The following is a 57,671-nucleotide window of genomic DNA, read 5'->3' on the forward strand; positions in this document are numbered from 1 at the left end:
TGTCCTTGCCCATGAAGTAGTACTGCATGGCAGCCGGGTCGCCCCACCACTGCTGCCACTCCTCCCCGGTGCCGAACCGCCGGGCCCATTCCACGCTCGCGGACAGGTACCCGATGACCGCGTCGAACCAGACGTACAGACGCTTCGCGGGGTTCTCCTCCCAGCCCGGTAGCGGCACCGGGATCCCCCAGTCGATGTCCCGGGTCATCGCACGCGGACGCACGTCCTCGAGCAGGTTCTGGGAGAACTTCAGCACGTTCGGACGCCACCCGGTGCGGGTCCCGAGCCACTGGCCGAGCGCCGTGGACAACGCGGGCAGGTCGAGGAAGAAGTGCTCGGTCTCGATGAACTTCGGCACCTCCCCGTTGATCCGGCTGTGCGGGTTGATCAGCTCGATGGCGTCGAGCTGGTTGCCGCAGTTGTCGCACTGGTCGCCGCGGGCGCCGTCGTAGCCGCAGATCGGGCAGGTGCCCTCGATGTAGCGGTCCGGCAGCGTGCGCCCGGTCGACGGCGAGATCGCACCCTTGGTGGTCTGCTCGATCATGTACCCGTTCTTGTGCACCGTGCGGAACATCTCCTGCACCACGGCGTAGTGGTTGCAGGTGGTGGTGCGGGTGAACAGGTCGTAGGTGAGCCCCAGCTGGGTGAGGTCCTCGACGATGACCCGGTTGTACCGGTCCGCGAGTTCCTGGGGACTGACCCCCTCCTGCTCCGCCTGGACCAGGATCGGAGTGCCGTGCTCGTCGGTGCCGGACACCATCAGCACGTCGTGACCCGCCATCCGCATGTGCCGGGAGAACACGTCGGAGGGAACGCCGAAGCCGGCGACATGGCCGATGTGCCGTGGGCCGTTGGCGTAGGGCCAGGCCACGGCGGAGAGGATGCGGGTCATGCGTTCGATCTTAGGGCGCGCCGTGGTCGCGACGAGCCCGCGTGAGGGCGGCGGCGGTGAGGCAGTACCTCGTGCCTGAGGAAGGCCGTTGCACCCTCCTTGCTCAGGGCGCAGGTACTGCCTGAGCGTTCGCGTCAGCTCGCGATCTTCAGGCGGTACCCGATGCCGCGCACGGAGGCGACCTCGAGGCCCTCGGCCGCGAGGAGGCGCCGGCGCAGCCGCTTGACCGTCGAGACGACCACGTCGGAGTCCCCCAGGTAGCCGGTCCGCCACACGTTCGCGGTGAGCTCGGCGAAGGACCAGACCCGGTCCGTCTCGGAGGCGAGCGCGGCAAGGAGGTCGAACTCGCGGATGGACAGGTGCACGCGCCGGCCGCGGATGGTGACCTCCCGGGTGGCCAGGTTCACCTGGAGCGGTCCGCGGGTGAAGATCCGGGCCGCACGGCCGGCCGCATCGGCCCGACCGACAGGATCGGCCCGACCGACAGCATCGGCCCGGTCGGCCGCATCACGCCTGCGGACCGCATCGGCCCGACCGGCCGCATCCGAGCGCTCGGCCACGTCCCGCCGGCCCGGCGGGCCTGCGGCCGCCCAGTCCCCGACCGTGTGGCTGCCGACCCCGTGGTCGGAGGCCGCCCGGCTGGACCTCGCGCGCACCAGATCGCTCACGCCATCGGCAGCGTCGTAGCGGTCGTGGGCGAGCAACTCCCTGGCGGCGTGCGTGTCGGCGGCGGCGACCACCACGGCGTGCGGCCCGACCAGCCGCGCGACCTCGCTGCACACCTCGAGCGGCACCCCGATGCACAGCACGTAGTTGCGTTCGGTCTCAAGATCCCCAATAGACACCTGACTGCTACCTCCCCCGAGTGCGGTCTGCCGTGATCCTTTCCAATTGCGCAGGTCAGGTCAAGGGTTCGGGCCACTCCGGCCCCGCACGGACCCGGCGTGGCGCGCCCGACACACCGCCCGGCGACCGGTTGAACACCGGGCGACGGCCACCTGACCATCACCTGAACGTTGCCTGATCGCCGGCTGACGACCAGGTGACGAGGTCCTGACCGTGACCTGACCGCAACCTGACCGCGTTCTGGCCGGATGCCGTCCTTGTCCGGTTACCCGGTTCACGGAAGCGTGGCGGAATCCCCTGATCCGGGGGATCACATACGCGTACCCGAGCACCGCCCGGGCACGCGTCGTCACATGGAGGCACAGTGCGTACACCCCTGATGTTCGCCAGACGACTGGTGGTCGCCGCCTCTGCGGCAGCGGCGATGGTCGCGACGATGGCCGTCGCAATCATCCCCGCTGCCGCGGAGCCGACGACTCCGGCCGTCCCGGCCACAGCCGACGAGAAATTCACGGACGAGGCGATGTCGACACTGTCGGCAGCCGACTCCGCGGACTTCTGGATCCGCTTCGCCGACCGCGCAGACCTGAGCGCGGCGGCGGCGACCGCCGACTGGGACGCCCGCGGCGTCGCCGTCCACGACGCCCTCGTCCAGACCGCCGAGGCCGCTCAGGCCGGCGTGGTCGCCGAGCTCACCGCGGCCGGCGCCACCTTCGAGAGCCACTGGATCTCGAACGCGATCCTGGTCCAGGGTGGCTCCCTCGACCTGGCCCGCCAGGCTGCGTCGAGCAGCGAGGTCCTCGAGATCCGGCAGACCACGACCTACCCGGCCGAGGAACCTGTCGCCGGCCCCACGGTCGAGACCTCCTCGATGGGTCGCAACGTCCTCGAATGGGGCATCAGCGCCATCAACGCCGATGACGTCTGGGCCGAGTACGGCGTGACCGGCGAGGGCATCACCGTCGCGAACATCGACTCCGGCGTCCAGGGTGACCACCCGGCGCTCGCCGCGCACTACCGCGGCCTCCAGGCCGATGGCACGGTGGACAACAACTACAACTGGTTCGACGTCGCCGGCGCCTGTGACGGCTCCCCGTGTGACACCGACGGTCACGGCACCCACACGATGGGCACGATGATCGGCAGCGACGGTGGCGCCAACCAGATCGGTGTCGCCCCCGGCGCCGACTGGATCGCCGCGAACGGCTGCTCCACCTGCGCCGACGCCGACCTGATCGCCTCCGGCGAGTGGGTCATCGCGCCGACCGACTCCGCAGGTGGGAACGCCGACCCGACGAAGCGCCCGCACATCGTGAACAACTCCTGGGGCTCGCGCACCCCGACGAACGACCCGTTCATGGAGGACGTCATCGCCGCATGGGAGGCCGCCGGGATCTTCGGCACCTGGTCCAACGGCAACAGCGGACCGTCCTGCTCCACGTCCGGATCCCCGGGCAGCCGGACCCTCACCTACTCGGTCGGGGCCTTCGACTCCGGCGGCAACATCGCCTCGTTCTCCGCCCGTGGCCCCGGCCAGGACGGCACCATCAAGCCGAACATCGCGGCCCCCGGTGCGAACGTGCGCTCCTCGGTCCCGGGCGACGCCTACGGTACGGCGTCGGGCACCTCGATGGCGGCCCCGCACCTGGCCGGGGCGATCGCCCTGCTGTGGAGCGCGGCACCGTCGCTGATCGGTGACATCGCCGGCACCCAGGCCCTCCTGGACGCAACCGCCACGGACGTCGACGACACCACCTGTGGTGGCACGGCCGAGGACAACAACGTCTGGGGTGAGGGTCGTCTCGACGCCCTCGCGCTCGTCCAGGCCGCACCCACCGCCGAGGCAGGCACCCTGACCGGCACGGTCACCAGCTCCGACGGCGGCCCGATCGCGGGTGCGACCGTCACCGTCACCGGTGAGAACGAGCGGGTCCTGACCACCGACGAGAACGGCGCCTTCACTGGCACGTTCGTCGCCGGGGCCTACACCGTGACCGCGACCGCGTTCGGATACGCCTCGGCCACGGCCGACGTCACCGTCGTAGCCGAGGAGACCGTCAGCGTGGACCTGGTACTGGAGGCAGCGGCGTCGTTCGCGGTCTCCGGGACCGTCACGAACGAGGCCGACGGCGCACCCGTGGCGGGCGCGACCGTCGCCTTCACAGGTGCCCCGATCGAGCCGGTCACCACGGGTGCGGACGGTACCTACGCCGTCGCCGACGTGCCGGCCGGCACGTACACCGTCACCATCACCGGTGATCGGTGCAGCGCTCCGTTCTCGACCGAGCTCGTGGTCGACGGTGACGAGACGCTCGACGCGGCGCTCGTCGGCCTCCAGGACGACTACGGGTACTTCTGCTCCGTCGGCACCGACGGGTACCGACAGGGCGACACCCTGCTCGCCCTGACCGGTGACGACGCCGCGGTGGCCGTGGAGCTACCGTTCGCGTTCCCGTTCTACGGGGGCTCCTACTCGACGGCGTACGTGTCCACGAACGGGCACGTGAACTTCCTCGCCGCGATCACCGCGTACGCCAACGCGGCACTGCCGACGGCGGCCGCACCGAACGCCGCCGTCTACGGGTTCTGGGACGACTTGACCTTCGGCAACGGCGGCACCGCCTACACGGCGACCACCACGATCGACGGTGAGGACGCGTTCGTCATCGAGTACCGGGACGTGAGCCCGTTCTCGAGCACGGACACCGTGAGCTTCTCGATCACCCTGTTCGCCGGCGGCGACGTGGAGATCGGCTACGGCCCGGCCTCCAACGCGGAGAACCCGCGCCTGCTCGGTAACTCGGCAACGGTCGGCATCGAGAACGAGTCCGGCACGGTCGCGAGCCAGTACTCCTTCAACGAGCCCGTCCTGGCCACGGGGTCGTCGGTGCGGTACGAACTGCCGCCGAACGGCACCGTGTTCGGGAACGTGACGGACTTCAACGACGGCCTGGCCGTCGCTGGGGCGACGGTCACGGCCACCCCGGATGACGGTGGCGAGCCGCGGACGGTCACCACCGACGCGAACGGCGACTACAACCTGTTGCTGTTCTTCGGCGCGTACACCGTCGACATCGAGGCCCCGGGGTACACCACCCGCACGCGGGACGTCGTGATCAACGTCGACGGCGAACGCAACCGGTTCTCCCCGCAGCTGAAGACGGGCATCGCAACGGTCGCTCCGCCGTCGTACTCCTGGACCCTCACCGAGGGCCAGACCCGCACGGCGGACCTGACCATCTCCAACTCCGGCTCGGCCCCGCTCGCCTACACCATCGGTGAGCTCCCCCGGGCGGTCAACGAGGCGGCGGCGGTGCCGGCGCTCTCGACGGCCGCACTGGACGCAGCCGTGGTGCCCGCGGGCAACACCTCGCTGGCGCAGGTCAACTCGGCCTTTGCCGAACTCGAGGAGGCGGCCGCTCAGACCGACCCGAACGCCCGCACGGCGCTGGGCCTGTACACGGACGGCCAGCGCGACCAGCTGGCCGCACCGGTCACGCCGGACGCCGTCGGGGACATCCTGGCCCAGTGGGACTCCAACCTGTCCGGGGTCGCCTGGGGCGTCGGGTACACCGGCGACGTGTGGATCTCCGACGCGGAGCAGGTCGTCAACCAGCAGTACTCGACGGCCGGTACACCGGGCAGCCAGTTCCCGGCGAACTGGGGCGGCACCTGGTCCGGTGACCTCGCCCAGGACTCCACGACCGGGGACCTGTGCCAGGTGAACGTCGGCGGGGACAACGGGATCCACTGCTTCGAGGAGGCGACGGGGGCGGCCACCACCACCCTCACCGGCTCCCCGTGGTCGTCCATCTCCCAGCGCGGGCTGGCCTACAACGCAGCCGAGGACGTCTTCTACATCGGCGGTTGGAACGAGGGCATCATCTACACGGTGGCGGGCACCACGCACGCCACCCCGGGTGAGACCCTCGCCCAGTGCACGCCGGAGGACCCGTCCATCGCGGGCATCGCGTACAACCCCACCTCGAACACGATCTGGTACGTGAACAGCGCGCTGGTCACGTCGTTCTTCCAGATCTCGCCCGAGGACTGCTCGACGATCACCACGGTCGCCTACCCGGTGGCCGGTGAGGGCCCGGGCTCCGGCCTGGACCTGGACGCCACCGGCGCCCTCTGGACGGCGAACCAGCTGACCGGCGAGGTCTACCTCGTGGACGTCGGCGACCCGAACGTCACGGACGTGCCGTGGCTGACGGTCACCCCGGCCGAGGGCACCGTGCGGGCCGGTCGGTCCGTCACGCTGGACGTCACGGTGGACACCACGGGCCTCGCGCCCGGGGTGTACGGCGCGAACATCCTGGTGCAGACGAACGCCGGGCGGGTCCCGACGATCACGGTCCCGGTGACCCTGATCGTCTCCGCCTACCAGGTCGGTGTGAACGCCGGAGGCGGCGCCTACACCGACGCCGCGGAGTTCGCCTGGTCTGCCGATCAGCCGCTCTCCGCGGGTGACTGGGGCTGGACGGGTCAGCGCACCGAGACCGAGGCGACCGACCTCGCGATCGGCGGCACCACGGAGGACACGCTGTTCCAGACCCGGCGCACCGGGATCTTCAGCTACGTGTTCACCGACGCGCCGGCCGGGACGTACGCGATCGACCTCGGGTTCGCCGAGTTCGACGCGGACTACCCGGAGCGTGACCGCCTGTTCGACGTGCTGGTCAACGGCGAGTACGCGTTGGTCGCCGTGGACGTCGCGGAGGAGGCCGGCGGCCTGTGGGCCGACCAGCACACCGTGATCGTCGAGCACGAGGGCGGCGATCTGGAGGTCGAGTTCGCCAACCGGCGCAGCTACGAGTACCCGATCCTGAACACGCTGGCTGTCACCGAGCGGGGTGACCTGTGAGGTAGTTCCGTAGCGAGACTCCCAGCACGACGGCGGCCGGGCACCTTGGGTGTCCGGCCGTCGCCGCGTGCGGGGAGGATGCCTACGCCGACGCCTGGGACGAGTGGGAGGAGTCGGGCGACGCGGCCGCCTGGGGAGTCCACGGGGCGGTCGGGCTGACGAGCTCGAGGACTACGAGACGTCCAGCTCGACGATCCGGTCGTCGCCGTCGCGGACCTCGCCGCGGCCGTCGGTGTTCGACGTCGCCACCCACAGCTCGCCGTCCGGCGTGAGCGTCACGGCCCGCAGCCTGCCCAGGTCCAGGTAGGAGCTCGGCTCGCCCACGCCGTCGGGCGTGATCGGCACGTACCAGAGCCGCTCGCCGCGCAGCGCGGCGAGCCAGACGCCGGCGTCCGTCACCGCGATGCCCGACGGCGAGGCCTCCGACGTCGGCCAGGTCACCACGGGATCGAGGTACTCGCCGGTCCCGGCCCAGCCCTCGACCTGCGGCCAGCCGTAGTTGCCGCCCGGAGTGATGATGTTGAGCTCGTCGAGGTTGTTCTGCCCGAACTCGGAGGCGTACAGCCGCCCGTCGCTGGTCCAGCCGAGGCCCTGGACGTTGCGGTGGCCGTAGCTGTACACCTCGGTGCCGAACGGGTTGCCGGGTGCCGGCTCGCCGGTCGTGGTCAGGCGCAGGATCTTGCCGCCGAGACTGTCCAGATCCTGCGCCCGGGACGTCCGGCCGGCATCGCCGGTGCTCACGTACAGGAAGCCGTCCGGGCCGAACGCGAGCCGGCCACCGTTGTGGTTCCCGGCTGCGGGGATGCCGTCCAGGACCACCCGCGGGTCCACCAGGGCGTCGCCGTCGAGGTCCATCCGGATCACCCGGTTGTCGGCGCTCGTGGTCAGGTACAGATACACGCCGCCGTCCGGCCCGACGGCGATCCCGAGCAGGCCGCCCTCGCCGCCGTGGGCGACGTCCGGCACCGCGCCGCCCGACCCGCCGGCGTCCAGCGCGGTGACGCCGTCGTCGGTGACCCGCAGCACCCGCCCTGAGTCCCGCTCGGTGACGAGTGCGGAGCCGTCCGGCGCGAACGCGACGCCCCAGGGCGTCTGCAGGCCGGTCGCGATCGTGGCGCCGACGCGCACGTCGGTGATCTCGGCAGGAGGGCCCGACGGCGGGGGCGTCGTCTCGGTGGGTCCGTCCGGTTCGGCGGTGGTGGGCTCGGGCTCGGTGGAGCCCGCCGGGGTGGTCGCGCTCGGCTCGGGGACGGGGCCGCCCTCGGGATCCGCGGTGCAGCCGGCCGCGAGCGCGAGGGTGGCGGCGATCAGCAGCGCGCGTGCAGGTCGGACGCTCCGAGGGGGCCGGATGGTCCGTCGCATCGTCGCTCCTAGGCGTCTCGGCGCTGATACCGCAGGAACAGCATGTCACCGGCGGACTCCACGTGCGCGAGGCGCATGCCCAGGGTGCGCTGCGGGCCGCCGCGGGCGATCCGTCCGGCCGGGCCGCCCTCGAGGACGGGGCTCACGGTCAGGCACACCTCGTCCACGGCGTCCGCGCCGATCAGGGTGCCGAACAGGTGCGGGCCGCCCTCGCAGAGCATCTGGGTCAGGCCACGCCCGGCGAGTTCGCGGCGCATGGCGTGGGCGTCGATGCCGCCGGGCACGCCGGCCCCGCTCGTCACCGGCGCGCTGCCGGGCCCCTCGCACACGATGACGTCGGCGACCTGCGCCAGGGCTGCGCGCTGCGACTCGGGCGCGGCCGGGCCGGTGAACACGATCGGCCGCACGGGCGCGTCGGTGAACACCGCTGACGCCGGGTCAAGGGCCAGCCGTGCGGACACGATCGCGAACACCGGGTGCTCGGCCAGCCCGTGCTCCCGGCGCCAGGCGGCATCCGGCTCGGGCAGCCGCATCCCCACGTACCCCTCGGCGCGGACGGTGCCGGCGCCGACGATCACCACGTCGCAGAGCCGGCGCAGGGTGTCGAAGACCTGCTTGTCGGCCGCGTTGTTCAGGGCACCGGACAGGCCGTCGTGGGTGGCGGCGCCGTCGATGCTGGAGATGAAGTTCACCCGCAGGTGGGCCTCGGTGCGGTCGGCGACGGCGTAGGCGGCGAGCAGGTCTCCGGTGTCGAAGGCCGGCTCGTCGGCGGGCTCGGGTGCCGTGGTCATCGAGGTCCCATCACATGTTGTGCCGGGTCCAGGCGGGCTCGCGCAGCCCGAGCACGGCCTCGGCCATCCGGATCGTCTGCACGGTCGGCGCCACGTTGTGGGCACGCACGATCCGGGCGCCCCGCTCGATGCACATCACGGTCGCGGCGAGGGTGCCGATCAGCCGGTCCCCGCGCGGGGCGTCGAGCGTCTCCCCCACGAAGTCCTTGTTGGACAGCGCCACCAGGGTGGGCAGGCCGATCTCGGTGATCTCGGCCAGACGGCGGGTGATCTCCAGCGAGTGCAGCGTGTTCTTGTTCAGGTCGTGGCCCGGGTCGATCACGATCCGGTCCGGCGCGATCCCGGCCGCGAGCGCCAGCTCGACCTTGTCGCGCAGGAACTGGGCGATCTCGGTCACGACGTCGCCGTACGTCGGCCGGGGATGGTGGCGGTGCGGCTGCGCGATCGAGTGGGCGATCACCGCGGTGGCGCCGGTCTCGGCGACGGTCTCGGCCATCCCGTCCACCCGCAGCCCCATCGTGTCGTTGATGACGTCGGCGCCGGCGGCCACGCAGGCCCGGGCCACCTCCGGGCGGTAGGTGTCCACGGAGATCACCACGTCGGACGCCGCCCGGATCCCCTCGATCACGCCGAGCACCCGGTCGAGCTCCTCGGCGACGCTCAGCTCGGGGGTGTCCGGCGAGAACGCCATGCCGCCCACGTCCACCCAGTCCGCGCCGTCGTCGGCCGCGCGCACCGCCGCGGACACCGCCGCGTCGAGCGCGAAGGTGGCTCCGCCGTCGTAGAAGGAGTCCGGGGTGCGGTTCACGATGGCCATCACGGCCACCCGGTTCGCGAAGTCGAACGTGCGCGACCCGATCGTGCGGGGTGCCAGGCGGCGGACCGGGTCCGGGCAGAGCGTTGCGTGCGTCATCGTGGCGCGGGCCTCCATGCCGGGATCACCGGGTACGCGTCCCATCGTGCCATCCCGCCGCCTCTGCGGCCGAGCTGAAGGGGCTTGCCACCACGGCACTCGCGACGGCGAGCGCGATCCGCACCCCGTGGTGACCGAGCTGACGTGGCTGCCACTTCTGCGCCTCGACGCTCAGAGATCCGCGATCGCGACCTCCGGGTCGGCCAGCCGGGCCACGTCCACCCCGCGGCCGGACGCGATCAGGGCGTCGATCTGCTCGTTCACGTCCCAGACGTTGACGTTCATCCCGGCGACCACGCGGGCCGCGTCATCGGGTCCGGTGACCCAGAACGCGATGAACTCGCCGCCTCCCCGGTCGCCGCGGTAGACCAACCGGGAGCCGGGCATCAGATCGCCGTAGCCGGAGAACTCCATGCCCAGGTCGAACTGGTCGGTGTAGAAGTACGGCACCCGGTCGAAGGTGACGTCCCCGCCGAGCATCGACCGGGCCGCCGCGGCGCCCTGGCGTTCGGCGTTGGCCCAGTGGTCGACGTGCAGGTGCTTGCCGAGCACCGGGTGGAACGCGCTGGCGACGTCGCCGGCGGCGTAGACGTCCGCGAGGCCGTCGCCGTCGCCCTCGGCGCGCAGCGCGGCGTCCACGACCACGCCACCCTCGACCCGCAGCCCGGCGGCCCGCGCCAGTTCGGTGTTGGGCACCGCGCCGACCCCGACCACGACCACGTCGGCGCCGACCACCTCACCGGCGGCCAGGCGTACCCCGCGGATCTCGGAGTCCCCCTCGAACCCATCGACCTCGACCTGCATCCGCACGTCCACGCCGTTGCGGGCGTGCAGCGCCCCGAAGTACGCCCCGAGCTCCGCGCCGAGCGCGGGCTCGAGCGGGACGTCCTCGCGGCCGAGCACGGTCACATCGTTGCCGTAGCCACGGGCGGCCGCGGCCACCTCGAGCCCGATCCAACCGGCACCGACGATGACGACGCGACGGCCGCCGTCGGCCAGAGCGGCGCGCAGCGCCTCGGACTCGGCGAACGTGCGCAGGTAGTACACCCCGCGCAGGTCCGGGTAGGCATCGCCGCGCAGGTGCCGCGAGGACGCACCCGTGGCGAGCAGCACCTTGTCGTAACCGAGCGTCTCGCCGCCGTCGAGCAGCACCTCGTGCGCGGCCGGGCGCAGTTCGCGCACGGACGTGCCGCGGCGCAGCTCCACGGAGTTCTCGGCGTACCAGGACTCCGGGTGCACCTGCGGCTCGGCCCGGTCCGCCGATCCTGCGAGGAACTCCTTCGACAGCGGCGGGCGGATGTAGGGCACCTCGTCCTCACCTGCGAACAGCACCACCCGGCCGGTGAAACCCTGCTCGCGCAGGGTGGTCGCGGCGGTGGCCCCGGCCAGCCCGCCACCGATGATCACGAACGTCTGCTCAGCCATGACACTCATCCTTCTCGGTATCGGACCTCAGCGCAGCCCGGTGAGGGCGAGGAACTCGCTGCGCGAGCGCGCGTCGTCGCGCAACACGCCGTGCAGGGCGCTGGTCACGGTCCGCGCGCCCCGCGCCCCGACGCCGCGCAGGGACATGCACTCGTGCTCGGCATCGAGGACCACGCCCACCCCGCGGGGGTCGAGCCGCTCGGCGAGGAAGTCGGCGATCTGCTGGGTGAGGCGCTCCTGGACCTGCAGGTCACGCGCGAAGTGCTCCACCACCCGGGCCAGCTTGGACAGCCCCACGAGCCGTTGCCCGGGGAGGTAGGCGACGTGCGCGACGCCGGTGAACGGCAGCAGGTGGTGCTCGCACAACGAGTGGAACGGCACGTCGCGGACCAGCACGAGCTCGTTGTAGTTCTCGTCGTTGCCGAACGTGGTGAGGGTGAACGCGCGCGGGGTGAGCATCTCCAGGTAGGCGTCCACGACCCGCCGGGGCGTGTCCCGCAGGTGCGGTCCGCGCACGTCGCGGCCGAGGCCCGCGAGGAGGTCACCGACGGCGGTGATCGCCTTCGCGCGGTCGATCGGTGGGTCGTCGGTCGGCCCGTGCAGGCGGTCGACGGCGTCACTTCCGTCGGCGGTGTCGCGCGGTTGCCCGGGGGCGGACCGAAGGCTCGGCGGCTCGGCGGTGAGGGTGGTCAGGTCGTCCATGGATCGACCGTAGATCCGCTCCGAACTCTCGTCCAGCAGAGTTGTTTTTAGAAGCGTAGAGTCACGGTCATGGTCACCGACGCCACCCACCGGCTCGCCGCGCTGGAGCACCCGACGCGCCGCGCGCTGTACGACCTGATCGCCGAGGCCGCCGAGCCCGTGGGTCGGGAGGCCGCCGCGGGTGCGCTCGGGCTGAGCCGCAGCACCGCCGCGTTCCACCTGGACGCGCTGGCCACCGCCGGACTGCTCGCCGTCGAGTTCCGGCGGCTGGGTGGGCGCCGCGGTCCCGGGGCCGGCCGCCCGACGAAGCGGTACACTCGCGCCGCCGAGGAGATCTCGGTGTCCGTGCCGCCCCGGCACTACGAGCTCGCCGCGGACCTGTTCGCCGGGGCGATCGCCGAGTCCACGCGCACCGGTGCCGGCGTCCGGGACGTGCTCCGCGAGCGCGCGGCTGCCGACGGCCGCGCTCGCGGCGAGCGCGCGGGCACGTTCGAGGCGGCGCTGGCGAGCGTGGGCTTCACCCCGCGGGAGGAGCCGGCCGGTGACCTGGTGATGGGCAACTGCCCCTTCCATCAGCTCGCGCAGGCGCACACCGAACTGGTCTGCGAGCTCAATTACTCGCTCGTGCGGGGCATGGCCGAGGGCGCCGCGTGCGGACGGCGGGTGGTCGCCGATCCCGGCGCCGGGCGCTGCTGCGTGCGGGCCGAGGCCGGGCCCGACCAGGGCGCCGGGGCCACCCTGACCGAACGCCCGGACGTCAGTCCCGGTCCTCGGAGTTGATCGACGACGCCAGTCGGCGCACCACCGACCGCGGCGCCGCCCGGGACAGGAACGCGATCGTGCGGTAGAGCGCGCCGGGGACACTCATCACGACGCCACGCTCGAGGTCCCGCAGCGACGTGGCGACGAGGTGGTCGACGTCCACGTACATCCAGTCGGGCATCGTCGACATGTCGATCTCGGCGCGGTCGTGGAACTCGGTGCGCACGAACCCCGGGCAGAGCGCCTGGACCCGGACGCCGTGCGAGGCGACGTCGGTCGCGAGCCCTTCGGAGAACTGCAGCACCCAGGCCTTCGAGGCCGAGTACGTGCTGCCGCGGCCGGGCAGCATGGACGCGATCGAGGCGACGTTGATGATCGCGCCGTTGCCGCGCTCGACCAGGCCCGGCAGCGCAGCGTGGGTCAGCCGCAGCACCGCCTCGACGTTGACGGCGAGCTGGCGGCGCAGGTCCGCCTCGTCGGCGGTCAGGAACGGCGTGCCGACGGCGAGGCCCGCGTTGTTGACGAGGGTGCGGATGTCGGGGTGGCCGAGTCGGGCGGCCACGGCATCCATCCCGGCCGAGGTCGCCAGGTCGGCCCCGAGCACCTCAACTGCCGGGGCGCCGATGGCCCGGCACTCGGCGGCGATCTCCTCGAGGCGGTCGGTGCTGCGGGCGACCAGGACCAGGACGTTGCCCCGCCGCGCGAGGTGCCGGGCGAACGCGAGGCCGATGCCGGACGAGGCGCCGGTGATGAGAGCGGTGGGCATGGAGTCAGCGTAGGCCGGGCACCCGCCGTCGGCCCCTCGGCGCCCGGCGGGCCACTGGTCTCGGACCGGAAGCGCTCGTGGTCGCCGGCCTGTCCGGTGAGTGCCGGCCATCGAGATAGCCGCTTGGCCCTCGAACTAGGCGGAAATCCGGCACGATCTCGACAGCGAACAGACTAGCTCGAGCGCGGAGGGTGTCCGAGCTTCCGCGGAAGCGTGCTTACGGTCAGCCCGTGGTGAGCCTGGTCAGGCCACGCTTGATACCGCGGACCGCCTGCCCGATCCGCTGCTCGTTCTCGATGAGCGCGAACCGGACGAACCCCTCCCCGCCTGGGCCGAAGCCGACCCCGGGCGAGACGGCCACGTCGCAGGCGTTGACCAGGTGCGTGGCGAACTCGATCGAGTCCATGTCCCGGTAGGGCTCGGGGATCCGCGCCCAGGCGAACATCGTGCCCTTCGGTTTGAGGATGTCCCAGCCGATGCGGGCGAGGCCGTCGTAGAGGGTGTCCCGGCGGGACTCGTAGATGGTGCTGAGCTCGGCCGGGTACTCGGTGGCCTCGTTCAGGGTCACGGTGGCGGCGATCTGGATCGGTTGGAAGGTGCCGTAGTCGAGGTAGCTCTTCAGCTGGGACAGGGCCTTGATGACGTCCCGGCGGCCGACCATGAACGCGACCCGCCAGCCGGCCATCGAGTACGACTTCGTCATCGAGTACAGCTCGACGGCCACCTCGGTGGCACCCTCGCACTGCATGATCGACGGCGGCGTCCACCCGTCGAAGCACATGTCCGCGTAGGCGAGGTCGTGCACCAGGGCGACGTCGCGGTCCCGGGCCCAGTCGACCAGGCGCTGCAGGTCCGCCAGTTCCACCGTGGAGGTGGTCGGGTTGTGCGGGAAGGACAGCACCACCACCCGCGGCTTGGGCCAGCCCAGCTCCCAGGCCTCCATGACCCGGTCGATGTACCCGGCGCCGTCGGTGCCGTCGCCGATCGGGACCTGCCGGGTGTCGGCGCCCGCGAAGTACGGCCCCCAGATGTGGATCGGGTAGCTCGGTGTCGGCACGATCGCGGCGTCACCGGGGGCGAGCAGCACCCACATCAGGTGGCTGAAGCCCTCCTTCGCCCCGATCGTGGAGAGCACCTCGGCGTCCGGGTCGAGCGTGACGCCGAACCGCCGCTGGTACAGGTTCGCCACGGCCAGGCGCAGGTTCGGGATGCCGCGCGAGGATGAGTACCGGTGGTTACGGGCGTTCTGGGCGGCCTCGGCCAGTTTGTCGACGGCGATCTGCGGGGACGGCAGGTCCGGGTTGCCGAAGCCGAGGTCGATGACATCCCGGCCGGCGCGCCGGGCCTCCAGCTTGAGCCCGTCGATGATCGTGAACACGTACGGGGGCAGACCCTCGATGCGGCGGAAGTCCATGCCGAAACGTTACCGCCGTGTGCTGTCGAGGCGCCGCGCGGGAGTGGCACAGTGGGAGTCATGAGCACCGGCAGAGCACTCCTGGTCGTGGACGTCCAACCCACCTTCTGCGAGGGCGGTGCCCTGGCCGTCGACGGCGGCAATGCGGTTGCCGAGCGCGTCGCCGAGTTCGTTCGTGGTCACCGCGGCGACTACGACCTCGTGGTCACCACGCAGGACTGGCACATCGACCCGGGTGCACACTTCTCGGACACCCCGGACTTCATCGACTCCTGGCCCCCGCACGGTGTGGCCGGCACCCCCGAGGCGGAGCTCCATCCGGCACTGGCCGACCTGAACGCAGACGTGGCGGTGAAGAAGGGCGCCTACGAGGCGGCCTACTCCGGCTTCGAGGGTACGGACGCCGAGGGCCGCTCGCTCGCGGAGATCCTCACCGCCGCGGCCGTCGCGGACGTGGACGTGGTCGGCATCGCGGAGTCCCACTGCGTCAAGGAGACCGCTCTCGACGCGCTCGACCAGCACCTGAACACGCGCGTGTTCACGGATCTGACGGTGCCGGTGAGCCCGCAGCAGGGCGAGGCCGCGCGCGCCGAACTGGCTGCTGCCGGGGTGGTGCTGCTGCGCTCGGAGGAACTCGGCTAGACAGGTTCGGTGGTGGCACGCACTCCGAGGACCTGGCCGAAGACCCGTTTCCCGGTCGGCACGAAGCCGCACCGGAGGTAGAACTCCCCGGGCCCGCCCTCGCCCTCCACCCATAGGACGGTGATCCGGTCCCGGCCCCGCCGACGAGCCGTCTCAGTCGCGCAGGACCTGCCACATCCCGAGCATCTCCTTCGCCTCCCAGCCCAGCGACCGGTAGAGCGCCTCGGCTTCCGGTGTCGCGAAGAGACCGACGAAGTGGTGGCCTGGGGCGAGGTCACGGACCTGCCGGACCAGGCTCTCGACAATGGCCCGGCCGATTCCCCTGGCCCGATGGTCGGGGTGAACGGCGACGTCCTCGATGTAGAAGTAGAACGCTCCGTCCTCGACGACTCGCCCCATCCCGATCAGCCCGCCGTCGTGGACCACGACCCCGCAGGTCGAACCGGCGAGGGACGCGGGCATCGCCTCCCACCAGAACGCGTCGCCCCACCCGACGGCCTCAGCCAGGAAGCGGTGCTCCTCGGGCGTGGGCACCCGGGCCGTGACGGTGTAGGGCATGGTCACCTCCGTGTCGGATGTTCGCCCGCTGCTACGCCTCGTCCGGCCGGGTCGGCGCGGCGTCGAGCTCGGGCACCCGGCCGACCCCCTGGGCGTCCTCGCCCTGCTCGGCGATGAACGCGGTGAAGATCTCGGTCCGCAGCGTGGCAACCCGCGCCGCCAGCGCCTTGCGCTCGTCCTTCGTGGTGCCGGGCGCCGTGAGGAGCTGGGCCGCGTGCTCGCAATGGGACAGGCGCCTCGACCAGGCCACGGCGCGGCGGGACTCGTCGGCGTCGTCGGCGGACTCGGCGAGGTAGGCGACCTGGTCGCGCAGCACCTCGATGGTGGCCAGCACGTCCTGGACGGCCGTGCCCTTGCGCCGGGTCAGCCGGTTGGCCTGATCCTGGATGCCCTGCCAGATCTCCGGGTTCTGCTTGATCGCCTCGATCGCCTTCGGCAGAAACGGGCCGATCCACTTGATCGTCTCGACGATCGTCTTGCGGTCCACGGCCATCGGCGGCCCCCTTCCTCCTGGGTGCCAGCGCACCCGACTGGCCCAAGGCTACGTCGCGCCTACCGGGCGCGCAGGGCAGCCTCGTACAGCTCCCGCCGGCTCACCCCGTGCTCGGCGGCGACGGCCGTGGCGGCCTCCTTGAGGCGCTCCCCCGCCTCGATCCGCTCCAGCACCTCGGCCACGTGATCGGCGGGTTCGGAGACCGACGGCGTCGCACCGGCGACCACGACCGTGATCTCGCCGCGCACGCCCTCGGTGGCCCACTGCGCCAGCTCGGTCAGCGGGCCGCGGCGCACCTGCTCGTAGGTCTTCGTCAGTTCCCGGCAGACGGCGGCCGCCCGGTCGGGGCCGAACGCGTCTGCCATCGCGGCGAGCGTGTCCGCGATCCGGTGCGGCGACTCGAAGAACACCATCGTGCGCGGCTCCGCGGCGAGGGCGGCCAAGGCCCTGGCCCGCTCCCCCGGCTTGCGGGCCACGAACCCCTCGAACGTGAACCGGTCGCTGGCCAGCCCGGACAGGGCGATCGCGGTCAGCACGGCGCTCGGGCCGGGCACCGCCGTGACCCGGACGTCGGCGTCGGCGGCGGCCCGGACCACACGGAAGCCCGGGTCGGAGACGCCCGGCATGCCGGCGTCGGAGACCACCAGGACGGTGGCGCCCTCCTGCGCGGCGGCGACGAGCACCTGCGCCCGCTCGGACTCGTTGTGCTCGTGGTAGCTGATCACCTTGGACGTGAGCGTGACCCCGAGCCGGCCCGCGAGCGCCCGCAGCCGGCGGGTGTCCTCGGCCGCGATCAGGTCCGCCCGGCCGAGCAGGTCCACCAGGCGCGGCGGGGCGTCTCCGGTGTCTCCGATGGGGGTTGCCGCGAGCACGATCACCCCGGCTCCGCCGTCGGGATCAGGACCCTCGGACTCGCGATCGATTGCCACGCATGCCAGTCTGCCCCACTTACACTCGTGCGGGTGAGCCGGTCAGCAGAGGGGGCGCCCGACGTCGAGCAGGACGCCGGCGCGACCCGGCACACCGAGGCGACCGACCCCGCCACGAGCGAGCACCCTGCCGCGGACGGGGCCACCGGCCCGGACCACGAGGACCGGACTGAACCGCACCCGCACCACGCAGCCCCCGCCGTCGGGTGGTCCACCCGGGTGCGCCAAGCGCTGCGCGCGCCGAAACTGCAGTACGCGGGCCGCACCCAGGAGCAGATCGAGCGGAGCCTGCTCGGCCGGCTGCACGTGACCTCGATCCCCGGTTCACGGCTGTGGGCGTGGCTCGGCCCGGCCCTGGTGGCGGCGTTCGCCGCGGTGCTCCGGCTGGCGTACCTGGACCGGCCGGCCCGGCTCGTGTTCGACGAGACCTACTACGTCAAGCAGGCCTACTCGTTGCTCGTGCTCGGCTACGAGGGCGACTGGAACGAGGAACCCGACGAGAACTTCGCGGCTGGCGACTACTCCGACCTGCAGACCACCGCCGACTACGTGGTGCATCCGTCGGTCGGCAAGTGGATGATCGCCGCCGGGATCCGGCTGCTCGGCGTGGACAGCCCGTGGGGCTGGCGGATCAGCGCGGCGGTCGTCGGCATCATCAGCGTGTTCATGCTCGCCCGGATCGGGCGGCGGCTGTTCTCCTCGACCCTGCTCGGCTGCACCGCGGCCCTGTTCCTGGCGATCGACGGCATCCACATCGTGATGTCCCGCATCTCGATCCTCGACATCTTCCTGTCCTTCTGGGTGCTCGCCGGGTTCGGCGCGCTGCTGCTCGACCGGGAGAGGTATCGGCGCCGGCTCGCCCGGGCGGCGGCTGTCGAGATCGCCAGACATGGCTCCCTGCGGGACCCGTGGGGGCCGAAGGTCGGCGTGCGGTGGTGGCTGCTCGTGGCCGGCGTGTGCCTCGGCCTGGCGAGCGGGGTGAAGTGGTCTGGCATCTACGCGGTGGCCGTGTTCGGGCTGTTCGCGGTCGCCTGGACGATCAGCGCCCGACGGTCGGTCGGGGCGCGCCTGTGGGTGGGTGCCGGCGCCCTGCGCGACGGCGTGCCCGCCTTCCTCGCACTGGTGCCGACGGCGGCGCTCACCTATGTGCTCACGTGGCTGCCGTGGTGGCTGAACCCGAACTCCTACAACCGCCAGTGGGCCACCGAGGTGAACGCGCTCGCCGACGTGCCCGAGCGCCCGTGGATGCCGGACTGGCTGAACTCCTGGTGGGAGTACCACCTGAAGATGTGGGAGTTCCACAACAACCTCACGTCCGAGCACACCTACATGTCGCAGCCGTGGGGGTGGCTGATCCAGTGGCGGCCGACGTCGTTCGCGTGGCGCGACGTCAAGGCGGACGCCGGCGCGATGGACCTGTGCGGGGCCGAGAGGTGCGCGGGAGCCATCCTGGCCGTGGGCAACCCGATCATCTGGTGGGGCGCGGCCCTGGCTCTGGTCCTGGTGATCTGGGCGGCGCTGCGGCGTCGTGACTGGCGGGCCTGGGCGATCCTCGCGGGCTATCTCGCGATGTACGTGCCGTGGTTCGCGTACTCCGAGCGCACCATCTTCACGTTCTACACGGTCGCGCTCGTGCCGTTCGTGGTGCTCGCGCTGACCTACGTGATCGCCGAGCTGATCGGCGCGAAGGACCTACCCCTGCGCGATCGCCGGCCCGGGATCTGGACGGCGGCGGTGATCGTGGTCCTCGCGCTCGTGGTGTCCGCGTTCTACTGGCCGATCTGGAGCAACCAGTGGGTGCCGTACACGTTCTGGCGCCTGCACATGCTGCTGCCCACCTGGATCTGAGCGGCACCCCTCAGTAGTACTCGGCCGGCAGCGCGCCCGTGAGCCACGGAAGCTCGTTGTCCCGGATGAAGGTCGAGAGGGTCTCCTCCGCGGGCAGGACCCGTGGCAGCCATCCCTCGAGCAGCCCGATCAGCGCCGCGGCGTCGGCGGGGTCCGCCTGCGTGAGGACCCGCTGCCAGAGCGTCATGAACCCGCTGGGCAGGTCCGGCAGGGTCCGGAGGGTGTCGGTGACGTACTTGGGGCCCCGGAGCAGGGTGCGGTTGGCGGCGAGCGCGCACCGGGCCGCGGCCAGCGCCAGGTGCAGGGCGGCATGCCGGCGCAGGAACTCGTCACCGGACGCGTGTGCCTGCCCGAGGAAGTAGCGACCGTGCAGCCGGGCCTGGGCGAGGTGGGCGTCCACGCGCCGGTCCCACTCCTGTTCCGGCAGTGCGGCGAGTGCCGTGATCGACTCCTCGAGCCCGGGTACGGCGCTGAACAGCACCCGGGCGCCGGCGAACGAGGCGCGGGTGGGATCGTCGGCGCGGTCCGCCGCGGCGTCGAGGTAGCGCGGGCTGGCGAGCTTCACGTCCACGTAGCCGCCCGGGTAGTCCTCGTCGTGACGCTCGCTCCAGGCGAGCCGGTTCGCCCGCGCGGCGACGTCCCAGGCGGCGTCGTCGACCACGAGGTAGACGTCGAGGTCGCTGTCTGGCCGTTCGGTGCCGCGGGCGACGGAACCGACGAGGACGACGGCGAGGGTCGCCTCCTGCGCGCAGGCGTCGCTGACGTACCGCGCAAGTGCCGCCTCGTGGTGCTCCACCGGCCGCTCAGCCCTTGACCGCGCCGGACGTCATCCCGGCCACGATCTGCCGGTTGAAGACGATGTACATCACCAGCGGCGGGATCGTGATCAGGAAGATGTTCATGAACAGCAGGTTCCACTGGTTCAGGGTCTGGCTCTGGAAGTTGTACAGGGTGAGTTGCACGGTGGCGTTGTCGCTGCCCGGCAGGAAGTACAGCGGCCCGGTGAAGTCGTTGAAGACGGCCACGGCCTGCACCACGACGACGGTGACCACCACGGGCTTGAGCAGCGGCAGCACCACCTGGAAGAACAGGCGCAGCGGCCCGGCGCCGTCGATGATCGCGGCCTCGTCCAGCTCCTTCGGAATCGTCGAGACGAACGCGCGGAACAGCAGGATGCAGAACGAGAGTCCGAACGTGGCCTCGATGAAGATCATCCCGGGCATCGTCTTGAACAGCCCGATGGTCTGCAGCACCCAGATGGTCGGCACCACGGCGGGCGGCACGATCAGACCGGCCAGCACGAGGAAGTTGACCAGCGGGTTCCATCGCGAGGAGCGCCGCTGCAGCACGTAGCCCACCATCGCAGCCATGACCACCATGAGGACCACCGAGGTCACGGTGAGCACGGTGCTGTTCACGAACGCCCGCACCAGCATGTAGTCGCGGGTCTGCATCACGTCGACGAGGTTCTGCCAGAGCAGCCACTCCGTGGGCAGTGAGAGGTCCAGCAGGGACGCCTGCGGTGCGGACTTCGCGGCGGTCAGGATGATGAACGCGAACGGGACCAGGAACACCACGATCGAGACGAGCACCGCGATGGCCCCGGTCAGATTGCGGCGGAGCGCCTTGGTCTTCATCGCTCCACCTCCCTCTTGTTGAACCACAGCGAGATCGGCACGATGATCGCCGTCACCACGAGGAACAGGACCACGTTGCCGGCGGTCGAGAGCCCGTAGAAGCCTGCCTGGTACTGCTTGTAGATGACCGAGCCGATCACGTCGCTGGTGAAGCCCGGACCGCCGCGGGTCATCGCCCAGATCAGGTCGAACGCGCGCAACCCGCCGATCAGGGAGAGCAGCACCACGGTGGTGGTCGCGGGCCGGACCAGCGGCACCGTGATCCGCCAGAACCGCTGCCAGCCGTTCGCACCATCGACCCGCGCGGCCTCGTAGTACTCCGGTGGGATGGCCGCGATACCGGCGATGTAGATCAGGGTCGCGATGCCCACTCCCCTCCAGATGTCCACCAGGGCAATGGACAGCAGCGCCAGGGAGGGGTCGGTGAGCCAGCCCGGCCCTGTGATTCCGAACAGGGCGAGCGCGGAGTTGATCAGCCCGTCGAACGGGTCCATCAGCACCTTGAAGGTGATCCCGACCCCGATCGTCGAGACCAGCACCGGGAAGAAGACCACCGAGCGCAGATACCCACGGGCCGCGATCTGAGAGGTGAGGAACACCCCGAGCAGCAGCCCGAGCACCACCTTCGCCCCCGAGGTCAGGAACCCGAAGATGAAGGTGTTCGTGAACCCCCGCACCAGCATCGGCTCACTGAAGAACTGGATGAAGTTGTCCAGACCGATGAACTCGGTGTCGAACAGTGTCCAGCGGGTCAGGCTGAAGTAGAACGAGGCGAAGGTGGGGACCGCGAACAGGACGAGGTAGAACACCCCCGCCGGGATGTAGAACCAGGTGGGGTAGGAACTCTTAATCTGGCGACGTTTGGGTGGCTTCAGGGCGTCATCGGCGCTGGGACGGCTCGCGACCAGGGTCGTCATGCGATCTCCATTGATCATGTCGGCCGCCTCACGCGGGATGCGTGAGGCGGCCGCACGCGACTGTTGACTCTCAGATCAGGGCGGACCTCACCATCCCTCGAGCCCGAGCTGCTGCGCCTGCTTCTCGACATCCACGTCATAGAGCGCGGCGCCGTCCGCGGCGGGACGGATGCCCGAGCCCACCTCGACCGTGATCTGCTCCAGGCTCGGCCCCTTGATCGGGGAGAGGAACTCCAGCGCCGGCCCGGTCTGGTCCGCGTCGAAGTAGGTCTGCACGTCGGTCAGGGTGGGCGGCGCATCGTCGGGCAGGGTGCACGCATCCGTGGCGAACGGGCCGCTCGGCCCGAGCGTGTCGGTCTGGATCCGGCAGCCCTCCTCGGACAGTGCGAACGCGATGAAGCGCTGCGCCGCCTCGAGCTCATCGCCCTCGGTGGTGTTCGGGATGTACATGGCGTTGGGCAGCCACACCGTCAGCCGGGTGTCGGCGGCATCCTGCGCCGGCAGAGCGAAGACACCGACGTCCTCGACGTTGTCCGGGTAGTTCTGCCGCACGGCTCCGATGGCCGACGTCAGGATCGGGTAGTGCGCACCCTCGCCGGTCGCGAGCATCCGGACGCCGTCGTCGAAGAGCGCGGACGCATAGTCCTCGTTGAAGAAGCCCGCCTCGAAGGACTCCTGCTGGTTCACGAAGGCCTGCAACGCCGGCTGTTCGGTGTAGAACCGGTTGTGCGCGGTGTACTCCGCCGCCCAGTCCGCGTCCTGCGCCGTGACGTTCGCGAAGTCGCCGAGCACGAACAACTGGCTGGTCCAGGTGTCACCGTAGGTCTGGATGATCGGGGCCGCCGTGCCCGCCGCGAGGATCGCCTCGTTGTTCGCCACGAATCCGGCCCAGTCGGTGGGCACCTCGAGGCCCAACTCCTCGTAGATGACCCGGTTGTACATCACCGCGCCCGCCTGGGTGGTGCCCCAGGGTGCTCCGTACATGCCGGTGTCGGTGGAGACGACGGTGCGCATGTCCTCTACAAGGGAGCCGGCCCACTCCTGGTCGGAGAGGTCCACGAGGTTCTGGTCCGGGTTCAGCGCCTGGAGCAGGGAACCGGAGTTGTAGTGGAAGACGTCCGCCATCTCACCGGTCGCGAGCTTGGTCTTCATCAGGTTGTCACCCTCGGCTCCGCCGGGCTGGGTCTCGAGCGTCACGACCACATCCTCGTTCGCGGCCATGAAGGCATCGACCAGTTCCTGCGCCGCGGTGGCGCCGGGTTCGCCGTTCTGGGTGAGGAACGTGATCTCGACCTGGTCACCGCCGGAACCACCCCCGGAACTGCAGGCGGCCATCGCCGCCACCAGTGCAGCCGCCCCGAGGACGACCGAGCCCTTGCGGGCACCTTGACGCATGCTCATCCTTTACCTCCTCGTAAAGACGCCGTCGGCAATGACGACACAGCACGGACCCGATTGAATCGGTTCAAACGTATCGCTACTCTACGTGCGATTCGGCTTGCCGTCAACGACTCCGAGCAACAATTCGACAACGGGCCCACGGCCCCCGGCATTCGCCTGCCGGGCCAGACCCGAGGCATTGACAAGACCCTTGTAACGATTCAGGATGGCTGCCGAGGCTTCGCAAGCCAAGGGGCAGCGTCCGCACCCAAGATTCACCGGCCATCGTTGGCCGACACCGCAAAGGAGCAGTGACCCCATGACCGCAGCACGCCCGGTGGCGCTCGACGCCGAGGCCCCCCGCGGCACGTCCTTCGTCGCCACGCCGACGCCCCGGCTGAGCTGGCGGACCGAGACCGACGCGAGCGCCTGGACGCAGCGGTCGGCCGAGCTCGAGTTCACCTCGGCCCGCGGGTCCAGCACCGCCACCGTCGACTCGGGCGACTCCGTCCTGGTGCCATGGCCCTTCGAGGCGCTCACGCCCGGCCAGGACGGCGAGGTCCGGGTGCGCGTCACCGGCGCCGACGGCGCCACCTCCGACTGGAGCGAACCCCTCACCGTGCGGGCCGGCTTCCTGGCGCCGGGCACGTGGCGCGCCCAGCCGATCGGGCTCACCGAGCCCACCAAACCGGCCGAGCCCGGCCTGGTCCGGACCGAGTTCGAGCTGCCCGCCCCGGTCCGCCGCGCCACCCTGTTCGCGACCGCGACCGGCGCCTACCAGGTCGCCATCAACGGCAGCGACGTCGACGACCAGGTGCTCAAGCCCGGTTGGACGCCGTACCAGTACCGGCTCATCCACGAGACCACCGACGTGACCACGCTGCTCGCCGAGGGCGCCAACGCCGTCGGGATCCGCTTCGCCGGCGCCTGGGCCACCGAACGGTACGGCTTCCGCGACCGCGCCCACCGCGTCTACGCCGAGCAGCCGTCCGTCGCGCTCCAGTTGATCGTCGAGCACACCGACGGCACCACCACCGAACTCGTCACCGACGGCACCTGGCGGGCCGGCCACGGGCCGATCACCGCGAGCGGGATCTACGCGGGCGAGTCCCACGACGCCCGGCTCGCCCAGCCCGGCTGGTCCGCCGCAGGCTTCGACGACGGCGGGTGGTCGCCGGCGCGCACGGACGAACCGACGATCGTCCCCGAGCCGCGCACGTCCCCGCCGGTCCGGCGGATCGAGGAGGTGGCCGTCGCCGAGGTGATCACCACCCCGTCCGGGCGCACCCTCCTGGACTTCGGGCAGAACCTGGTCGGGCGGCTGCGGATCACCGTCGACGGCCCGGAGGGGCGCATCATCACGCTGCGGCACGCGGAGGTACTCGAGCACGGTGAGCTCGGGGTGCGGCCGCTGCGCGCCGCCGCGGCCACGGACACCTACACGCTCGCCGGAACCGGCGAGCAGACCTGGGAGCCGGAGTTCAGTTTCCACGGGTTCCGGTACGCCGAGGTGGCCGGCTGGCCCGGTGACCTCGATCCGGCGTCCGTGGTGGCCGTGGTGATCCACAGCGACATGGAGCGCACCGGCTGGTTCACGAGCTCGCACGACCTGGTGAACCGGCTGCACGAGAACGTCGTCTGGGGCCAGCGCGGCAACTTCCTCTACCTGCCCACCGACTGCCCCCAGCGGGACGAGCGGCTCGGCTGGACCGGTGACATCCAGGTGTTCGCGCCGACGGCGAGCTTCCTGTTCGACTCCCGGACGTTCCTGTCCTCGTGGCTCGCCGACCTCGCCCTCGAACAGCGCGCCGCCGACGGCGTGGTGCCGTTCATCGTGCCGAACGTGCTCGGGCCGGTCCGGCCGGCCGCGGCCTGGGGCGATGCCGCCACGGTGGTGCCCTCGGTGCTGCTGGAGCGGTTCTCCGACCGCGGCACCCTCGAGGCGCAGTACGAGTCGATGACGGCGTGGACCGACCACCTCCTCGACCTCGCCGGCGAGCGGCACCTGTGGGAGGGCCGGTTCCAGTTCGGGGACTGGCTGGACCCGACGGCGCCGCCCGAGAGCCCGGCCGACGCGAAGGCCCATCCGGACATCGTGGCCAGCGCCTACGTGTTCCGCTCCGCCGATCTCGTGGCGCGCGCGGCCGCCGTCCTCGGGCGCGACGCGGACGCACAGCGCTACCGCGACCGGGCCGAGCAGGTCCGGGCCGCGTTCCTGGCCGAGTACGTGACGCCGGCCGGGCGGATGATGTCCGACGCGCAGACCGCGTACGCGCTGGCCATCGTGTTCGACATCGCCCCGGCCACCCAGCACGACGCGCTGGGGCGGCGCCTGGCCGAACTGGTCCGCGAGAGCGGCTACCGGATCGGCACCGGGTTCGTCGGCACGCCGATCATTCAGGACGCGCTGACCCGGACCGGCCACCTGGACGTGGCCACCCGGCTGCTCACCCAGACCGAGTGCCCGTCCTGGCTGTACCCGGTCACGATGGGCGCCACGACGATCTGGGAGCGCTGGGACAGCACCCTCCCCGACGGGTCCATCAACCCCGGCCAGATGACGTCGTTCAACCACTACGCCCTGGGCGCCATCGCCGACTGGCTGCACCGCACCGTCGCCGGCCTCGCCCCGTCCGAGCCGGGCTACCGCACCCTGCTCATCCAACCCCGGCCACTGCCCGGCTTCACCCACGCCCGGGCCGAGCACCGCACGCCGTACGGAACGGCCGCCGTCGGCTGGCGTCGCGACGGCGACACGGTGACCGTCACGGCCACGGTGCCACCGAACACCCAGGCCCGGGTCGTCCTGCCCGGCACCGGCGAGGAACTGACGGTCTCCTCCGGCGACCACGAGTGGTCCGTGCCGATGCCGGTCGCCGCCGCGACCCCCGGCCCGGTGGACCTGGACACCAGCCTCGCGGCCGTGATCGACGACGAGCAGGCGTACGCGACCCTGCTCCGGGTGCTCGGCGAGCACAGCGCCGACGCCGCCGAGGAGGTCCGCGCGCACACCACCTGGGTGCCCGGGCGGACCCTGCGCGAGCGGCTCGATCATGCGGCCGGCCCGGACGCCACGGACCGGCTGGCCGAGGCCTTCGCCGAGCTGAGCGCCGGGCGCGGCCACTAGAGGCGGACCCGCAGGAGGTCGTGGACGAGGGGGCGCGGACCCGATCAGGTCCCGGTCAGCACCCGCTCGATCACGTCGGCCCCGCGGGCCGCGCCACCGGCGGCGACGCTCTCGTGGTGCATCCGGGCGAGGGCGTCGTGCACGGCGTCGTCTCCGGCCACCGCGTCGATGGCCGCCCAGACGGCGTCTGCGTCGAGGTGCTCCGGGCTGAGCGTCCGGCCGAGCCCGAGCTCGGCGATCCGGTCGGCGTTGGCCCGCTGCTCCGCCATCTGTGGCAGCGACACCATCGGGACCCGGTACTGGATCGCCTCCATCGTGCTGCCCATGCCGGCGTGGGTCACGAACGCGTCCGCATGCCGCAGCACCGCCAGTTGCGGCACCCGCACGTGGATCTCCACGTTCTCCGGGGCGTCCTCGAAGAGGCCGGGGTCGACCTGGTCACCGATCGCGAGCACCAGGTGCCAGGGCCGGCCGGCGGCCGAGTCGACCATCATCCGGAAGAACTCGGGCCGGGCGTTGTAGGCGGTGCCGAGGGAGGCCAGCACGATCGGGGCGCCGCCGGCAGGAGGCGTCCAGTCCGACTGGAACTCCCGCTCGGTCAGGCCCGGCCCGATGAAGTCCCAACCCTCGAAGGTCTCCCCCGCGAACTGGAACGCGCGGGGGATCGTGACCAGTCTCGCCGCCGCCGAGCCGCCCTGCATGAAGCCGCCCACGTCACCGATGCCCTGGCGGCGCAGGTACCGGGCGATCCGGACCATCTGCCACAGGAACCGCGGGTCGGCCGGGTTGATCCGGGTGTAGGCGTTCATCGACCAGTGCTCGTTGCCGACGAAGTTGGGCCACGTCTCCACCGCCGGCACCTGCCACCGGTGCGCCAGTACCCGGCCCCACCAGGCCAGGGTCCCGTCGTGCAGCACGAGGTCCGGGGCGGGCGCGTCGGCGAGTTCGGGGACCAGGGCGGCGGTCTCGTCCAGCAGCAGCCCCATCGCCCGGATCAGTTCCTTGCCGTGCATCTGGGGCGGGCCGCCGTCGAGCCGTTCCCAGGTGGAGGTGACCGGTTCGAACCGAGCCCCGGTCTCGGCGATCCGGTCCTCGAACATGCGGGGTGCCCAGTACGTCACGTCATGGCCCCGTCGGACGAGCTCGGTCACCACCCCGAGGGTGGGGTTGACGTGTCCTGCTCCGAGGGGCCCGTAGGCGTAGATGGTCGCCACGGACGACCATGCTAGGTGCACGCTCGATCGGCACGAGCAGACCGGGGCGACATGCCCCGCGGGACGCAGCGACCGCCGTCGGCCCGGCATGAAGGGCCGGCCGACGGCGGTCGGTGGGTCTGCCTACGAGGAGGCGACGGCGGGGCTGCTCAGGCGAGGTGCGCGGGCTTGCCCCAGGACACGTTGTCCGGGTTGCCGCCGTAGCGGTGGTTGCGGTCGAGGCCGGCGATCCGGGCGACGTCGCCGTCGGTGAGGCGCACGTCGACGGCGGCGAGGTTCTCCGCGATCCGGGACGGCGTCACGGACTTCGGGATCACCACGTTGCCGACGGCCAGGTGCCACGCGAGGACCACCTGGGCCGGGGTGACCTGGTGCGCGGCGGCGATCTCGGTGAACACCGGGTCCTCGAGCAGGCCGCGTCCGGAGCCGAGCGGGGACCACGCCTCGGTCGCGATGTTGTGCTCGGCGTGGAACGCCTTGAGCTCGTTCTGCTGCAGGTACGGGTGCGACTCGACCTGGTTCAGCACCGGGGTCACCCCGGTCTCGCCGATGATCCGCTCGAGGTGGGGGATCTGGAAGTTCGAGACGCCGATCGAGCGCACCCGGCCCTCGTTCAGCAGGGTCACGAACGCCTTCCAGGTGTCCGAGTACAGGTCCCACGCCGGCGCGGCCCAGTGGATCAGGTACAGGTCGACGGTCTCCAGGCCGAGCTTGGCGAGGCTGTCGTCGTAGGCGCGCAGGGTGGAGTCGTAGCCCTGGTCCGGGTTGTTCAGCTTGGTGGTCACGTACACCTCGTCGCGGGCGAGTCCGGACTCGGCGATCGCGCGGCCGACGCCGGCCTCGTTCCCGTAGGCGGCGGCCGTGTCGATGAGGCGGTAGCCGACGCGCAGGGCCTCGGCGACGGCGGTGTGCGCCTCGTCGTCGGGAACCTGCCAGACGCCGAACCCGAGCTGCGGGATCGTCGATCCGTCGGAGAGGGAGTGTGCGGGGACGTGTGCGGGGTAGCTGGTCACGATCGACCAGCCTAGCCCCCGCCCGCGCGCGCACGCGATGTCATGCACACCAGGTGCGAGGTCACGCCGGGGCGTTCAGGTCCGCGGGATCCAGCGACGCCCGACCTCCTCGGGCGTGGGCCCCGGCCCCGGCAGGTCGGCGGCGCCGCGGCCGGTCGCACCCACCGGGGCGCCGTCCCCGGCGATGCCGTCGAACCAGATGGTCAGGTACCTCCGGCGCAGGGCCTGGGTGCGCTCGGGGTCCGCCCCGACGACCGCGGTGACCTGGTCGAAGAGCAGGGTCAGGTCCTCGGCCACGAGCCCGGGGCGCAGCACCCCGGCGTCGCGGGCCGCCTCGAAGATCCGCACCCCGAGCGCGGAGGCATCCTGCGCGAGCCGCCCCAGTTCCTCCGACGGCGTGAACGTGCCGGCCAGGTTCACGGTCAGCGCGTGCACGTCGGCGTCGATGATGCCGGAGACGAACTCGGTGAACGTGGTCCACGGGTCCGCGCCCGTGTCCAGGCACGTCTGCGCGATCTCGGCGAACCGCTCGAGGCCGTCCGCGCAGAGCCGGCGGAGCAGGTCCTCCTTGCCCTCGTACCGGTGGTAGAGGGCACTGATGCCGACGCCCGCCTCCTTCGCGACCGCGGACATCGGTGCCGCCGCGTCCCGCAGGAACACGGTGCGCGCGGCGAGCAGGATGAGCCCGTCGTTGCGGGCGGCCTGGGCACGCCGGCCGCTGAGGGCGGGGGTGGAGGTCTGATCCATGACGACATGCTATCCCTTGTGCGGAACGGAGCATTCCGTTACACTCACATCATGCGGAACAAATCGTTCCGTTCCAAGTCTGAGGAGAGTCGGATGACCGCATCGGCCAGCACCACCTGGACCGTTCTCACACAGGCCCACGCCGCCCTGCGGAGCGTCGCCACCGCGGTGAGCGAAGCCCCGGCCGAGCGGTGGGACGCCCCCACCCCATGCCAGGACTGGACCGTGACCCAGGTCCTCACCCACGCGACGGGCGACCAGCGGGCCTACGCCGCGGCCCTCACCGGAACCGGCGGCCCGACGGAGGACCCGTTCTCGCCGTCGGCCACGCGCACGGCGGACCCGGTCGCCGAGGTGACAGCGGCCACCGAGGCCGCCGCAGCGGCCTTCGCCGGCGTGGCCCCGGGCGCCGAGGCGGTCCCGAACCCACTCCCCCAGGGGCCGATGAGCGCAGAGCTCGCGGTCGGCGCGGCGGCGCTGGACGCCGCGGTGCACGCCTGGGACGTCGCGATGGCGATCGGCGCGCCCAGCCCGCTCACGGCGGACCTGGCAGCGGCGCTGCTGCCCACCGCACACACGCTCGTGGAGCCGCTGCGTGCCTGGGGCGTCTACGCCCCGGTCGTGCCCGGCGCCACCGCGGACCCTGCCGACGAACTGCTCCGGTTCCTCGGCCGCAACCCCGAATGGAAGGCCTGACCCATGTCCGAGATCACCCCCACCACGATCGACATCCCCCAAGCAGACCTCGACGACCTCTCCGACCGGCTGGCCCGGACCCGCTGGGCGGACGAGATCGAGGGATCCGGCTCCGAGTACGGCACCAGCCTGGCCCAGGTGCGCGAGTGGGCCGAGTACTGGCGCACCTCGTTCGACTGGCGCGCGCTCGAGGCCCGGCTGAACGCCTACCCGCAGTTCACCACCGAGATCGACGGGCAGCGCATCCACTTCCTGCACGTGCGCTCACCCCGTCCGGACGCCACCGCGCTGATCCTCACGCACGGCTGGCCGGGCTCGGTCCTGGAGTACCTGGACGTGATCGACCCGCTCGTCGCGGCAGGGTTCGACCTGGTCATCCCGTCGCTACCCGGCTTCGGCTTCTCCGGACCCACCACCGAGCGGGGCTGGGGCGTGCCGCGCATCGCGGCCGCGTGGGTCGAGCTCATGAACCGGCTCGGCTACGACCGCTACGGGGCGGTGGGCAACGACGCGGGATCGATGATCTCGCCCGAGGTGGGCCGGCTCGCACCCGAGTCCGTCATCGGCGTGCACGTCACCCAGTTGTTCTCGTTCCCGTCCGGCGACCCGGCCGAGCTGGCGGATCTGACGCCCGAGGAGCAGGCCGGCATGGAACGGCTGAGCTGGTTCTGGGAGAACATGGGCGCCTTCAACGTGCTCCAGACCCAGGCGCCGCAGACGCTGGCACACGCCCTCGCCGACTCCCCGGTCGGCCTGCTCGGCTGGAACGGGCAGCTCCTGGTGGGGCTGGACACCGAGTTCGTGGTCGCGAACGCGGCGGTCTACTGGCTCACCGGCACCAGCGGGTCCTCGATCCGGATGTACCGGGAGATGGCCGCCGATCCCAGGCCGGCCGGACCCACCACCACGCCGACGGCGCTGGCGGCCGGCGCGAAGGACTTCCTCTCGATCCGCCGGTTCGCCGACCGCGACCACGCCGCGATCGTGCGCTGGCACGTGTTCGACGTGCCGGGGCACTACACGGCGCACGAGGCGCCGCAGGTGATCGTCGATGACGTCACGGCGTTCTTCGCACAGCTCGCCTCCGGCGTGGGCCGGGCCGACTGAGGCCCGACGGCGTCCGCTCGCTCGCGCGGGCCGGCTGCGCTCCCCCGGTGGGTCACCCCCCACCGGGGACGGCGCATCAGCCGACCGGCGCGAGCACGTTCGCCTCGTGCGGGTACCCGGCGGCACCCCAGAACGGCTCGTGGGCGGCCAGGCGCGGCGCGAACGTCTCCCAGTCCCGGTCGGACTGGGCGGACCAGGCCACCTCGGCAACGGCGGCCAGCCGCGGCAGCAGCATGGTGAACAGGTCCGCCTCGGTGACGATCGTCTCGGTCCACAGAGCGGCCTCGACGCCCACGATCGCGGCCGGGTCCACGCCGGGCAGGTACTGCTCCGGGTCCCAGTCGTAACTGTCCCGCACGCCCACGGTGCCGGCCCAGTCCAGGCCGAGCGGGTAGTCGTCGTGGTACTTCATGTCCAGGTACACGTGCTTGGCCGGGCTCAGGATGACGCCGACGCCACGCTGTGCCGCGGCCGCGATCGGCGCCGGGTCGGAGTTCGTGTCCCACAGCTGCACCAGCGTGCCCTCGGGCAGGTCCGCCGCGGCGCCCTCGCCCCAGACGATCGGGGTCTTGCCGGCGGCGGCGGTCAGCGCCGCCGCGGCCTCGATGAACTCGACGTACTCGGCGGCCTCCATGGTGTGCACCTCGTCGCCGCCGATGTGCAGGTACGGGCCCGGGGTGAGCGCCGCGAGGTCGCCGATCACGTCGGTCAGGAAGCCGGTGGTGGCCGGCAGGGCGAGGGTGAGCTGGGAGAAGCCGACGTCGGTGCCCGTGTAGACCTCGGTCGCCGCGCCGCCGGCGTTGAGCTCGGGGACGGCGTGCAGGGCGGCGTTCGTGTGGCCGGGCAGGTCGATCTCACCGACCACCTCGATGCCACGCTGGGCCGCGTACTCGGTGAGGCCGGCCAGGTCGGCGGCGCTCAGGTGCCCACCGGGCGCGCCGCCGACGGCGGTGGCGCTGGACTGCTCGGTCAGCTCGGGGCGGCTCGCGGACTCGAAGCGCCAGCCCTGGTCGTCGGTGAGGTGCAGGTGCAGGACGTTCAGCTTGTAGGCGGCCATCAGATCGATGACCCGGCGCAGCGCCGGCACCCCGAAGAAGTGCCGGACCACGTCGATCATGAGCCCGCGGCGGGCGAACCGGGGGGCGTCCTCGATCCGCAGCGCCGGGACGGCGCCGTCGGCGGCGAGCGCGCGCAGCTGGACCAGCGTGGCCAGCCCGCGGACCAGCCCGGCGGTGCTGCCGTCGATGTGGATCCGGTCGGCGTCGACCGTGAGCGTGTACGCCTCACCGGGCTGCGCACCCAGGGTGAGCTCGACGGTGTCGGAGGCATCGCCGTCGGCGTCCAGGCCGAGGCCGAGCAGCCGCGCGGCGTACCGGGCCACCCCCGGCGGCGCGACCAGCGCCGTGTTCTCGGTGAAGACGAACCCGTCACCGGGGCGGGTCTCGAGGTGGGTGGGGGCCGGGACGAGCAGCAGGCTCACGCGGAACTCCTTGGCGGAACGTGTGGGGGATCGGTACCACGCTACTAGCACGCGTTGCACCGTCAGTGATGTTCAGTTCTGTGCAGATCCGTGCGCTGCGTGTGGGCGACCTGTCACCGTGGGGGGCCAGCCTGTCACCGGCAAGGAGGTCCGTGGTGAGGTCGAGGTCCCTGCGTTCGCGTGTGCGCTCCGTCCTGGGCGGCGTGCTCGCCGCCACTCTGATCAGCACCACAGCGACGGCGGTCGCAGCGTCCCCCGCCCACGCTGCCGCGGTGCCTGTCATCACCAACCCGACCTTCGCCGAGGTCGGCGCCAACGGGATCCCCACCGGGTGGGGCACCTGGGCTCCCGCGGGTACCGCGACCGTGACGGTCGAGGAGTCCGCCGGCCCGTCCGGTGGCCCGGCGGTGGCGCTCACCTCGGTCTCCGGCGCCAACGCCCGGCTCGCGCTGACCCAGCGGATCGACATTGATGCCACGACCGGTCGCGAGCTGACGCTCACCGGCTGGGTGCGCGGCGACGGGCTGACCGGCGGCTTCAGCATGCTCCGGATCCAGGCCTACAACGCTGCCGGGCAAGCTGTGGTCCCAGTCAGGGCGGGACCCTACGTGACGGGCACCTTCGACTGGCGCACCTACTCGACCGACATCGTGCTTCCCGAGGACGCCGCCCGGATCTCCATCGAGCCGATGCTCGACCGCGCCGGCGGCACCGTGTGGTTCGCCGACCTCAGCATCTCCGAGACCGTCGGCGGCGGCGCCCTGACGGCATCGCCGACCGCACGCGGGCCCGTCGAGCTGACGTGGAGCTTCGACCACGACGTCGAGGCCGACCGTTACGCGATCTACCGCACCGAGGGGTCCGCGCCCCCGGTCGCGTCCGCGGACACCTTCCTCAAGAGCGCGCTCGCACCGACGACCGCAGACGCCACCGCCGCGCCGGACACCACCTACGGCTATCTCGTGCAGGCACTCGGCGCCGACGGCTCGGTGCTGGAGACCGGCCCGCCGGCGACGACCACGACGCCGGCCACGTTCGCCGACCGCACCGTCCTCAGCCTCGTCACGGCTCTGCAGCAGGGCGAGGGGACGCACGTGAGCTGGGCGGTCGGCGACGGCGAGGCCACCGCCGACCTGACCGTCCAGGTCGGCGACGCCGCGCCGGTGCCGGTCACGGGATACCAGGGCAGCACCGAGGCGCCCGCCGGCGAGCCCGGCGAGGACGTCGTGCTGCGCTCGGGTGGGGTCGAACTCGCTCGCGCCGTGGTCGGCTCCGAGCAGCACCCGCGGACGCTGGTCGATCCCGACACGCTCACGCGCATCCGGTCCGATCTCGCCGCCGATGCGCCGACCGTCAGCGGCGCTTGGGACGCCTTGACCGCCCGCCTCGACGGCACCGGTGCGGCCTACCCGGGCTCGGCCACCGAGCTCTACCGGGCCCGGGACGCGGCGTTCGCCTACGCCGTCACCGGCGACCAGGACTACGCGCAACTGGCCTACGACGCCGTCATGGCGGGGGCGGACTGGATCGTCGCGCGGGAGACGAACATGGGGCTCGAGCTCGGGCGCGGCGCCCTCAATCTGGCCCCCGCCTACGATCTCGCCTACGCCGGCTGGACCGAGGAGCAGCGCGCCGACGTCCGCGACCTCATGACCAGGACCACCGACCTGCTCTCGACCTACCACCACGACACCCTCGACGGCGCCGACCGCGCGTCCAACTGGGTCGCCGTCACGAGCGGCACCGAGCTGGCGCTGCTGCTGGCCGCCCGTGGCGACGGCGACTTCGGGACCCACGACGAACGGATCACCTACCTGATCAACCAGCTGGCGCGGCACCTGCAGGACGGCTACACCGCGACCGGCTGGACACAGGAGGGCTGGGACTACTTCCACTACGCCCAGCTGTACCTGTTCCCGTCGCTGTTCATGACCCGCGACGCCGGCGTGCTCGCGCTCGAGGCCCCGTTGGCGGCGGTGGATTTCTGGAACCTCGCGCTGCACGCGGTCTCCTCACGGACCGCCGGCGACGTCGTCCAGTTCGGGGTGTCCGGCCCGAACAACCAGGTCAGCGGCACCTTCCCGCTGCTGTTCCCCACCGCTCCGGCCGAGGCGCTGCCGGGGCTGGTGCACCTGTACGACGAGCTGCAGGGTGTCGATGCCGCCGACCCGCGTTTCGACGACGTGCACAGCATGTTCGCAGTGCTGTACTACCCGGAGGGCGTCAGCGACGACCCGGCGGACCTGACAGCCGAGGCAGCGCGCACGGCGCTGCTCGACGACGAAGCCGGCTTCTACGCCTTCCGCTCCGACTACGCCGATGCCGGCGACACCCTGATCTCGACGTCGAACCGCAACGTGCAGCACAAGGGCTGGTCGGCGGCCGAGACGTTCGCGCTGTCGTGGATCGGCGACGACAGCACGTGGGCGCTGCAGGGCGGCAAGGTCCAGGACCCGCTGCTGTGGAGCAAGCCGCTCGTGGACGGCGAGCTGGAGCCCTACGCGAACCAGTACGAGACCGTGCGCGGCGAGGGCGTCAGCCTCGAGTCCCGGTCCTTCGACGGCCAGGGCGGCGGGTACGTCCACCTCGACGGGGCGGCCAACTTCGAGGTCACGACGGCGGAGCGGGAGCAGGTCGTCGACCTCGCCCCGGGCGGTGCGGCGGATGCGATCGTCGCGATCCATGACACGTTCGGCGACGCGACGTCCCACGACTGGGACTGGCAGTTGCGGCCGGAGGACTCGGTCACGATCGCCACCTTCCCCGAGGGCGCACCGCACGAACCGCTGTTCACGTTCACCAGCACCGACGGAGCCACGCTGTCCGGCTTCGTCCCTGACCGCGACGGACTGACGGTGCAGGTGATCGACCACACGCTCCGGCTGACCCGCACCGGCACCGCTGCCGACTTCGGGATCGTGCTAGCCACCTCGAGCGCCGGACCGCTGACGTCCGAGATCATCGACGGCGACCTCCTGCTCGACGGCCGCGTCGTCGACCTCGCCGACCTCGGTGCGGTCGAGAACGGCTTCCCCGCCGCGGCGGACGACGGCGCGACCCAACCCCCCGCCGCCGGCGTCCTGAGCAGTGACAACGGCTGGGACACCGGTCTGCATGACGGCGATTACACGATCACGATGAACCTGTGGTGGGGCAGCAACGCCAGCCGGGTGCACCTGTACGAGAACGGCACACTCATCGCGTCCCAGCGTGTACAGCCCGGCACCCCCGCCGCCCAGCGGGTCGCGTTCCCGATCGCCGGACGCACCGACGGCAGTTACAGCTACACCGCGGAGCTCGTCAACAGCGCCGGGCGGACGACCACGGCACCGCTGACTGTGACCGTCACGCATGCGGCGCCCGGCACACCCGTGCTCAGCCACGACAACTGGGATCAGAACGGGTCCTTCACGGTGACGGCCGACCTCTGGAGGGGCACGAACGCCACCGACTATCGGCTCTACCAGGGCTCCGAGGTGGTGGCGGAGGGTGAGTTGGTCGCGGCGACACCGGCGCACCAGCGCATGACCTACCGTGCGGACTCGCTAACGCCCGGCACCTACACCTACCGCGTCGAGTGGATCAACCATGCCGGCTCAACCGAATCGGCGCCGCTCACCGTGAGAGTCCACTGAGGTCGAACTCGCAGATCACGCGGAAGCGCCGCCTGGCACCGCAGGCGCAGAATGTGCGCATGCTCCCAGCCGATCGTCGCGCTCGCCTCCTGCGCGAGTTGCGCATCCACGGCACCGTGCACACCGAGGGGTTCGCGATGGATGTCGGCGCCTCGGGGATGACGATCCGGCGCGATCTCGTCGATCTTGAGCGCGCCGGGCTCCTGCACCGGGTGCACGGCGGCGCGGTCGCGGCGGGTGCGGCCGACGAGATGTCACGGTCCAGTGCCCCGGTCGCCACGATCGGGATGGTCGTCCCGTCGGCGACCTACTACTTCCCGGACGTGATCCGAGGTGCACGCGCCGCCCTCGGTGCCGCGGGCGCGCGCCTGATCCTGGCCGTCTCGGACTACTCGGCGGTCCGTGAGCGTGAGCAGATCACGCGTCTGCTCTCACGGCGCGTGGACGGCCTCCTGGTCACGCCCACGGTCCACGCGGCCGACGACCCTGCCACCTACGAGCTCCTCGCAACCGCAGCACCGGCGGTCGTGGTGCTGGAACGGAGCCTGGACCACTCGCGCTGGCACGGGACGCTGGACACGGTCCGGTGCGACCACGAGGTCGGCGGCGTGCTCGCGGCCGAGCACCTGCTCGCGACCGGGTGCACGCGGGTTCTCGTGGCGGCCCGATCCAGCACGACCGCACCACTGGTCGGCGCCGGTGTCACCCGGGCGCTGGCAGCAGCCGGGCTGCAGCCGGAGGTGCTCGTGCTGCCGCCGGCACAGGCCCCCGCGGCTGCGTTGCAGGAAGCCCTGCAGGGCGTGGTCGACCGGTGCCGTGCCGGCACCGTCGACGGCGTGGTGGTGATCCCCGACGAGGTCGCCATCGGGCTGGTGGACGCCGCCGAGGACGCGCGGCTGCGGGTCCCGGGCGACCTCGCCGTGGTCGCCTACGACGACGAGGTCGCCGCCCTCTGCGCGACACCGTTGACGGCGGTCGCCCCACCGCGCCGCGAGGTCGGGTACTCGGGCGCACGGCTGTGCCTGGACCGCGTGATGTCGCGGCTCCGCGCGAGCACTCCCGGCGCCTGGTCCAGGATCGAGCTCTCTCCCGACCTGCGGATCCGGTCCACCACCCGCGACTGAGGGGGCACCGGCGGCCAGAACCCTGCTCACCGCCGCACGGCAGGACCGTCGCTGCGGCACCTAAAGTGAGGGGCATGAGTGAGGACCAGCAGGGCTCCTACGTGCTGCCCGGCCAGGAGTACACGCGCGACACCACCTACATCGAGACCCGCATCACCGCCGACGGCCGCGACGGCTATCCGGTCGAGGCCGGGCGGTACCGGCTCGTGGTGGCCCGGGCCTGCCCGTGGGCGAACCGGGCGATCATCGTGCGCCGCCTGCTCGGCCTCGAGGACGCCCTGTCGATGGGGATGTGCGGGCCCACCCACGACGCCCGGTCGTGGACGTTCGACCTGGACCCCGGCGGGGTGGACCCGGTGCTCGGCATCGAGCGACTGCAGGAGGCGTACTTCAAGCGCACCCCCGACTACCCCCGTGGGATCACGGTCCCGGCGATCGTGGACGTCCCCACCGGCGCGGTGGTCACGAACGACTTCGCGCAGATGACCCTTGATCTGTCCACCGAGTGGACCGCGTTCCACCGTGACGGTGCGCCCGAGCTCTACCCGGAGCGGCTGCGCGGGGAGATCGACGAGGTCGCCGGGCTCGTCTACAAGGACGTGAACAACGGCGTCTACCGGTGCGGGTTCGCCGGGTCGCAGCGCGCCTACGAGTTCGCCTTCGACCGCCTGTTCGCGCGGCTGGACTGGCTCAGCGAGCGGCTCGCCGGCCAGCGCTACCTGGTCGGTGACACGATCACCGAGGCGGACGTGCGGCTGTTCACCACGCTGGCACGGTTCGACCCCGTCTACCACGGTCACTTCAAGACGAACCGGTCCAAGCTCAGCGAGATGCCGGTGCTGTGGGCCTACGCCCGGGACCTGTTCCAGACCCCAGGGTTCGGCGACACCATCGACTTCGCCCAGATCAAGGAGCACTACTACGTGGTGCACTCGGACGTGAACCCGAGCCGGATCGTGCCCAAGGGTCCGGACCTGGCGAACTGGCTCACCCCACACCATCGCGAGCAGCTCGGTGGCCGGCCGTTCGGGGACGGCACCCCGCCGCCTCACCCGCGGCCTGGTGAGAAGGTCCCGGCGGACGCGACGGCCCTGCCGGGCGGCCGCCGATCGAGCAAGCATCACTGATGCGCAGCCCCTGCATCCGTGGTGCTAGCCTAGGGGCATGAGGACGACGGTGAAGCTCGACCCAGAGGTCGCAGCGGCGGCCGAGCGGCTCCGCAAGGAACGTCACATCGGGCTCGGGGAGGCCGTGAACGAGCTTGCCCGCGCGGGTCTCACGCGTGGGGAGAAAGTGACCCGCTTCCGACAGCGGACGGCGAGCGTCGGGCTGAAGGTCGACGTCACCGATGTCGCCGCCGCACTCGAACTGCTCGATCAGTACGACGCCGAGGACGCCAGTTGATCGTCGACGCCAACGTCCTGCTCTACGCCGTCGACGACCAGTCGCACTTCCACACCACAGCACGGACCTGGCTGGACGAGGCGATGAACGGCGTCGAACGCGTCGGGCTGCCGTGGGTGTCGCTGACGGCATTCCAGCGCATCATCACCCACCCCCGTGTCTCGGCGAGCCCCCTCGCCACGGCTGAGGCCTGGAGCTACATCACCGACTGGCTGGACGCCGACCAGACCTGGGTACCGACACCGGGCGCCCGCCACCGAGACATCCTCGGCTCGCTTCTCATCGACGGCGACCTGCGCGGGAACCTCGTCACCGACGCCCACCTCGCGGCGCTCGCCATCGAGCACGGAACCGGCATCTGCTCCTTCGACAGCGACTTCGCCCGCTTCAAAGGCCTCCACTGGATCAACCCCGGCCGTCAGTGACGCCGCCCAGACACCGAAGCACGTCCGCACCACGAGCACGAGCCGATGGGTGGCTCGTCGGCCTGCTCCTCGCTTGCGGGCAACCTGGCCGACGCGCGCCCGACGATCCCTACAGGCCCTGCCGGGTGCCTCCCGGCAACTCCCCGCGCACCGAGGCCGAGAGCAACGCACGAAGCGCTAGCCGGTTCCGACTCCGGGAGGCGCGGAGCAGGCTGTGCAGCGCCGTGACCGCCGCGAACGCCGCACCCGCGGGGGCACGATGCCACTTCCGGAAGTAGCGCACCCGGTTCACCTCCAGCAATGCGTACAGTGCGTCCGAGGTCCCGGACCCGCCGCCTCGGTGACTCACGGTGGCGTCCGGGGTGAACCGCACCTGCGACCCGGCGGCGCGTAGCCGGCGGCAGTAATCGGTCTCCTCGGAGTAGAGGAAGAACCGGTCCGCGTCCCAGGGTCCCACCTCGCGCGCCACGCTCGTCGGGACGAGCAGGGCCGCACCGGTCGCCCAGTCAACCTTCATTCGACGCTCGTAGGCGGCAGGCTCCCGGATCATCTCGCTGAGCCACCCTGGTCGGTTCGGCCACCGATCACCGAAGAGCGCGTCACCGAGCGAGCCGAGGACCGCGGGCTCCCTCCGGAGCGAGGGCGCAGTCTCGCCGGCGTCGTCGACGATCCGCGGGGCAACGGCGTGCCGCTCCTCCGCGGCCCTGGCCATCGTGACGATCGAGTCGGGCATCAGGCGCAGGTCGGGATTCAGGAATATCGTGAACCGCGACGGCGGCGCTGCCGCCAGCCCGACGTTGATTCCACCGGCATATCCGAGGTTGGCTTCGGACTCGACGACCTCCACCCCGGGCAGCGCGGCCACGGCACTCAGGTCGTCGGCAGGGTCGTTGTTCACGACGACGGCGCGCCAGGAGAGCTCGCCGACGGCGGGTGGCACCGTGGCAAGCAGGGCCGTGACGTCCTGTGCGCTTCGGTAGGAGACCACGAGCAGCACACAGTCGAGCATCGTGCCTCCATCGGGTCGGCGACTGCGCGAGTCGGTCGCTCGTCAGTATAGGAACGCAGCGAGCACAGACGGCGGGAACGACGAGTCGGGTGGCCACCGGCGGATATCCGTTCGGCCGCAACCGTCACGTCCGCATACCCTGACCATCATGTCTGCCACGCTCCAGGTGATCGGGTTCGGCGCTGCCCACGGCGCCCGCGAACTGTTCACCGACCTCACGTTCACGATCGCACCAGGGGATGTCTGGGGTCTGGTCGGCGCGAACGGGGCCGGGAAGTCGACGCTGCTGGCCGCGCTCGCGGCGCGCTCGGAGGACCCCGCGAGCGGCGGCGGGGCGGAGCTGACCGGGCGTACCGTGCTCGCTCCCCCGCAGGCGACCGTCGGCTACCTCGCCCAGGAGCCCGAGCGGCTGCCGGGTGAGGACATCCTGGCGTTCCTGCGCCGGCGCACCGGTGTGGACCGGGCCGGGTCGGCGATGGACGCGGTGGCTCATGCCATGGCGGAGCGCCCCGACGACGGCGCAGCGGCCGAGGCGTACAGCCTCGCCCTGGAGCGGTGGCTCGGCCTGGGCGGGGCCGACCTGGACGAGCGGGTGCCGGGCATCGCGGCCGACATCGGGCTGACGGTCGCGCTCGACGCGCCGATGATCTCGCTCTCGGGCGGTGAGGCGGCCCGGGTGGGCCTCGCCGCGTTGCTGCTGCAGCGTTACGACGTGCTGCTGCTCGACGAGCCGACGAACGACCTGGACCTGGCCGGGCTCGAGCGCCTGGAGCAGTTCGTGCGTGGCTCGCGGGCACCGATGGTGATCGTCTCCCACGACCGCGAGTTCCTCGCCCGGACCGTGACCGGGATCGTCGAACTGGACCTGGCCCAGCGTCAGGTGAACGTCTTCGACGGCGGCTACGACGCCTACCTTGCCGAGCGGGAGGTGGCCCGGGCGCGAGCGCGTGAGGCGTACGAGGAGTACGCGGACACCCTCGGCACACTCCGCTCGCGCGCGCAGACCCAGAAGACCTGGGTGGACAAGGGGGTGCGGAACGCCCGGAAGAAGGCCAAGGACAACGACAAGCACATCATCCACGCGGCGGTCTCCCGGTCGGAGAAGCAGGCCGCGAAGGTGAGCCAGACCGAGCGCGCGATCGAGCGACTGGACGTGGTCGAGGAACCGCGCAAGGAATGGCAGCTGCAGATGTCCATCGCCGCGGCATCGCGATCGGGGTCCGTGGTCGCCACCCTGGACGCCGCCGTGGTCCGCCGCGGCGGCTTCACCCTCGGGCCCGTGACCGCGCAGGTCGACGCGGGCGACCGGATCGTGATCACCGGGGCGAACGGTTCCGGCAAGACCACGCTGCTCGGCCTGTTGCTCGGGCGGATCGCGCCCGACTCCGGGCGCGCGGCCCTTGGGTCCGGGGTCGAGATCGGTGAGGTGGACCAGGCCCGGGCCCTGTTCGACGAGCCCGACTCGGTGCCGGTGCTGTTCGGGCGCCTGGTCCCGGACTGGGCCGAGGCGGACGTGCGCACCCTGCTGGCGAAGTTCGGACTCGGCGGGGAGCACGTGCGCCGCCCGGCAGCATCCCTGTCCCCCGGCGAGCGCACCCGAGCTGCCCTCGCCCTCCTGCAGGCCCGCGGCGTGAACCTCCTGGTCCTAGACGAACCGACGAACCACCTGGACCTGCCCGCCATCGAGCAGCTCGAACAGGCCGTGGAGTCGTTCGCGGGAACGGTGCTGCTGGTCACCCACGACCGTCGGATGCTTGCCGAGGTGCGAGCCACCCGGCGCTGGCAGTTGGACGCCGGGCGGCTCACCGAACTCGACTGACCTGCCAAGATCGTGCCTGTGGCAGACGTCGACACGTTGGCGGCCGTCGCGCTGAACGAGCAGGGTCGGCGGATACTCGCCGAGGCGAGCGCGCACCTGGCGCGGGTGGGACCGGAGCAGTTCGGCGGGCAGTACCCGGACCTCGCCGACGACTTCTCCGACGACGCGCCGTCCCCCATCATGCTGTTGCTGGGCGTGGGGCAGGCGCCGTACCCGGTGACGATCGGCTGGTGCGACTGGTCGGGTGAGGACGATCCGGGGCAGGTCCGCTACTTCGTCGACACGGCGTGCCGCCACCTCGGGCTGACACCCCCGGTCTGGGACTCCGGCACCGAGGACCGCGTGATCAGCGAACTCGCGGCGGGCATCAAGGCAGGGGTGTATGTGCCCGCGCTCCTGAGCGACATCGACGCCCAGTTGCGGGCGGCCGGGCTGCGGCTGCTCATGATCGACACCGACTCGGACACGTATCACTTCGTGCCCGTCACGGCCGCGGCGTTCGGCATCCTCGACGGCACCGAGGGCGACGGATACACCCTCGGAAGTGTCGCATCGTTGGGCTCCGCGGCCATCGTGCCACCCACGCCGCCGAGGGCTGCGGGCCCGGTGGCCGAGCCCGAGCAGCCACCGGTCGAGGCCGCGCCGGCGGTTGCCTGGGCAGCGCCGCAGGCCCGACGGCCGGGCCTGTACGCACGTCACCTCGACGCCGAGTACGAGTTCGTACCCGCTCCTCACGGCCGCGGCACGCTGCGTGCGTACGGCCCACCACCCGGGCCGCAGTGGCGGCCGGACGGCTGGGCCTGGGTGCTGGAGGTCGCCACCGGGGACGTCGAGCTGTTCCTGATCCACTGACATCCTACGCAGCCCCGAACCTCCCCGCGCGGACGCCGCTCAGTCGGCGGACGGGACGGAAGCCGGTCGATGCCGCGGCAACCAGCGACTGGCGAGCACCGCCGTCGCCAGGCTCGGCACCGTCAGCAGGGCGAGGACCGTGACGATCGACCACCAGGTCGACCCGAGGGCCACGAACGCGAAGACCGCCAGTGAGAAGACCTCGGCCCCGAGGCCGCTCACCGAGGTCACGGTCGCCCGTGCCGCTCCGGAGATGCTCTCCTGAAGCCGTGCCTCACCGATGAGGAACGCGTTGTTGACCGCCCCGTACCCGAGCGCGATCGCCACGAACCCCGCCGGCGAGCCGGCCAGCGCCCCAGCGCCGATGAGGACCGCTCCGGTGCCGTACAGCCACGCGATCCGGCGCTGGCTCCACCCGGTGGTCCGGCCGGCGAGCGCGGTGCCGAGCGCCTGCCCGGCCACGATGACCGCGAGCAGCACGGGGATCCGTTCCGCGGTGAAGCCGTGTTCGGCGAGCACCAGCGGGAAGTACTCGTCGTAGGCGGTCAGACCCAGCATCGCGGCGGCGACCACCGCGACCCGGCGGACCCGCGGAACTCGGACGGCTTCGCCGATCCCGGACCTGAGCATCGCCAGATACTCGCCGAGCGCCCCGGTGTCCGACGGCGGTTGCTGCCTCTCGCGTGCGCGCTCGCCCGTGCGGTGGTCGTCGCGGGCCGCCGGCACGTGGTCGCCCGCGGGCGCCGGGGCCGCTGCCCGGGACGCGGGCAGCGTCGCTGCCACGGCGGTGTGCGCCAGTGCCATCGCAACGCTCACCGCCCCCACCAAGGCGTAACCGCCGAGGCTGACGAGTAGCCCCGCGACCGCCATCGCGGCGAGGGTTGCGAGCAGGGCCGCGGTCTGCGCCCGGCCCTTGATCGCGGCGTACCGATGGGCGGCGCCGGCGGAGTTCAGGTGGTCGTACAGCAACGCCTCGAAGGTGCCGGACATGAGAGCCGACGACACACCCCAGCAAACGAAGCCGATCAGGTAGCCCGGGTACGCGGGCCAGGCCAGCCACATGCCGAACGCGACCGCGTAGAGCAGCCCGCTGAGCACCAGCAGGCGCCGACGATCGACGGTGTCCGCCCACGCACCCGAGGGCACCTCAGCCACGAACGACGTCAGCGACCACACCACGAACAGCGAGGAGATCTGCGCGGCCGACAGTCCGCCGTCGGACATCGCGAGGGCGTAGACGGCGTAGAACGGGATGGCCTCCCGGGTGGCCAGGAAGGCGACCGCCCGGAACGTCAGGGTCCGGACGGTGAGTTACGGCTGCGCGGCGGGGTATCGCATCGATTCACCGTACCCCGAGGCGCACTGACCGTGGAAGGGAAATTCTCAGGTGCGCGGGCAGGTGCACCGCTGGTCGTCGGGCACCCCGTTCAGCGCCTCGTCGACGTGGTCACCACACCCGGCCCAGGTGGTCTTGTGGCAGCTGGCACAGGGAACGGGATAGCACATCGGGTGAACTCCTGATCGGGGACGGGATCCGGAGCGATCCTACGCCGCGAGCCCGGGTAGCTCACCGGGCCCGGTCGGATCGGGTGCGGCGCCCGGGGTCTCGTCCGCGGTCTCCTCGGCCGCGTCGGGGGTCGGCGTCCGCCCGATCACGAGCACCGCGGCGCAACCGAGCAGGACCACGCCCGCGGTGACCATCACGAGGCGATAGTCCACCACGGTGATGAGCGCGGCGCCGGCCGCGATCGAGGCCAGTTGCGGCAGCGACATCGCCAGGTTCGTCGCGGCCGCGGTGCGGCCCTGCAGCCGGGGCGGGGTGAGCCGTTGCCGGGTGGTGATGAGGGCGACGACCAGCCACGGCACGCTGATCCCGGAGATGGCGATCGCCACCACGGACACCGGGAGCAGCGGGATCGGCAGCAGGTCCGCGGCGAGGCCGAAGGCCGCGACGCCGAGCCCGAGCAGGGCGACGCCCACGGTGCGGGCCGGTCCGAGCCGGCGCAACGCCGTCGCCGAGGTCAGGCCGCCAACGATCGCGGCCGCACCCTGGATGCTCATCAAGACCCCGAAGAACGCGGCCTCCATGCCGAGGCCCTTCTCTACCACCTCGAACAGGGCACTCTCGAACACGCCGAGCACCCCGAACGCGATGGCCGTGACGATCACGATCCGAGCGAGCAGCGGGATGCTCGCGACGTGCCGGAACCCGCCCGCCGCCTCGGCCCAGAACCCGGACCGTTCCTCGGCCGACTCCGGTGCGGACTCGACGACGTGCACCGTGAGCAGAGCCAGCGCGGTCAGAACCAGGATCGCGGCCACGCCCAGCCCGAGCGCACCGCCGCCCCAGAGCACGTACAGACCAGCGCCGATAGCCGGGGTGATGATCCGCAGCCCCTGGTCGATCGTGGACAGCAGCGCGTTCGCGTTGTCCAGGTGCTCGTCCGGGAGCAGATCGCGCAGCAGCCCGGACTGGGCCGAACCGTTCAGGATCCCGAGCGCCCCGTAGGCGAACGCGACGGCGTAGATGATCCAGAGGTCCGATGCGCCGTCGACGAGCACGAGGGAGGCGGCGACCACGGCGGCGGCGAGATTGGCTGCGATCAGCAGCGACCGCCGTCGGGCCCGGTCGGCGAGCAGCCCGAGCAGGGGTGCGGTGAGAGCCGGGAGGCCAAGGGCCAGGAACACCAGCGCGGCCGCTCCGGAACTGCCGGAGAGGTCCTTCGCCCAGATCGCAAGGGTGAGGAAGAGGGCACTGTCGGCAAGGTTGCCGATGGTCCAGGCCCCGAGGAGCCGGCGGAACGTGGCGATGCGCAGGACGTCCTTCATGACTGGGCTCCATCGGCGGTCTCGGACTGCTGCCCGGGCTCGGGCACCAGGTAGCTCGTGGCGAACACGCGGACCAGCTCGCCGCCCTCGGGGCGCGTCTCGGGGTTCTTCCAGCGGGGCACGTAGCGCATGACGATCTCGCCGATCTCGTCACCGATCGCCCGGGCCTCCTCGGGCGTCACGTAGAGGGTGGCGCCGGACTGGAAGAGGTTGCCCTGCCAGCGCTCGGGCGGCGGGACGTGCTGCGCCGCCTTGATCCGAGTGGTCTCCCACTCCAGGAACGTCGCCCCGAGGGCACGCACCGCGGCGGTGGACTCCTCATCGGGACCGTCGTCGTCCCAGCTCTGCTCGATGTCGACCACCCGCCACGGACGGTCCCGACCGGTGTGCCCGGGCACGCGTTCGATGTAGCCGAACTCGGCCAGGGTGCGCAGGTGGAAGGAACAGTTCGACGGCGTCGAGTCGGTGAGCGCGGCGAGTTCCGTCGCGGTCGCCTCGCCCTCGATGGCGAGCCGTTCGAGCAGCGCGAAGCGCAACGGGTGCGCCAGTGCGCGCATGGCGCGCGGGTCCTCGATCTTCATGTCGACGACTGTAGTCTCGAAAGACTTCTTTCGCAAGAGTTCTTTCAGGTCCTCCTCTGTCGGCGGTAGACGGCCGACGCAGCCTGCCAGGGGCGGGCCCAGGTCGCCTCGAAACCGTGTACGCCTGCGCGAGGCGTAGTTACCCTGCTGCCATGGGACTCCTCGACCGCACCTGGCCAAAGCTTGGGCGAGACCTGCTGTTCAACACAGTTGCGAGTTCGGTCTTGATTCCACTGGATCTACGTTGGTTGGTCTACCGGGCGTTCGGCGCGAACGTGGCACCGTCACGAATCCAGCCGAACGTGTGGGTGGGGAGCCGGAACCTGACCATTGGCAGGGGCACATTCGTCAACTACCGCGTGAAGTTCAATACCTTCGGCTCAATCACTATCGGCACCCGGTGCAACATTGCGATGGACGTCTCCTTCGTGACGCAGTCACACGAGCTGGGACCGACTACACGGCGTGCGGGCCAGCTCATTGCCGATCCGATCGTTGTCGGGGATGGCGTCTGGATCGGGACTCGCGCCCTGATCCTTCCCGGCGTGAGAATCGGGAACGGCTGTGTGATCGCCGCGGGCGCCGTGGTTTCGTCCGATTGCGAGCCGGACGGCCTTTACGCCGGGGTTCCGGCACGAAGACTGAAGGACCTGCCTGTCGAGTGACCATGCTCGAAGCGTTCGATTCGATCGGAACACTTCGTTCATGCGCGACCATCGCCTGCCTGCTCAGCGCGATCCAAGTGCCACGCGAAGAAGGTCACTCGCGAGTTGGCCGAGGCGGGCGCCCGACCGCCAGACCGCATGCAGCCGACGGCTCAGATCGACACCTTCTACCGGAACCGAGACCAGGCGCCCATCCCGCAGTTCCGCTGCCACCGCCAGTTCGCTGATCACGGCGGGATAGGCCCCGGAAGCGACCATCACCTTGACCGCGGCGTTGGAGTCGAGCTCGACGCCGGGTTCGAGTTCGCGACCGAGGGCCCACCCGAGTGCGTCCCGGGTGCCGGACCCCGCCTCGCGGGAGGCCAGCCGCAGCTGCGCCAGTTCCTCGGCGCCCACCGGCCGGCGCCGCCGCGTCAGCGGGTGGCCGGGGGCGACCACCAGCAGCAGCCGGTCGGCACCGACCCGGCGCCGGACCAGATCGGTCGGCACCGTCGGGCCCTCCACGAAGCCGAGGTCGATCTCCCTCCCCCGGAGCGCGGCGATCACATCTCGGGAGTTCGCGACCCGCAGTCGCACCCGTGCGTCGGGGTCCAGGGCGCGGAACCGCGCCAGCCAGATCGGCACCAGGTACTCGGCGACGGTCTGGCTGGCCGCGATCGCCACGTCGCCCTCGTTCTCGGCGGCCAGCGCCCGCGCCCCGGTGACGAGCACGCCCGCGGCCTCGACGACGGCGCGCGCCCAGCCGGTGACCATCCGGCCGTGCTCGGTCAGTTCGGCGCCGCGGCTGCGCCGGTCCAGGAGCTCCAGGCCGAGGCGGCGCTCGAGCTGCTTGATCCGGTTGCTCGCCGAGGGTTGCGAGATCTGCTCGGCGCGCGCCGCCGCGGAGATGCTGCCATGGTCGGCGACCAGCACGAGCAGGCGCAGGGCGTCGAGGCTGAGATCGGTGGGCAGTGTGGTGGGCATGTCCGGCCCTCCTTGTCTCCCCATAGCCTATGCCTATGGATATCTCCTGAACTGCTAGGTACCGCCCGGCCGCCGGTGGCGTCACGCTGGATCGGTGCTCCGCTCCCCCACGCCGACGGCGCAGACCGTTCGTTGGCACCGCTCCCGCCTCCCTGGTCTACTTCTGGTGGCGTTGATCGCCACGGTGGCGACCGCCCTCGGGCACGTGCTGCCGCTGATCGGTGGCCCCGTCTTCGCGGTGCTGGTGGGCGCGCTGGTGGGGGTGTGCGCGCCGAAGGTCGCCCACCACCCAGCGATCGGGCCGGGGCTGGCCACGGCGAGCCGGCTGCTGCTGCAGTGTGCGGTGGTGCTGCTCGGCGCGCAACTCTCGATCCGGCAGGTGCTGGAGGTGGGCGCGAGCGGCCTGCCGGTGATGATCGGCACGCTCGTCGCCGCGCTCGCCGGTGCCGCGCTCCTCGGCCGGGCGCTGCGGGTGGACTCGGACCTGCGGACCCTGATCGGGGTCGGCACCGCGATCTGCGGTGCGTCGGCGATCGCCGCCGTCACCCCGGTGCTGCGGCCGGCGGGAACGAAGGTGACCTACGCACTGTCCACGGTGTTCGTGTTCAACATCGCGGCAGTGCTGGCCCTCCCGCCGCTCGGCCACCTCCTCGGGATGAGCCCTGAAGGCTTCGGGCTGCTCGCCGGCACCGCCGTGAACGACATGTCCTCGGTGGTGGCCGCCGCGACCAGTTTCGGCGACGGCGCTGCCGACACCGCCGTGGTGGTCAAACTGACCCGGACCCTCGCGATCATCCCGATCGTCGCCGTGCTGGCGGCGCTGGTCAGCCGGCGCGACCGGCTGGCCGCGGATCCTGCCGAACCAGGTGGCGCCACATCGCCCCGGTTGTGGCGCTTGGTGCCGTGGTTCCTGGTCGGCTTCCTCGCGGTTGCCGCCGTGAACGGGCTCGGTCTGATCCCCGCCGCGGCCCAGCCGCCGATCGCTTCCGTGGCGGCCTTCCTGATCACCATGGCGCTCGCGGCGATAGGTCTGGGTACCGACCTTCCCGCCCTGCGCCGAGCCGGTGCCACTCCCCTGCTCCTCGGCGGCCTGCTGTGGCTGATCGTGATGGGCACGAGCCTCGGGTTGCAGGGACTCCTCGGCACGCTGACCTGATCAGGACCCGTCGACGGCCGGCTCGATGCGGATGATCACCGACTTCGACGTCGGGGTCCGGGAGGTCTCCGCGTAGGAGCCCAACGGCACCAGCACGTTCGTCTCCGGGAAGTACGCCGCCGCGCAGCCAAGGGCCGTCGGATAGGCGATCGCCCGGAATGCCTGCGCGCGCCGCTCGACACCTTCGAACTCCGAGATCAGGTCGACCATGTCGCCGTCAGCAACGCCGGCCTCGGCCAGATCGTCCGTGTGCACGAAGACCACCCGACGGCCGCCATGCACACCCCGATACCGGTCGTCCTTGCCGTAGATCGTGGTGTTGAACTGGTCGTGTGAGCGGATCGTCTGCAGGATCAGCCGACCAGGGGGCACCCGCGGATAGTCGAGGGCATTCGCCGTCATCTCGGCACGGCCCGACGGCGTCGCGAACGTGCGCGAGTCGCGCGGCGGATGGGGCAGGGCGAACCCACCCGGTTCGTCGATCCGGGACTCGTAATCGGTGAAGCCGGGCACGACGGCCTCGATGTGGCGGCGAATGAGCCGGTAGTCGCCCTCGAGCCCGGCCCAGTCCACCCGTGGGGGCGTGTGGCTGGCCGAGCTGCCACCGACGCTCGTGGTGGCACCAGTTCCCGGGCGCCACGCATCCGCCGCGGCACCGCCCACGGGACCGGCTGCGGCGCCGTCGGCTTCGGTGGAACCGGAGTCGGTGCGCCCGCCGTCGCCGTCCGCACGATCTGGCCGAGCGAACAACCGCTGCGCCAACCTGGAGATGATCGAGACCTCGGACAGGACGTGTCGGCTCGGCGGCTCCAACCGGCCCTGGGAGGCGTGCACCATGGACATCGAGTCCTCCACGGTGACCCGTTGGTCGCCGCCGGCCTGGGTGTCCCGGTCGGTGCGCCCAAGGGCGGGAAGGATGAGCGCGCGTCGGCCGGTGACTGCGTGCGACCTGTTCAGCTTCGTGGATATCTGGACGGTCAGCCGCATCCGGGACATGGCCTCCTCCGTCACGGCCGAGTCGGGCGTGGCCCTGACGAAGTTGCCACCCATGGCCAGGAACACCTTGGCGTTCCCGTCCCGCATCGCCTCGATCGCGGCCACGGTGTCCGCACCCGGCTCGCGCGGGGAGGCGAAGTCGAACTCCGTGTCCAACGCATCATGGAAGGCGGCGGGCATCCGCTCGAAGATTCCCATCGTCCGGTCACCCTGCACGTTCGAGTGCCCGCGCACGGGGCACACGCCAGCACCGGGGCGGCCGATGTTGCCCTGCAGCAGCAGCACGTTCACGATGTCGCGCAGCATCGCCACCGAGTGCCGGTGCTGGGTCAGCCCCATCGCCCAGCAGACCACGGTCGCGGGTGAGGCGAGCAGCCGCTCCCCCAAGCACTCGATCTGCGCGCGGGTCAGGCCAGTGGCGGTCGACACCTCCGCCCAATCCAGCGCGCCGACGTGCGCTGCGTACGCCTCGAACCCGTTCACCGAGCTACGCAGGAACTCGTGATCGAGCACGGTGTCGCGGCCTGCTGTCGCACGCCCCTGCGCCTCCGCCTCGAGGAGCAACTTGCCGAGCGCCTGGAACAGCGCCTGGTCCCCGCCGAGACGGATCTGCAGGAAGTCGTCGGCGAGTTCGATCCCCTTGGTCAACCCGAGCGCCGTCTGCGGATTGTGGAAACCGAGCAGGCCTGCTTCGGGCAGCGGGTTGACCGCGACGATCACGGCGCCGTTTCGCTTGGCCTGCTCCAGTGAACTGAGCATCCGAGGGTGGTTGGTGCCGGGGTTCTGCCCAGCGATGATCAACAGGGACGCGTTCTCCACGTCCTCGAGCGACACCGACCCTTTGCCGATCCCGATCGTCTCGCCAAGGGCCGAACCGGAGGACTCGTGACACATGTTCGAGCAGTCCGGCAGGTTGTTCGTGCCGTAACCGCGCACCATCAACTGATAGAGGAAAGCGGCCTCGTTGGAAGTGCGGCCAGACGTGTAGAAGATCGCCTCGTCCGGGTCGCAGGCCCGCAGTTCGGCCACGACCTCGTCGAACGCCTCGTCCCACGAGATCGGCCGGTAGTGCGTGGCGCCGGCGTCGAGGATCATCGGGTGCGCGAGGCGGCCCTGCTGCCCGAGCCAGTAGTCATCCTTGGTGCGCAGGTCCGCGACGGAGTGCTCGACGAAGAACGACGGCGGGACACGCCGCTTCGTGGCTTCCTCGGCGACTGCCTTGGCCCCGTTCTCGCAGAACTCGGCGGTGTGCCGCTCCTTCTTCTCCGGCCACGCGCAGCCGGGGCAGTCGAAACCGTCCGTCTGATTGACGCGCAACAGGGTCTGCGCTGAGCGCACCGGTCCCATCTGGTCCAAGGCCACCGACATCGCGTGCGCGATGCCCGGGACACCGACAGATGTGCGTTTCGGCGGGCCTACCCGCAACTGGCTCTCGTCGATGCCCGTGCGCGGCGCCTTCGCCATCGGTCCTCCTCAGGGATGTCCTCCGATCGTAGCGACGACGGATGACGGCTGCCGGTGCAGGCGCGGCGTACCGTGGGCCTCGTGACCGCAGCAGGGTGGAGGCGACGATGACCCGGGCGACCAGTCGCTCGCGGGTGCGGACGTTGCTCGCGGACGGTACCGAACGCGTCCACACGGACACGCTCGCCGGCGAGGAGCCGATGGAGCTGCGGGTGGACGGGCGGTCGCTGACCGTGACGATGCGCACCCCCGGCCACGACTTCGACCTGGCTGCCGGCTTCCTCGTCTCCGAGGGCGTGCTGCACCGCCCGGATCACGTGACCAGGATCGGGTACGGACCCGGAGTGGCGGCCGGCGGTGAGGCCACCTACAACATCGTGGACGTCACGCTCGCGCCTGGCGTGCCCGGCCCGTCCGTCACGGCCGAACGCCGGGTGTACACCTCGTCCTCGTGCGGCATCTGCGGGACAAGCTCCATCGAGGCACTCAGCCGCACGCCGCAGTTCGACGGGTCCATGCCGCGGCCGTCCGCCTTGTTCGACCTGACGGTCCTGCTAGACCTTCCTGACCGCCTGCGCGCTGAGCAGACCATGTTCGGCAGGACCGGCGGTACCCATGCCGCGGGACTCTTCGACGCCACAGGTGAGCTCCTGTGCGTGAGGGAGGACGTGGGCCGCCACAACGCCGTGGACAAGGTTGTCGGGTGGGCCTGGCGCGAGGGTCGACTGCCACTGTCCGGCACCGTCCTCCAGGTCTCCGGCCGGGCCTCGTTCGAATTGGTTCAGAAGGCGCAGATGGCCGGCATCCCGATGCTCGCCGCGGTCAGCGCACCCTCGTCGCTGGCTGTTGACCTTGCCGAGGAGGCGGGCTTGACGCTGATCGGCTTCTCGCGGACGGACCGTCTGAACGTGTACAGCCACCCCGAACGGATCCTCACGTCGACGGGGCCAGACGGCCAGGCATCCTCCGCGTGAATCTTGGGCCCGATACCGGGCACGGGCTGCTGCTTCTGTTGATTCAATGAGAGCCGGTCCAGACGGCGAGGAGAACGTGCATGGCGGCTGCCGAGGGTGACGACTACGTCGACCCCGTGACGCTGCGTGCCCAGGCGCGCTCCCAACGCAAGTCACTGGGCCGGCTGTCCGTCCTCATCCGCCAGAGCGTCCGTCTCGTCTGGGCATCCGGGCGCGGGCTGTTCGTCGGGCTGCTCGTCCTCCAGGTCGCCGCGGCGCTCGCGCTGGCCGGTCAGGTGCTCTCGGTGCAAGCCGTACTCACCGCCATCCTCGAACTGGATGAGGCAGCCGGTGCGACCGCGTCGCTATGGACGCCAGTACTGCTGTTGGCGGGGCTGACGGCGGTGACATCCATCATCGGCGCCGTCCAGGGGCACATGCAGCGGATGCTCGGGGAACTCGTCGCCCGATCGATGTGGGATCAGGTGCTCGATGTCTCGACCGGGGTCGGACTCAGCAGCTTCGAGTCGCCCGACTTCTTCAATCGCCTCCAGCGGGTCCAGTCGAACGCGCTCTCCCGCCCGTACCAGGTGACCCAGGGCCTGATCGCCATGGGCGGCGCCCTCGCCGCCAGCATCGGCGTGGGCGCGGCGCTCGTGAGCATCAGCCCGCTCCTGCTGCCGCTCCTGTTGGTCGGTGGGCTACCGGTCCTGCTGACCAGCCGCCGCGAGAGTCGGCTGGAGTTCGACTTCTCGGTGGCCCAGACCCCGGTGCTGCGGATGCGTCAGTACCTGACGCTCGTCCAGACCGGGCGCGACGAGGCCAAGGAGATTCGCGCCTTCCACCTCGCAGACTGGCTCCACGACCGGTTCGACGCCGCCTACGCGACGTACCTGGGCGCACTCGGCACCCACCTGCGCCGCCGCGCAACCCTCTCCGCCGTCGGGAACCTGGGCAGCGCCATCGTGCTGGTTCTCACGCTCGCCACGCTGGTGTGGCTGATCCTCGACGGCCAGGTCACGGTCGCCGGCGCGGGTGCCGCCATCGTCGCGATCCGGATGCTCGCGAGCCAGGTCCAGGCCCTCTTCGCCGGGGTCCAGCGGATCTTCGAGTCGGGCCTGTTCCTCGAGGACCTCCAGGGCTTCCTCCGGCTCGCAGAGCCGGCCAAGGAGGACTCGCAAGGCCCCGAGGCGCCCACCGGCTTCGGCATCGTGGCCGCGGACGAGGTCCACTTCACCTACCCTGGCTCGGACCAGCCCGCTGTCCGCGGCGCCACCGTGGAACTGCGGGCGGGCGAGGTGGTAGCCATCGTCGGCGAGAACGGGTCCGGCAAGACCACCCTCGCGAAGATCCTCGCCGGCCTGTACGCACCGGACGAGGGCGCCGTTCGGTGGGACGGGACCGACATCCGAGCCTGGTCCCTCGCCAGCGTGCGCAGCCGTATCGCGGTCATCTTCCAGGACTTCGTGCGATACGCGCTCAGCGCCGAGGACAACATCGCGATCGGTGATGTGTCCCGCCCGCAGGATCCGGACCGATTGCGCGCATCGGCGCAGGCCGCGGGTGCTGCCGGGGCGATCGAATCCCTGCCGGACGGCTACGCGACTCCGCTCTCGCGTCTGTTCGCGGGCGGCCGTGACCTCTCCGGCGGTCAGTGGCAGCGGGTGGCGATCGCGCGGGGCTACTACCGGGACGCGCCTTTCGTGATCCTGGACGAGCCATCGGCCGCTCTCGACCCACGCGCCGAGTACGACCTGTTCGCCAGTCTTAGGCACACCCTTGAGGGTCGAACGGCACTGTTCATCTCACACCGGTTCTCGACGGTGCGCAGTGCGGATCGGATCTACGTCATGGAGGCCGGCAGCGTGGTGGAGCACGGCACCCACGACGAACTCATGGCCGCTGGTGGACAGTACTCGGAGCTGTTCAAGCTCCAGGCCGCCGCCTACCTCAACGCCGATCAGACCTGAGGCCGCGGCAGGGCGCCGCGGCCTCGCGTCCGTCACTGCCAGCGCAGTTCCTCGTCGAGGCGCCCGGCCTCCTTGTGGTCGAGGACGGTCCGGATCCGCAGGTACTTGGCCGACGTGAACTCCTCGGCGGTGAGTCCGTGGTCCCGATAGGCGCGGTAGAGCTCCTCGACCCCGGCCGGCACCGTCCACTTCGCCTGGAAGGCCGGCAGTTCTGCAGCGATCCGGGTGAAGTCCACCCGGTAGTTGCGTGCATCCGGGCTCGCGCCGGGTGCGTACTCCACCACCGAGCCAGGCACGACCTGCGCGACGATCTCGGCGACCTCCTTGACCCGGTAGTTCTCCGAGGTGACTCCCACATTGAAGGCGCGATCGTGCACCACTTCGCGAGGCGCCTCGAGCGCCGCGAGGAAGGCCCGGGAGATGTCCTCGATGTGGATCAGCGGCCGCCAGGGCATACCGTCGGACTTGATGAGGACCTTGCCGGTCGTGATCGCGTAGCCGACGAGGTTGTTCACCATGAGGTCCGCCCGCAGGCTCGGCGAGACGCCGTAGGCGGTCGCGTTGCGAAGGTAGACCGGGCTGAACGACTCGTCGGCCAGGTGGGTCAGGTCCTGCTCCACCTTGATCTTCGACTCCCCGTACGGGGTCAGCGGGTTGAAGCCCGCCTCCTCGGTGAGGTGCTCGTCGCCGGCGGCCCCGTAGAGGCTGCATGAGGAGGAGAACAGGAAGCGGCCGACTCCGGCCTGCTTCGCGGACTCGGCCAGTTGCACGGTGCCGAGGTGGTTGATGTCGTAGGTCAGCTGGGGCCGCAGGTCGCCGAGCGCGTCGTTGGACAATGCGGCCAGGGCGATCACGGCATCGAAGCCCTCGAGATCAGTCGGCTTGACGTCGCGCAGGTCCTTGCGAATGACTTCGGTGGGGCTGACCTCGTCATCGAACTGGCACCCCTCGTAGTAGAAGGTGTCCAAACCGACGACGTCGTGACCGGCCGCCCGCAGCAGCGGCACCATCACCTGCCCGATGTAGCCGTTGTGGCCGGTGACCAGGACCTTCACGATGCGTCTCCTCCGAGTAGAACCGCCTTGCGGCTGTAGAACGCCTCGGCATGGCGGCCGGGCGCGTGGCATTCCATCCCGCGTAGGCGCATGAGCCCGCGGAAAGTGTCGTCGTCGTACCAGGGCTTCGCGAACTGCGAGGCGTAGTGCTCGCCCAGCACGCGCAGCTTGTTGGCCACATCGTCCTCCGAGAGCGGCACGAACACGTTGGGCGAGCCCATGTCCCCGTCCCACTTCGGGATCTCGTACTCGAGGACCAGGTGGTCCCGGAAGGTGTTCCAGGTCAGGTCCGAGATGGTCCGGTGATCCTGGTGCCGGTCGTGACGTTGGTGGGTGAGCACGAGGTGCGGGTCGAACTCCGACTTGACCAGCTCGAAGCGATCCTTGATCGCGTCACCGACGTAGGGGAAATAGGACTCCCGGTACTCCCCCACCCAGATGCTCACGTCTTGGGCCTCGCGCAGCAGGTCGGTCGCCGCAGCTCGTGCCTCCTCGGCACGCTGGGGGTTGGAGGAGAACACCTCGTACCGGACCTCGAGGCCACCGGGTCGGCGGGCGAGTCGACCGAGCGTTCCACCGCAACCGATCTCCACATCGTCGCAATGGGCGCCGAGCGCCAGCACTCGCAACGGCTGGCCCTCATCGACGCCTAGGTCGAGACCGATCATGCGGGCGCCGCCGGATCCTGCTCCCAGACCTTCCACGGCGCCTGGCCGCGGGCGTTCATCTCATCCATGACCTGCCGGTCCTTGAACGTGTCCATCCCGGCCCAGAACCCGTCGTACTTGTAGCCAACCAGTTTGCGGGCCTCGAGGAGTCGTCCGAACGGTTCGTAGACCAGTTCCTCGCCGGGGCCGATGTAGTCGAAGATCTCGCGACGCAGCACGAAGAACCCTGCGTTGACCCACATGCCGGCGGCGCTGGACTCGGTGATCCCGGTGACGTGTGAGTCCTCGTCGAGCCCCACGATGTGGAACGTCTGGCTCGGACGAGTGCACAGGAACGTCGCGATCGCGTCATGCGCGTGCGTGTGGTCGATCAGGGCCGGCAAGGGGACGCTGGAGAGTCCGTCGCTGTAGTTCGCGAGGAACTCCTCATCGTCGCCGAGGAACTCCTTCACCTTGACCATCCGCTGACCGATGTTGGTCGCCAGACCGGTGTCGACGAAGGTGATCTTCCAGTCCTGCGCGTCGGTGTGCAGCATCGTGATCTCGCGGCCACCACCGGAGAGCACGAAATCGTTGCTGAGCCACTCCTTGTAGTTGAGGAAGTACTCCTTGATGACTTCGCCCTTGTAGCCGAGGCACACGATGAACTCCGTGTGCCCGTAGTGGGCGTAGTACTTCATCAGGTGCCAGATGATCGGCCGTGAGCCGATCGGGACCATCGGCTTCGGTACGGACTCGGAGAACTCGCGCATCCGCATCCCCATGCCGCCGGCGAACAGCACCACCTTCATTGCGAGCTCCCGACCGGCCAGTCGACGATCGCGGCACCCGGGATCGGCACGACGCACTTGCCGCCCCACTCCCTGATGTAGTCCAGCTGCGCGACGATCTCGTCCTTGAGGTTCCACGGCAGGATCAGGACGTAGTCCGGCTTGGTCTCCGCGATCCGGCCCGGCTCGTGGATCGGGATGTGCGTACCCGGTGTGTACCGGCCGTGCTTGTAGGGATTCCGGTCCACGGTGTAGTCGAGGAAGTCGGTGCCGATCCCGCAGTAGTTGAGCAGGGTGTTCCCCTTGCCGGGGGCCCCGTAACCGACCACCTGAGCGCCGTCGCGCTTGACCCCGATGAGGAAGTCGAGCAGCTTGCGCTTGGTCTCGCGGACCTGCTCCGCGAACAGCTCATAGGTCTCCGGCTGCTCCAGCCCGGCGTCCAGCTCCCGCTGACGCAGCGCGAGCAGACGATCACTCACCGTCGGCGCGTCCGGTCCCGCATGGGTGGCGTGGATCCGCAATGAGCCGCCGTGCGTCCAGAGCTCCTCGACGTCGTGGATCACGAGGCCGTGCGCGGCGAAGATCCGCTCGGAGGTCACCAGCGAGAAGTAGGAGAAGTGCTCGTGATAGATCGTGTCGAACTGGTTCTCCTCCATCAGCCGCAGCAGATGCGGGAACTCGATCGTGATCAGCCCACCGGGCGCGAGCAGGAGTTTCATCCCGGCCACGAAGGTGTTGAGATCCGGTACCTGCGCGAGCACGTTGTTGCCGGCGATGAGGTCCGCCCTGGTTCCCTCGGCGACCA

Annotated in this window: 48 protein-coding genes (2 of these 48 only partly in view); 18 read left to right on the plus strand and 30 right to left on the minus strand. The window is 71.0% G+C overall.

Features of this window, described 5'->3' with window-relative positions; translation table 11 throughout:
• Both metG and GKS42_RS19940 read right to left on the minus strand, forming a co-directional pair.
• A protein-coding gene (gene metG / locus GKS42_RS19935; RefSeq protein ID WP_154795408.1) for a methionine--tRNA ligase crosses the window boundary here: on the minus strand, window positions 1-892 show its 5' end (the start). The gene continues 905 nt to the left of window position 1, outside the view; only the first 892 of its 1,797 coding nucleotides appear in the window; it begins with the start codon at window positions 890-892; its stop codon lies beyond the left edge, outside the window.
• Between the two features lie 134 nt (window positions 893-1,026).
• Window positions 1,027-1,737 (minus strand): winged helix-turn-helix domain-containing protein, encoded by a 711-nt coding sequence (locus tag GKS42_RS19940; RefSeq protein ID WP_168217910.1) that lies wholly within the window; start codon window positions 1,735-1,737, stop codon window positions 1,027-1,029.
• 365 nt (window positions 1,738-2,102) lie between these two features.
• Here GKS42_RS19940 and GKS42_RS19945 point away from each other — a divergent pair, with 365 nt between their 5' ends.
• Entirely contained in the window at window positions 2,103-6,605 is a 4,503-nt protein-coding gene (locus tag GKS42_RS19945; protein WP_154795410.1) for a S8 family serine peptidase, read from the plus strand.
• 171 nt (window positions 6,606-6,776) lie between these two features.
• Here the strand turns inward: GKS42_RS19945 and GKS42_RS19950 are convergent, their stop codons facing one another.
• The 5 genes from GKS42_RS19950 to folE form a co-directional block, all read right to left on the minus strand.
• The gene (locus tag GKS42_RS19950; RefSeq protein WP_154795411.1) at window positions 6,777-7,967 is read right to left on the minus strand and encodes a PQQ-dependent sugar dehydrogenase; all 1,191 of its coding nucleotides are present in this window, start codon (window positions 7,965-7,967) and stop codon (window positions 6,777-6,779) included.
• Between the two features lie 8 nt (window positions 7,968-7,975).
• Complete coding sequence (locus tag GKS42_RS19955; protein ID WP_154795412.1) at window positions 7,976-8,758, minus strand: pyrimidine reductase family protein; 783 nt, start codon at window positions 8,756-8,758, stop codon at window positions 7,976-7,978.
• 10 nt (window positions 8,759-8,768) lie between these two features.
• A complete protein-coding gene (folP, locus tag GKS42_RS19960) occupies window positions 8,769-9,716 on the minus strand; it encodes a dihydropteroate synthase (protein ID WP_232847764.1) in 948 nt (315 codons plus the stop codon).
• A gap of 126 nt (window positions 9,717-9,842) precedes the next feature.
• Window positions 9,843-11,096, minus strand: coding sequence for an NAD(P)/FAD-dependent oxidoreductase (locus GKS42_RS19965; RefSeq protein WP_154795413.1), 1,254 nt, complete (start codon window positions 11,094-11,096; stop codon window positions 9,843-9,845).
• Between the two features lie 27 nt (window positions 11,097-11,123).
• Window positions 11,124-11,798 (minus strand): GTP cyclohydrolase I FolE, encoded by a 675-nt coding sequence (folE, locus tag GKS42_RS19970; protein WP_154795414.1) that lies wholly within the window; start codon window positions 11,796-11,798, stop codon window positions 11,124-11,126.
• A gap of 69 nt (window positions 11,799-11,867) precedes the next feature.
• Between folE and GKS42_RS19975 the strand changes: the two genes are divergently transcribed.
• On the plus strand, window positions 11,868-12,578 hold the full coding sequence (locus GKS42_RS19975; RefSeq protein ID WP_154795415.1) for a helix-turn-helix transcriptional regulator: 711 nt from the start codon (window positions 11,868-11,870) through the stop codon (window positions 12,576-12,578).
• On the opposite strand, the gene GKS42_RS19980 is transcribed toward GKS42_RS19975, so the two are convergent.
• Both GKS42_RS19980 and GKS42_RS19985 read right to left on the minus strand, forming a co-directional pair.
• Window positions 12,556-13,326, minus strand: a complete 771-nt coding sequence (locus tag GKS42_RS19980) for an SDR family NAD(P)-dependent oxidoreductase (protein WP_154795416.1) — start codon at window positions 13,324-13,326, stop codon at window positions 12,556-12,558. The two genes, GKS42_RS19975 and GKS42_RS19980, sit on opposite strands and share 23 nt — an antisense overlap.
• Window positions 13,327-13,549: 223 nt before the next feature.
• On the minus strand, window positions 13,550-14,740 hold the full coding sequence (locus GKS42_RS19985) for an aminotransferase class I/II-fold pyridoxal phosphate-dependent enzyme (RefSeq protein WP_154795417.1): 1,191 nt from the start codon (window positions 14,738-14,740) through the stop codon (window positions 13,550-13,552).
• A 60-nt stretch (window positions 14,741-14,800) separates the two neighbouring features.
• Here GKS42_RS19985 and GKS42_RS19990 point away from each other — a divergent pair, with 60 nt between their 5' ends.
• Complete coding sequence (locus tag GKS42_RS19990; protein ID WP_154795418.1) at window positions 14,801-15,382, plus strand: isochorismatase family protein; 582 nt, start codon at window positions 14,801-14,803, stop codon at window positions 15,380-15,382.
• A gap of 153 nt (window positions 15,383-15,535) precedes the next feature.
• Here GKS42_RS19990 and GKS42_RS19995 read toward each other — a convergent pair whose 3' ends face one another.
• From GKS42_RS19995 to rsmI, 3 genes are read right to left on the minus strand one after another with little or no spacing between them, the layout of a single operon-like run.
• Window positions 15,536-15,940 (minus strand): GNAT family N-acetyltransferase, encoded by a 405-nt coding sequence (locus GKS42_RS19995; protein WP_154795419.1) that lies wholly within the window; start codon window positions 15,938-15,940, stop codon window positions 15,536-15,538.
• Window positions 15,941-15,971: 31 nt separating this feature from the next.
• Complete coding sequence (locus GKS42_RS20000; protein WP_154795420.1) at window positions 15,972-16,433, minus strand: hypothetical protein; 462 nt, start codon at window positions 16,431-16,433, stop codon at window positions 15,972-15,974.
• Window positions 16,434-16,492: 59 nt separating this feature from the next.
• Window positions 16,493-17,362 (minus strand): 16S rRNA (cytidine(1402)-2'-O)-methyltransferase, encoded by an 870-nt coding sequence (gene rsmI / locus GKS42_RS20005; protein WP_154795421.1) that lies wholly within the window; start codon window positions 17,360-17,362, stop codon window positions 16,493-16,495.
• Window positions 17,363-17,395: 33 nt separating this feature from the next.
• Here rsmI and GKS42_RS20010 point away from each other — a divergent pair, with 33 nt between their 5' ends.
• A complete protein-coding gene (locus GKS42_RS20010; RefSeq protein WP_168217911.1) occupies window positions 17,396-19,210 on the plus strand; it encodes a dolichyl-phosphate-mannose--protein mannosyltransferase in 1,815 nt (604 codons plus the stop codon).
• A gap of 10 nt (window positions 19,211-19,220) precedes the next feature.
• Here the strand turns inward: GKS42_RS20010 and GKS42_RS20015 are convergent, their stop codons facing one another.
• The 4 genes from GKS42_RS20015 to GKS42_RS20030 all read right to left on the minus strand — a co-directional run bounded on the left by GKS42_RS20015 (window position 19,221) and on the right by GKS42_RS20030 (window position 23,165).
• Window positions 19,221-20,006 (minus strand): nucleotidyltransferase domain-containing protein, encoded by a 786-nt coding sequence (locus tag GKS42_RS20015; protein ID WP_154795423.1) that lies wholly within the window; start codon window positions 20,004-20,006, stop codon window positions 19,221-19,223.
• Window positions 20,007-20,013: 7 nt separating this feature from the next.
• Window positions 20,014-20,847, minus strand: coding sequence for a carbohydrate ABC transporter permease (locus GKS42_RS20020; RefSeq protein WP_154795424.1), 834 nt, complete (start codon window positions 20,845-20,847; stop codon window positions 20,014-20,016).
• Complete coding sequence (locus GKS42_RS20025; protein WP_154795425.1) at window positions 20,844-21,764, minus strand: carbohydrate ABC transporter permease; 921 nt, start codon at window positions 21,762-21,764, stop codon at window positions 20,844-20,846. Before GKS42_RS20025 ends, GKS42_RS20020 begins: the two co-directional genes overlap by 4 nt.
• A gap of 87 nt (window positions 21,765-21,851) precedes the next feature.
• On the minus strand, window positions 21,852-23,165 hold the full coding sequence (locus GKS42_RS20030) for an ABC transporter substrate-binding protein (protein ID WP_154795426.1): 1,314 nt from the start codon (window positions 23,163-23,165) through the stop codon (window positions 21,852-21,854).
• 298 nt (window positions 23,166-23,463) lie between these two features.
• Here GKS42_RS20030 and GKS42_RS20035 point away from each other — a divergent pair, with 298 nt between their 5' ends.
• The gene (locus GKS42_RS20035) at window positions 23,464-26,271 is read left to right on the plus strand and encodes a family 78 glycoside hydrolase catalytic domain (RefSeq protein ID WP_154795427.1); all 2,808 of its coding nucleotides are present in this window, start codon (window positions 23,464-23,466) and stop codon (window positions 26,269-26,271) included.
• A 44-nt stretch (window positions 26,272-26,315) separates the two neighbouring features.
• Here GKS42_RS20035 and GKS42_RS20040 read toward each other — a convergent pair whose 3' ends face one another.
• The 3 genes from GKS42_RS20040 to GKS42_RS20050 all read right to left on the minus strand — a co-directional run bounded on the left by GKS42_RS20040 (window position 26,316) and on the right by GKS42_RS20050 (window position 29,245).
• Window positions 26,316-27,485 carry a macrolide family glycosyltransferase gene (locus GKS42_RS20040; RefSeq protein WP_154795428.1) on the minus strand — a complete coding sequence of 390 codons (1,170 nt, stop codon included), beginning with the start codon at window positions 27,483-27,485 and terminating at the stop codon, window positions 26,316-26,318.
• A gap of 149 nt (window positions 27,486-27,634) precedes the next feature.
• Window positions 27,635-28,498 (minus strand): aldo/keto reductase, encoded by an 864-nt coding sequence (locus GKS42_RS20045; protein ID WP_154795429.1) that lies wholly within the window; start codon window positions 28,496-28,498, stop codon window positions 27,635-27,637.
• Between the two features lie 75 nt (window positions 28,499-28,573).
• On the minus strand, window positions 28,574-29,245 hold the full coding sequence (locus tag GKS42_RS20050; RefSeq protein WP_154795430.1) for a TetR/AcrR family transcriptional regulator: 672 nt from the start codon (window positions 29,243-29,245) through the stop codon (window positions 28,574-28,576).
• A 93-nt stretch (window positions 29,246-29,338) separates the two neighbouring features.
• Between GKS42_RS20050 and GKS42_RS20055 the strand changes: the two genes are divergently transcribed.
• Entirely contained in the window at window positions 29,339-29,941 is a 603-nt protein-coding gene (locus GKS42_RS20055; protein ID WP_154795431.1) for a TIGR03086 family metal-binding protein, read from the plus strand.
• 3 nt (window positions 29,942-29,944) lie between these two features.
• Window positions 29,945-31,048, plus strand: coding sequence for an epoxide hydrolase family protein (locus tag GKS42_RS20060; protein ID WP_154795432.1), 1,104 nt, complete (start codon window positions 29,945-29,947; stop codon window positions 31,046-31,048).
• A gap of 76 nt (window positions 31,049-31,124) precedes the next feature.
• On the opposite strand, the gene GKS42_RS20065 is transcribed toward GKS42_RS20060, so the two are convergent.
• Window positions 31,125-32,528, minus strand: coding sequence for a family 20 glycosylhydrolase (locus tag GKS42_RS20065; protein WP_154795433.1), 1,404 nt, complete (start codon window positions 32,526-32,528; stop codon window positions 31,125-31,127).
• Between the two features lie 155 nt (window positions 32,529-32,683).
• On the opposite strand from GKS42_RS20065, the gene GKS42_RS20070 reads away from it, so the two are divergent.
• The 5 genes from GKS42_RS20070 (at window position 32,684) to GKS42_RS20090 (ending at window position 39,116) form a co-directional block, all read left to right on the plus strand.
• Window positions 32,684-36,163: a hypothetical protein gene (locus GKS42_RS20070; protein ID WP_154795434.1), complete on the plus strand. Its 3,480-nt coding sequence runs from the start codon at window positions 32,684-32,686 to the stop codon at window positions 36,161-36,163.
• 59 nt (window positions 36,164-36,222) lie between these two features.
• Window positions 36,223-37,287 (plus strand): LacI family DNA-binding transcriptional regulator, encoded by a 1,065-nt coding sequence (locus GKS42_RS20075; protein WP_154795435.1) that lies wholly within the window; start codon window positions 36,223-36,225, stop codon window positions 37,285-37,287.
• A 74-nt stretch (window positions 37,288-37,361) separates the two neighbouring features.
• Window positions 37,362-38,414 carry a glutathione S-transferase family protein gene (locus GKS42_RS20080; protein WP_154795436.1) on the plus strand — a complete coding sequence of 351 codons (1,053 nt, stop codon included), beginning with the start codon at window positions 37,362-37,364 and terminating at the stop codon, window positions 38,412-38,414.
• A 37-nt stretch (window positions 38,415-38,451) separates the two neighbouring features.
• A complete protein-coding gene (locus GKS42_RS20085; RefSeq protein ID WP_154795437.1) occupies window positions 38,452-38,691 on the plus strand; it encodes a CopG family transcriptional regulator in 240 nt (79 codons plus the stop codon).
• Window positions 38,688-39,116 carry a type II toxin-antitoxin system VapC family toxin gene (locus GKS42_RS20090; RefSeq protein ID WP_154795438.1) on the plus strand — a complete coding sequence of 143 codons (429 nt, stop codon included), beginning with the start codon at window positions 38,688-38,690 and terminating at the stop codon, window positions 39,114-39,116. The genes GKS42_RS20085 and GKS42_RS20090 overlap by 4 nt, the downstream gene beginning before the upstream one ends.
• Before the next feature lie 109 nt (window positions 39,117-39,225).
• Here the strand turns inward: GKS42_RS20090 and GKS42_RS20095 are convergent, their stop codons facing one another.
• Window positions 39,226-40,125 carry a glycosyltransferase family 2 protein gene (locus GKS42_RS20095; protein WP_154795439.1) on the minus strand — a complete coding sequence of 300 codons (900 nt, stop codon included), beginning with the start codon at window positions 40,123-40,125 and terminating at the stop codon, window positions 39,226-39,228.
• Window positions 40,126-40,273: 148 nt separating this feature from the next.
• Here GKS42_RS20095 and GKS42_RS20100 point away from each other — a divergent pair, with 148 nt between their 5' ends.
• Both GKS42_RS20100 and GKS42_RS20105 read left to right on the plus strand, forming a co-directional pair.
• Window positions 40,274-41,944: an ABC-F family ATP-binding cassette domain-containing protein gene (locus GKS42_RS20100; protein ID WP_154795440.1), complete on the plus strand. Its 1,671-nt coding sequence runs from the start codon at window positions 40,274-40,276 to the stop codon at window positions 41,942-41,944.
• 18 nt (window positions 41,945-41,962) lie between these two features.
• Complete coding sequence (locus GKS42_RS20105) at window positions 41,963-42,796, plus strand: DUF6630 family protein (protein ID WP_154795441.1); 834 nt, start codon at window positions 41,963-41,965, stop codon at window positions 42,794-42,796.
• A 39-nt stretch (window positions 42,797-42,835) separates the two neighbouring features.
• Here GKS42_RS20105 and GKS42_RS20110 read toward each other — a convergent pair whose 3' ends face one another.
• From GKS42_RS20110 to GKS42_RS20120, 3 genes are all read right to left on the minus strand, one after another.
• On the minus strand, window positions 42,836-44,020 hold the full coding sequence (locus GKS42_RS20110) for an MFS transporter (RefSeq protein ID WP_232847765.1): 1,185 nt from the start codon (window positions 44,018-44,020) through the stop codon (window positions 42,836-42,838).
• A gap of 321 nt (window positions 44,021-44,341) precedes the next feature.
• On the minus strand, window positions 44,342-45,625 hold the full coding sequence (locus GKS42_RS20115; protein WP_154795443.1) for an MFS transporter: 1,284 nt from the start codon (window positions 45,623-45,625) through the stop codon (window positions 44,342-44,344).
• On the minus strand, window positions 45,622-46,206 hold the full coding sequence (locus GKS42_RS20120) for an ArsR/SmtB family transcription factor (RefSeq protein WP_154795444.1): 585 nt from the start codon (window positions 46,204-46,206) through the stop codon (window positions 45,622-45,624). Before GKS42_RS20120 ends, GKS42_RS20115 begins: the two co-directional genes overlap by 4 nt.
• Window positions 46,207-46,358: 152 nt before the next feature.
• On the opposite strand from GKS42_RS20120, the gene GKS42_RS20125 reads away from it, so the two are divergent.
• Window positions 46,359-46,871 (plus strand): acyltransferase, encoded by a 513-nt coding sequence (locus tag GKS42_RS20125; protein ID WP_210769224.1) that lies wholly within the window; start codon window positions 46,359-46,361, stop codon window positions 46,869-46,871.
• Between the two features lie 63 nt (window positions 46,872-46,934).
• Here GKS42_RS20125 and GKS42_RS20130 read toward each other — a convergent pair whose 3' ends face one another.
• A complete protein-coding gene (locus tag GKS42_RS20130) occupies window positions 46,935-47,834 on the minus strand; it encodes a LysR substrate-binding domain-containing protein (RefSeq protein WP_154795445.1) in 900 nt (299 codons plus the stop codon).
• Between the two features lie 94 nt (window positions 47,835-47,928).
• On the opposite strand from GKS42_RS20130, the gene GKS42_RS20135 reads away from it, so the two are divergent.
• Entirely contained in the window at window positions 47,929-48,990 is a 1,062-nt protein-coding gene (locus GKS42_RS20135; RefSeq protein WP_154795446.1) for a YeiH family protein, read from the plus strand.
• Here the strand turns inward: GKS42_RS20135 and GKS42_RS20140 are convergent, their stop codons facing one another.
• Complete coding sequence (locus tag GKS42_RS20140; RefSeq protein ID WP_154795447.1) at window positions 48,991-51,450, minus strand: FdhF/YdeP family oxidoreductase; 2,460 nt, start codon at window positions 51,448-51,450, stop codon at window positions 48,991-48,993.
• Window positions 51,451-51,557: 107 nt separating this feature from the next.
• Here GKS42_RS20140 and fdhD point away from each other — a divergent pair, with 107 nt between their 5' ends.
• Window positions 51,558-52,424 (plus strand): formate dehydrogenase accessory sulfurtransferase FdhD, encoded by an 867-nt coding sequence (gene fdhD, locus GKS42_RS20145; RefSeq protein WP_154795448.1) that lies wholly within the window; start codon window positions 51,558-51,560, stop codon window positions 52,422-52,424.
• An 80-nt stretch (window positions 52,425-52,504) separates the two neighbouring features.
• Window positions 52,505-54,373: an ABC transporter ATP-binding protein gene (locus tag GKS42_RS20150; protein WP_154795449.1), complete on the plus strand. Its 1,869-nt coding sequence runs from the start codon at window positions 52,505-52,507 to the stop codon at window positions 54,371-54,373.
• Between the two features lie 32 nt (window positions 54,374-54,405).
• On the opposite strand, the gene GKS42_RS20155 is transcribed toward GKS42_RS20150, so the two are convergent.
• The 4 genes in view from GKS42_RS20155 to GKS42_RS20170 are tightly spaced (each overlapping or abutting the next) and all read right to left on the minus strand, a layout consistent with a single transcriptional unit that may run on beyond the window.
• Complete coding sequence (locus GKS42_RS20155; protein ID WP_154795450.1) at window positions 54,406-55,428, minus strand: NAD-dependent epimerase/dehydratase family protein; 1,023 nt, start codon at window positions 55,426-55,428, stop codon at window positions 54,406-54,408.
• Entirely contained in the window at window positions 55,425-56,096 is a 672-nt protein-coding gene (locus tag GKS42_RS20160; RefSeq protein ID WP_154795451.1) for a PIG-L deacetylase family protein, read from the minus strand. The genes GKS42_RS20155 and GKS42_RS20160 overlap by 4 nt, the downstream gene beginning before the upstream one ends.
• Complete coding sequence (locus tag GKS42_RS20165) at window positions 56,093-56,887, minus strand: glucose-1-phosphate cytidylyltransferase (protein ID WP_154795452.1); 795 nt, start codon at window positions 56,885-56,887, stop codon at window positions 56,093-56,095. Before GKS42_RS20165 ends, GKS42_RS20160 begins: the two co-directional genes overlap by 4 nt.
• Window positions 56,884-57,671, minus strand: partial view of a class I SAM-dependent methyltransferase gene (locus GKS42_RS20170; RefSeq protein WP_154795453.1) — the 3' portion only. It continues 484 nt past the right edge of the window; the window shows 788 of its 1,272 coding nt (coding positions 485-1,272); its start codon lies off the right edge, out of view; its stop codon occupies window positions 56,884-56,886. The genes GKS42_RS20165 and GKS42_RS20170 overlap by 4 nt, the downstream gene beginning before the upstream one ends.

Origin of the sequence: Occultella kanbiaonis (assembly GCF_009708215.1) — a bacterium.
Taxonomy (GTDB): domain Bacteria; phylum Actinomycetota; class Actinomycetes; order Actinomycetales; family Beutenbergiaceae; genus Occultella; species Occultella kanbiaonis.

Bases quoted from the DNA above. Each gene is read 5' to 3' on its own strand.
- GKS42_RS19955 (WP_154795412.1), bottom strand. From the start codon at position 8,758: ATGACCACGGCACCCGAGCCCGCCGACGAGCCGGCCTTCGACACCGGA.
- folP (WP_232847764.1), bottom strand. From the start codon at position 9,716: ATGGGACGCGTACCCGGTGATCCCGGCATGGAGGCCCGCGCCACGATG.
- GKS42_RS20075 (WP_154795435.1), top strand. From the start codon at position 36,223: ATGCTCCCAGCCGATCGTCGCGCTCGCCTCCTGCGCGAGTTGCGCATC.
- GKS42_RS20150 (WP_154795449.1), top strand. From the start codon at position 52,505: ATGGCGGCTGCCGAGGGTGACGACTACGTCGACCCCGTGACGCTGCGT.
- GKS42_RS20115 (WP_154795443.1), bottom strand. From the start codon at position 45,625: ATGAAGGACGTCCTGCGCATCGCCACGTTCCGCCGGCTCCTCGGGGCC.
- GKS42_RS19990 (WP_154795418.1), top strand. From the start codon at position 14,801: ATGAGCACCGGCAGAGCACTCCTGGTCGTGGACGTCCAACCCACCTTC.
- GKS42_RS20140 (WP_154795447.1), bottom strand. From the start codon at position 51,450: ATGGCGAAGGCGCCGCGCACGGGCATCGACGAGAGCCAGTTGCGGGTA.
- GKS42_RS20035 (WP_154795427.1), top strand. From the start codon at position 23,464: ATGACCGCAGCACGCCCGGTGGCGCTCGACGCCGAGGCCCCCCGCGGC.
- GKS42_RS20130 (WP_154795445.1), bottom strand. From the start codon at position 47,834: ATGCCCACCACACTGCCCACCGATCTCAGCCTCGACGCCCTGCGCCTG.
- GKS42_RS20125 (WP_210769224.1), top strand. From the start codon at position 46,359: ATGGGACTCCTCGACCGCACCTGGCCAAAGCTTGGGCGAGACCTGCTG.
- GKS42_RS20110 (WP_232847765.1), bottom strand. From the start codon at position 44,020: ATGTCCGACGGCGGACTGTCGGCCGCGCAGATCTCCTCGCTGTTCGTG.
- GKS42_RS20050 (WP_154795430.1), bottom strand. From the start codon at position 29,245: ATGGATCAGACCTCCACCCCCGCCCTCAGCGGCCGGCGTGCCCAGGCC.
- GKS42_RS19975 (WP_154795415.1), top strand. From the start codon at position 11,868: ATGGTCACCGACGCCACCCACCGGCTCGCCGCGCTGGAGCACCCGACG.
- GKS42_RS20025 (WP_154795425.1), bottom strand. From the start codon at position 21,764: ATGACGACCCTGGTCGCGAGCCGTCCCAGCGCCGATGACGCCCTGAAG.
- GKS42_RS20030 (WP_154795426.1), bottom strand. From the start codon at position 23,165: ATGAGCATGCGTCAAGGTGCCCGCAAGGGCTCGGTCGTCCTCGGGGCG.
- GKS42_RS20055 (WP_154795431.1), top strand. From the start codon at position 29,339: ATGACCGCATCGGCCAGCACCACCTGGACCGTTCTCACACAGGCCCAC.
- GKS42_RS19965 (WP_154795413.1), bottom strand. From the start codon at position 11,096: ATGGCTGAGCAGACGTTCGTGATCATCGGTGGCGGGCTGGCCGGGGCC.
- folE (WP_154795414.1), bottom strand. From the start codon at position 11,798: ATGGACGACCTGACCACCCTCACCGCCGAGCCGCCGAGCCTTCGGTCC.
- GKS42_RS20120 (WP_154795444.1), bottom strand. From the start codon at position 46,206: ATGAAGATCGAGGACCCGCGCGCCATGCGCGCACTGGCGCACCCGTTG.
- GKS42_RS19985 (WP_154795417.1), bottom strand. From the start codon at position 14,740: ATGGACTTCCGCCGCATCGAGGGTCTGCCCCCGTACGTGTTCACGATC.
- GKS42_RS20100 (WP_154795440.1), top strand. From the start codon at position 40,274: ATGTCTGCCACGCTCCAGGTGATCGGGTTCGGCGCTGCCCACGGCGCC.
- GKS42_RS20000 (WP_154795420.1), bottom strand. From the start codon at position 16,433: ATGGCCGTGGACCGCAAGACGATCGTCGAGACGATCAAGTGGATCGGC.
- fdhD (WP_154795448.1), top strand. From the start codon at position 51,558: ATGACCCGGGCGACCAGTCGCTCGCGGGTGCGGACGTTGCTCGCGGAC.
- GKS42_RS19995 (WP_154795419.1), bottom strand. From the start codon at position 15,940: ATGCCCTACACCGTCACGGCCCGGGTGCCCACGCCCGAGGAGCACCGC.
- GKS42_RS20085 (WP_154795437.1), top strand. From the start codon at position 38,452: ATGAGGACGACGGTGAAGCTCGACCCAGAGGTCGCAGCGGCGGCCGAG.
- GKS42_RS20165 (WP_154795452.1), bottom strand. From the start codon at position 56,887: ATGAAGGTGGTGCTGTTCGCCGGCGGCATGGGGATGCGGATGCGCGAG.
- GKS42_RS20095 (WP_154795439.1), bottom strand. From the start codon at position 40,125: ATGCTCGACTGTGTGCTGCTCGTGGTCTCCTACCGAAGCGCACAGGAC.
- GKS42_RS20020 (WP_154795424.1), bottom strand. From the start codon at position 20,847: ATGAAGACCAAGGCGCTCCGCCGCAATCTGACCGGGGCCATCGCGGTG.
- GKS42_RS20060 (WP_154795432.1), top strand. From the start codon at position 29,945: ATGTCCGAGATCACCCCCACCACGATCGACATCCCCCAAGCAGACCTC.
- GKS42_RS20080 (WP_154795436.1), top strand. From the start codon at position 37,362: ATGAGTGAGGACCAGCAGGGCTCCTACGTGCTGCCCGGCCAGGAGTAC.
- GKS42_RS20160 (WP_154795451.1), bottom strand. From the start codon at position 56,096: ATGATCGGTCTCGACCTAGGCGTCGATGAGGGCCAGCCGTTGCGAGTG.
- GKS42_RS19980 (WP_154795416.1), bottom strand. From the start codon at position 13,326: ATGCCCACCGCTCTCATCACCGGCGCCTCGTCCGGCATCGGCCTCGCG.
- GKS42_RS19950 (WP_154795411.1), bottom strand. From the start codon at position 7,967: ATGCGACGGACCATCCGGCCCCCTCGGAGCGTCCGACCTGCACGCGCG.